Genomic DNA, 57,671 nt, shown 5'->3' on the forward strand with positions numbered 1-57,671 from the left:
TGTTCGGCAATCGCCACGTCGAAGTAGCGTTCAGGGTAGCGCTCGCTGAACGCCACCAGGTCGGAGCCTTCCTTCATGGCCGGCGTGATGCCGACAAGGCGATCGTCGGCAGCGGCCATGTCGCAGAGCCACTGGCCGAACACGGCGGAATACTTCGGTCCGCTGGCCAGTTTCGGCGCAACCGGCTTGCCCACGGGCTCGAGCTTGGTGATGGCGTGGTAGCCGATCGGGTCGATCTCGGCCGGGGCGAACCCCTTGCCCTTTTTGGTCACCACGTGCAGGAACTGCGGACCCTTGAGGTCGCGCATGTTGCGCAGGGTGGCGATCATCGTGGGCAGGTCGTGACCATCGATGGGGCCGATGTAGTTCCAGCCCAGCTCTTCGAACAGGGTGCCGGGGACCAGCATGCCCTTGGCATACTCTTCGGTACGCCGCGCTATTTCCCACGCACCTGGCAGGCGCGACAGCACTTTCTTGCTGCCTTCGCGCATGCTGGTGTAGGTGCGGCTGGAGAGGATCTTGGCCAGGTAGTTGGACAAGCCTCCCACATTGCGCGAAATCGACATGTCGTTGTCGTTGAGGATCACCAGCATATCGGCGTTGACTTCCTGGGCGTGGTTCAACGCCTCGAAGGCCATGCCCGCCGTGAGTGCGCCGTCGCCGATGACCGCAATGGACTTGCGAGCGCTGTTTTGCAGGCGCGCCGCAATGGCCATGCCCAGTGCCGCGCTGATCGATGTGCTGGAGTGACCGACGCCGAAGGTGTCGTACACGCTTTCGCTGCGGCGCGGGAAGGCGGCTACGCCGTCTTTCTGGCGCAGGCTGAGCATGCGGTTGCGGCGCCCGGTCAGAATCTTGTGCGGGTAGGCCTGGTGACCCACGTCCCATACCAGCCGGTCATCGGGGGTATCGAAGACGTAGTGCAGGGCGATGGTCAGCTCGATGACGCCCAGGCCGGCACCGAAGTGCCCACCGGTCTGGCCCACGGTATACAGAAGCTCCTGGCGCAACTCGTCGGCCAGGGTCTCCAGGTCGGCTTCGGCCAGGCGGCGCAAGCCATCTGGCGTGTCAGCGCGGTCGAGCAGCGGCGTGACCGGGCGTTCGCGGGGGATCTCTTGAAACGTCGTGGGCATCAGGCGAGTCGTTATAGGTGTATTAAGACGCGGCAGTTTACCCCATTGTAGGAAAAGCTGCCCATTCAGACGGGTGACGCGCGGGCGGCTTCGCAGCCATCGCGCGGTACTCACCAGGTCAGTTGCGGCGTTCGACGATATAGCGCGCCAGGGCTCGCAGTGGTTCGGCCTTTTCGTCGAACCTTTCCAATGCGACCAGTGCCTGGTCGCGCAGTTCGATCGCGTAGGCCTTGGCCGCCTCCATGCCCAGCAGGGCAGGGTAAGTCGGCTTGTCGCGGGCGATGTCGGCGCCCTGGCGTTTACCCAGTGTAGCCGTATCGCTTTCCACATCCAGGATGTCGTCCTGAACCTGGAAGGCCAGGCCAATGGCCTGCGCATACACCTGCAAGGCATCGAGCTGCGTCTGGTCGGCACGGGCACTGGCCAGCCCACCCAGGCGGACACTGGCTTCGATCAGGGCACCGGTCTTGTGCCGGTGCATGAACGCCAAGGCCTGCTGGTCCAGCTTCATGCCCACCGAACCCAGGTCGATGGCTTGCCCGCCCACCATGCCAGCGGGACCGGCGGCCGTGGCCAGGGCCTGCACCATGGCCAGGCGAAGTGCGTCGGTCTGAGGGCTCAGGTGGGGGTCGAGCAATGCGTTGAAGGCCAGGCTTTGCAGGCCGTCACCGGCCAGAATGGCGCAGGCCTCGTCGAACGCCTTGTGTGTGGTCGGCTGGCCGCGACGCAGGTCGTCGTCGTCCATGGCCGGCAAGTCGTCATGGACCAGCGAGTAAGCGTGAATGAGCTCGACTGCGCAAGCGGCGCCGTTGGCGTGCTCCGCCGGAGCGCCCAAGGCCTCGCAGGCCGCATAGACGAGCAGCGGGCGTACGCGCTTGCCGCCGTTCATCACGCTGTAGCGCATGGCGGCATACAGGCGCTCGAGTTCGGGAGTGGGGGCGATGAACAACGGCTCGAGTGCGCCATCGACACGGGCCTGGCAGGCGGACTGATAGGCACCGATCATGCCTCGGGTTCCACGTCGAAGGGTTGGGCGGTCAGTTCGCCATCGCGCTCCAGCAGCACCTGCACCTTCTGTTCGGCCTGAGCCAGGGCGCCTTGGCAATCACGCGTCAGGGCAATGCCTTGTTCGAAAGCGGCAAGTGAGTCCTCCAGGGACAACTCGCCGTTCTCCAGGCGCTCGACCAGTGCCTGCAACTCGGCAAGGGATTGCTCGAAATCAAGGGAAGCTTTTTTGCGGGCCATGGCGGCAGTCTCGGCGGTAGTCTGAACGCCGCGACACTAGCAGAGCAGGGCGGGGTGAGCAAACCGCCATTGGCACGGCAGCGCCGGGTTGGCGCCGCCGTCCAGGCCTTGGATGGCCAGGTCGATCAGATCGCCGGAGCCGTTTGCGCCTGCAGCGCCAGGCGATACTGCGCCAACTCATCGATGGTCAGCGTGGGCAGGTTGTACTGGCGCGCATAGACGGCCACTTCCTCGCCGCGAGCCATCGTGCCATCAGGGTTCATCAATTCGCACAAGACCGCTGCCGGCCGCAGCCCGGCCAGGCGCGCCAGGTCAACCGACCCTTCGGTGTGGCCGCGACGCGTGAGCACACCGCCATTGCGCGCGCGCAGCGGAAAAACATGCCCAGGGCTGACAATATGCCGTTGCTCGGCCGAAGAGCGCAGTGCAGCGGCGATCGTGGTGACCCGGTCCTGGGCGCTTACGCCAGTGGTGATGCCCTCGGCAGCTTCGATGGTGACCGTGAACCCGGTGCCGTGGCGGGCCTGGTTGTTCTGGACCATGGGTGCCAGTTGCAGCTCATCGACCGTTGCCTCGTCCAGGCACAGGCAGACGATGCCGCTGCAATCGCGGATCATCATGGCCATGGTCTGCAACGAAATGTTCTCGGCAGCGGCGATGATGTCCGCTTCATCTTCACGGTCGTCATCGTCAAGCAGCAGCACGGGGCGGCCGGCCTTGAACGCGGCGATGGCGGCAGTGACATTGGGAAAGTGCACAGGGTGCAAAGTAGACATGAAACGCTCCTCGTAAGTGATCGATGAACGTCTCGGGGCGAGCAAAATGCGTGCGCAGGGGTGCCCATGGGGCCCCTGCCTGACGCCTTCTTTCATCCGGACTATGACCGTCGGCCCTGGAGTCTCACCAGGTCTGCTGACCTCCGGCACAGCCGGAGCGCTCGCGGGCTCATCTTTCGATTTACCGCCGGTGGGGACTTTCACCCCGCCCTGAAGACCGGGCAAGCATACCGCACCCGGTGCCTGGGTTGGCAACCCGCCGTCATGATCGGGGCCGCTGTCAGCGGCTGGACGAGGTGCCCTGCGGTGCTGCTTTGCTCAGGCTATCGATCAGCCAGTGCAGCGATGCCGGAAGCATCGGCCCATGCCCGAGGCCGTCGAACTGCTTGAAGGACACCTGCACGCCGTTGACCTGGGCCAGGCTGGCGGCGAGGCTCCGTGCCGTCTGATCGGCGTGGGGCTGGGCCGGTTCGCGGGGGCTGGCCGGCTCCAGTACGCCGCGCATCAACAGCACGCGTGGCTGGGCATCCCCCAACTGCGACGGCAGGCCTGCCGCTTCGTGCAGGATCGCGCCGTCGTGCCACCACAACGAGGGGCTGGCCGCCGCATAGACGGCGAATGACTTGGGACGGGTGAAGAGGGCATGAAGCACGGCCAGGCCACCATAGGAGTGTCCCCACAGGGTCTGCTGCCGGGGATCGATGCTCACCAGCGCTGCCAGCCTCGGGCGCATGCGCGTCTCCAGCAGGTCGAGAAACGTATCCACCCCGCCGCTGGGCTGCCCGGTGAGAGGGTCGCGCTGCTCGGTCTTTCCGGCAATCGCCGGCGTGTAGTCGTAGGTTCGGCTGGCTCTGTCGATGCGCTGGTGGGTCTGGTAACCCACGGCGACCAGTACGGGGGCCTGGCCGGCGGCCAAGGCGTCGAGGCGTTGCCGGTCCAGGGCGCCCAGGGCTGCGTTGCCGTCCAGCATCCATAACACCGGGTAGCCGGTTGCGGGGGCGGCGCGCTTGGGCAGCCCTACCCATAGTCGGTAATGACGCGCGCCGTCTGCCGAGTCAAGGTCCAGTTGGGTGAATCGGTAGGCCAGGTCCTTGCGTGCCAGCAGCGTCGTATTCATCGGCTGGTCATGCTCAGGCTGGGCCGTGGCGGCACCGGTCACAAGGGCCAGCGCAAACGCCAGGCCCCGGATCATTCTGTTCATCAGGCATCTCTTCACGGCATTGCAGGCACTGCAACTCAAGCAGCCAGATGATAGTCAGCCTCCAACACGCGTAAAGCGCCTTAACTTTCTAAACCGTTGGCGCTGGCCGGCAGGGTCAGGTGCAGGTGCAAGCCTGGGTGAGCATTGCAGGCCCAGAGTCGGCCACCCTGCAATTGCACGGCGCGCCGGGCGATGGCCAGGCCCAGTCCAAAGCCTGCGCCGCTGGCGCTCAGCCGCTGGTAGGGTTGAAAGATACGCTCAAGCGCTGCCTCGGGCACGCCGGGGCCTTGATCGCGCACGCACAAGTGCCAATGCGCGCCTTCGCGCCAGCCCTCCAGGCAGACGGTTCCATCGGGCGGAGAGTGTCGGATGGCGTTTCGCAGCAGGTTCTCCAGCGCCTGGGCCACGCTGTCCAGGTGCACCTGGACCACGCAGTCCTGCCCGAGCGTGCATGGCAGGCGCGCGAGGCTCCAGCCACTTTCGAAGCAGATGTCCTGGCACAGCGCCTCCCACAGCGATGTCATCAGGACCGGCTCGGTGGCCAGGACGGGCTGTTCGGTGTCCATCCAGGCCAGGTCGAGGGTGTCTTCCAGCAGTTTCTGCATATGGCTGGTTTCATAATCCATGCGCGCGCGTAGCTGGGCGGCAGGCAAGTTGCTGTCATGGGCAATACGCAGGCGTGCCAGCGGCGTGCGCAATTCGTGGGACAGTGTGCGCAATAGCAGCCGCTGCTGTTCCAGGCTCTGGCGCAAGCGATTGGCCATGTGATCGAAGGCCTGCGCCAGCTCGCCCAGCTCATCGCGCCGGTCTTGCAGGGGCAGGCCTGGGCTGTCCAGGTCATTGGCCCGCAGCGCGTCGGCGCGGTCACGCAGGCGGTTCAACGGGGCGACAAGGTGACGGTACAGTGCCAGCCCCATCAGCAGGGCCAGCAACGCCGGCGCCACGCCGTGGGTGACCAGGTGAGTCCAGGGTGTCAGCCCGGTGGGCAGTAGCCGCTCGGGCAGTTGCATGACCAGGCGCCCGTGTTCGGGGTGGCGCGGGAAGGCAATGCTGACGTAAGGCAGTTCGCCTTGCAGGCGGCGGCTCATGGGCCAGTTCAGCTTGCGCATGAAGGTCAGGTGACCTGCCTCCTCGGCTGTGAGCGGTGTGGTGCCCAGGCTTTGCAGGTAAGGGCCGACGACCGCTGCCCAGGTGTCCTCGGTCATTTGCACCTGCTTGCGCCAGGTCTCGACGCCCATGGCTCCCCCTTGCTCCCAGGCGAGCTCGGCCTGCCGGGCATAGCGCGCCAGGTAGTCCTGGTCGGCCTGGGCCAGGAAATAGGTGCTGCGCTCCACCGTCAGGCCCCAGGTCCAGATCAACCAGGTGAGCAGCAGGCAGAAGCTGACCTGCAGCAGGGCCAGCTTCCACAGCAGCGGATGTCGCCGCATCAGGCCGGGCTCTGCACGACCAGGACATAGCCCTGGCCACGCACAGCCTGGATGAGCAGATGCTGTATGCCGATGTCCGCCAGCTTGCGGCGCACGTTGCACACATGCACATCCAGGCCTCGATCCAGGCGCGTGTAGCCACGGTGCAGGACGGTCTGGTACAGGAAAGGCTTGCTCAGCGGCTCCCCGGCATGGGCGTGCAGGGTGATCAACAAGCGGAACTCCGAGCCAGTCAACCCAGCCGGCAGGCCGTTATGCATGACATCCTGTGCAGTGTGATCAAATACGGGCTCATCAGTACGCGTCGCCACGGGCGGCGTGCTGTGGAAGGCGACCCGACGCAACAGTGCATCGACCCGTGCATCCAGTTCCGCCAGACTGAAGGGCTTGGGCAGGTAATCGTCGGCACCCCGGGTAAATCCGGTGATGCGGTCCTGCTCGGCACCCAATGCCGACATGAGAATCACCGGTACTGCCTGCTTGCGCCGCAGTGCATCGAGCAGGCTCAGCCCGTCGAGACCTGGCAGCATGATATCCAGCAGCGCCAGGTCGAATACGCATCGGTGGGCATCGGCCAGCGCCGCGTCGCCCGTCGCGCATGCGTGTACCTCGAAGCCACGGTCGATGAAATGGCGGTAAAGGTCGTGGCGTAAGCGTGGGTCGTCTTCGACCAGCAGCAGGGAGGTGGGCACGGCGAGCCTTGAATGAGAATTTATATCAGTTGCAAATCATCCCACCGGACTCGACCCTAGGCAATGGCCCAATGTGTTAAGAAGGTTAATGCTGCTGCATGCCCTGTACCTGCTCCGGTATCGTTCGCAAAAAGCAATATGTTTCGTTTGCGAATTACTATCATATGGGCAAAGGGTGCGGCATGAACGTTTTCAGTGGGGCAGGGAGCGCGCGACGCGTGCGGGGATGGCTGGTGGCGGGGCTGGTAGCGCCGTTTTCACTTACGGCATTGGCGCAAGACGTAGCCATGGTGGTGAACGCTGACGATCCCCTCGACCTGCCGGCATTGACCATCGAGGGCAATCGGCTGTACGACATGCTGCCCTCCGAGGCCACTGGCGGGTACAGCGTGGACGCCGCCACCGTGGGCACCAAGACGCCAGCGGCCTTGAAGGACATCCCACAGTCGATCACCGTCTATACCCAGGATTACGTCAAGGATCGGCAGTTCGTTCACCTCGATGACCTGGCCAAATACACGGCCGGCCTGCGTACCCTGACCAACGACAGTGGTCGGTCATCGATCTACGCCCGTGGCTATGAGTACAGCGAATTCAACATTGACGGCCTGCCAGCACCGATGGCGAGCATCTTCGGGACCGTGCCATCGCTTGTGGCATTCGACCGTGTCGAGATCATGCGTGGCCCGGCCGGGCTGTTCAGCAGCACCAGCGAACTGGGCGGTATCGTCAACATGGTGCGCAAGCGGCCCACGGCCGACTTTCAGGGGCATGTCGAGGGCTACTACGGTACCTGGGATACCAATCACCAGGAACTGGACCTGAGCGGGCCGCTGGACGAAAACGGGCGGGTGCGTGGGCGCTTCATCGCCTCGCGCGACGACACCAATGGCGAAGTCGATTACAACGCCAATACCAGCAACAGCTACTACGGCGCGCTGGATGTCGACCTGGACGAGGCCACTACCCTGTCGTTCGGCCTGATCCACGAGGTCAAGAACATTACGCCGCACAATGGTTACCCGGCAACGTTGGACGGCAAGGTGCCTGACTTCAGCCATTCCCGTTTTCTGGGCGCAGACTGGAACGCGTTCGACGGCAAGACCACCGACCTGGTCGCTGAGCTGACCCATCGTTTCGACAACGGTGGCTATGGCCGCATCGCTGCACGCGGATCGCACCGCGATACCAACTATCTCTACGCGTTCACGGCCACAAACCCCACGACGGGCAAAAACTCCGAACGCGCCAGTGCGCGCGATTTCACCCAGGACACCTACGCGGTCGATGCCAGCTACAGCCAGCCCTTCGAAACCTTTGGCCAGGTCAGTGAGTTCGTCGTTGGCAGCGATTACAAGAACTACGACACCGAGTACCTGAACGGGGCCACGACGCTGGGCAACATCAACGTCAACACTTACTCACCCAAGCAGTTCGCCAAACCCGCTGCGAACTACACGACCGAGACGGGCATGCAGGAAGAGGAATACGGCTTGTATTCCAAGGTCACCTTCCGCCCGGTCGAGCGCCTGGCGTTGATCGCCGGCGGGCGGTTCAGTTGGTACCGTGGCGATTTCTACACCACGACCCTCAAGACCGGTTTCACTGCGGACGATAGCAAGCAGGTCGATGGTCATTTCACACCCTATACCGGTGCGGTCTACGACCTTTCCGAAAACCATGCGCTGTATGCCAGCTATTCGCAGGTGTTCAAGCCGCAGTCGGCGACCGATGGCGACGGCCGAGTACTCAAACCACGCGAAGGCGAGCAGTACGAAGTGGGTATCAAGAGCAGCTATTTTGGTGGCGCGCTCAATACGCGCCTGTCGGCATTTCGCCTTACCGACGAAAACCGCGCCACCACCCGTTACGACAGCGAAGGCGTCGCGACCAAGGACTCGGTAGCTGCCGGCAAGACACGGGTCAAGGGGGCAGAAGTAGAAGTCAGCGGCAAGCTGACCGATAACTGGGAGCTGCTGGGCGGTTACACCTGGATGGACACCGAAACCGTGAAGGGCGATGCCGAAACCACGTTCTTCATCATGCCGCGCCACCAGGCGTCGCTGTGGAGCAAATACACCATCAGCCAAGGCGCGCTCACCGGGCTGGCCATCGGTGGCGGCGTCTCGGCGATGAGCAATTTCCACTCGGAAAACGGCGGGGTACGCATTGATGCGCCAGGTTATGCCACCGTGGATGCCATGCTTTCCTACCCGGTGACCTCCAAACTGACTGCCACCGTCAACGTCAACAACCTGTTCGATCGCGATTACCTGTCGCGGGTGGGTTCGACATCCACGTTCAACTTCTACGGCCCGTCGCGCAGCGTGCTGGTGGGTGCGCGTTACGATTTCTAAAGGCGTGTGCTAAAGGACAATTCGGCGGCGCCTATAGGGTCTCGCCGCTTTGTTCTGGCTGAAAGACAGGCATTAAAAAGCCGGCTTGTGGCCGGCTTCTCGGGGACGCTTCCGACTAATTTATGGTAAGCCGCAATCGCCTTAACGGTGTGGCCAAAAGAGGCCTGAAAGAGATGGCTGATGCCCGTATGGGGTATCGCCGAGCCCTCTGGACTGCGGCTTGCGCCGGTCGGGGCTGATGTGCGCGTAGCATACAAGGGCACGCACCTGATGCCCAGCAAAAAATGGCACAGGGTGTTTCAACCGGGGCGTTGCCGGCGAAAATGCGACCAGTGATAGACCCACCCCAGGATCTCCAGCCCTTGCGCCTGGCGCTGGCTGGGGGTCAAGCGTTCGACGGCGTAGTTGTGCCGGTCATGACTATGCAGGTAGAGCGTGCCGTGCTCGCCCATGGTCAGGTTATGCACGCGCAACGCGCCATTGATCAGCAGGGCATAGGTTTCGCCCTCGACGATCTGGGTCATGCTCATGTCGATGGCCAGGGTCGCTTCGACGGGGATCAAAGGGGCCATGTTGCCGCCTGGCATGGCCATGCAGATGGACGTGTCGTGTTTGACGCCCAGCATTCGCAGGGCGTTGGCAGGCAGGCGCAGGGCACGCCCTGACACCTTGCACAGCAGGCCATTGCGCACCTCGTGGAACGGTACGTGTACCACGCGCCCGCGATGAACGGCACGCGGAATGGGGGCGTCTATCGGCACCGGGCGTGGCGGACAGGTGCGCAGGATGGCATTGGGATGTTTGGCGCCTTCGCCGGTGCGCAGCCAGCGACGGTGCACGCAGAACAGGTCGGCGAGCTCGTCCAGGCGAGCCAGCGGGACCCCGCGATTGAACCAGTTGTTGACGTGCTGAGGCGTCACGCCGCGCTGGGCTGCGAAGTTTGCAGGGGTCAGGCCGCATTCTTGAAGAAGGGCTCTTAAACGTTCACCAGATGTGTTCATGGAGAAAGTGTAGCGGCACGGTGCCACCAAAGGTATGAACAGGATGTTGATGCGCGGAAGGGGAGATGTAGGAGCAGTCAGACGCGGGTGTAGGACGTTGTAGAACGCTTAAGCCGAGATTGGCTGTGAAGCCTATCGCGCGCCAAAAAAAAACCCGCCGAAGCGGGTTTTTCATGCAATCAGGATCAGCCTTTGTAGGCTTCGACCGATTTGGTGATCGCAGCGCGGGCGGCGTCGGCGCCGTCCCAGCCTTCGATCTTGACCCACTTGCCCTTTTCGAGATCTTTGTAGTTGGCAAAGAAATGCTCGATCTGCTGGATCAGCAGGGCAGGCAGGTCGGTGTATTCCTTCACGTCCACGTACAGCTGCGACAGCTTGTCGTGGGGCACTGCGATGACCTTGGCGTCGCCGCCGCCATCGTCGGTCATGTTCAAGACACCTACCGGACGGGCGCGGATGACCGAACCTGGGGCCACTGGGTAAGGGGTAACCACCAGCACGTCCAGCGGATCACCGTCGTCAGCCAGGGTGTTGGGGATAAAGCCGTAGTTGGCCGGGTAGAACATAGGGGTGGCCATGAAACGGTCGACGAACAGCGTGTCGCTGTCCTTGTCGATCTCGTATTTGATCGGCGCGTGGTTGGCCGGGATCTCGATGGCGACGTAGATGTCGTTCGGCAGGTCTTTGCCCGCCGGAATCTTGCTGTAGCTCATTGGGCAGTGCCCCCGTGTTTGACCAAAAAAGTGGCGGCGATTATAGGCATATTCCGACGGGGCATGCCACGTCTGGCCCAATGGACCGGGCGCTACACGGGGGGATGGCGATAGTCGGGATGCTCGCGTTGCAACCGGGCCAGGCGTGCAAGCGGGTTCTGCCGGTAGAACAGCGACAGTTGCTGGTAGACCTCGGGGTAGGCCTGGTGCAGCAGGTCGGGGGCGCTGAAGAAGTACTCGCTGGTCACGGCGAAGAACTCGGCGGGGTTTTCGGCGGCATAGGGGTCAATCGGCGTTTCGGCTTCCGGATCCAGGTCGAGTTGCCGGTTGAGGTCGTCGAAGGCCTGTTGCATGGCGTTCGCCCAGCGTTGCACAGCCATGTCGCTGTGCAGGGGAGGCAGGCCATTGGCATCGCCGTTGAGCATGTCCAGCTTGTGCGCCAGCTCATGGATGACCAGGTTGTAGGCTTCCCAGCCGCCACTGCCGAACACGCCATTGCAGGCCAGGATGATCGGGCCCTGCTGCCAGGCCTCGCCACTGTGTTCGCCGTCCCAGGCGTGCTCCACGCCGCTGGCGTCCCGGTGGCGCTGCGGGCTTTTGAAATCGTCGGGGTAGAGGATGATTTCGTGAAAGCCCTGATACCAGTTCAGGTCACCAAGGTGCAGTAACGGCAGCTGAGCTTGTGCCGCCAGCACCAGGCGTTGCTCATCGTCGAGCTCGACGCCTGACAGGCACGTCAGGTGCTTCTCGTTCAGGAACAGGATGCTGGCCTCGCGCAACCATTGGTCCTCGGCGTCGTCGATACCGTCCAGTATGGGCAAGCGCTCGCGTACGGCTTGCCATTGCTGGACGCTGATCGGGAAGCGCGCCAACGTGCGCTTGCGCCGCCAGGCGCTGAACGACCACATGCCCGATCAGGCGCCTCAGTGCGCCTTGGCCGTGCGACCCAGGCGGGTGCGCAGCAGGCCGAGAATCATCGGGACCAGCGACAGCAGGATGATACCCACTACCATCAGAGACAGGTGCTGCTTGATGAACGGCACGTTGCCGAAGAAGTACCCCAGCGTGACCAAGCCACCTACCCAGAGCAACGTGCCGGCAATACTGAAACCGAGAAAGCGCGGGTAGTGCATGCGGGCAATACCGGCCACGAACGGCGCGAATGTGCGCAGGATGGGCAGAAAACGCGCCATGGTGACCGTTTTGCCGCCGTGACGCTCGTAGAAGTCGTGGGTGCGCTGCAGGTGGTTGCGGCGGAAGATCTTCGAGTTCGGGTTGCTGAACAGGCGCTCGCCGGCCGTTCGCCCGATCACGTAGTTGGTGCTGTCGCCCAGGATGGCGGCGATCATCAGCAACCCGGCCAGCAGGACAGGGTCCATGCCGCCGCCCGCAGCGACTGCACCGGCGATGAACAGCAGGGAATCACCTGGCAGGAAAGGCATCACCACCAGCCCGGTTTCACAAAAAATCACAGCAAACAAAATGGCATAGATCCAGGGCCCGTAATTGGTGACCAACAGATCAAGGTACGCATCAAGATGGAGGATGAGGTCCAGCGGGTTGAAATCCATGTACAGCACCTGTGGTCTGGGTCGAAGGCTCGGTGACCTGGAGGAGTGAAATTTCACACATGACAAGTGGGCCATTATACGGCGAAGTCAGGATCACGCCCGCAGACTTTGTAGCGAGGGGTTACGGCAGTAGGAAGGCGTGAGCTGCGTTGTAGTACGGCAGACAGACACTGAGGTCGTGGACATCGTTCATCGTCCATGCTCGCCGCACGGAGGATACGGCGAGCGTGTTCAGTGGCCCGCCTGTAGCGCGCAGCAGGGCAGCCGGAGCAGCACCACCCTCCTACGCAGGTGCTCAGCCCTTGCCCAGAAGAAAGTTACCTTTCTGGCTGGCCAGTTCGTCACTTTCCAGGCTGTGAACTTCAGCCTCATCCTTAAGGTTCACGCCTGACAGCTGGCGCCGACAGGCTTCACGCATCAGGTACAGCAGCCGATGCGCGGCCATGCCATAGCTCAACCCCTCCAGGCGCACATTGGAAATGCAGTTGCGGTAGGCGTCGGTCAGCCCGACCCTCGGGGCGTAGGTGAAATAAAGCCCCAGGCTGTCCGGCGAACTGAGCCCTGGCCGCTCACCGATCAGCATCACGGTCATGCGAGCGCCGAGCAGCTCGCCCACCTCATCTGCCACCGCCACGCGTCCTTGCTGGACCAACGTTATGGGCGCGCAAGTCCAGCCTTCGGCGTTGACCTGCTCCTCAAGGCGGGTCAGAAACGGGAGCGTATGACGGTGTACCGCCAAGGCGGAGAGTCCGTCGGCGACCACGACTGCCAGGTCGACCCCGCCTGGGTTGGCCTGGGCATGCTGGCGCAAGGTGGCGACCGAATCCTCGTTCAGGCGCCGGCCCAGATCGGGCCGCTGAAGGTATTGATGACGGTCGCTTGCGGCGCTGTGTAACACCAGGCTATCGCGCCCCCGTTGATCGAGCTGTGCCGTCAGTTCAGTCACGTCGAAGGGCAGGTGCACGGCGTCCCGAGCCTGGGCATGGGCGAACTGGAAGTCCAGTTGCGCACTGGTCGGAAGGCTGGTGCCCACGCGCCCCAGGGCGATACGGGCGGGGGTCAGGTTGCGCAGGGCCAGCCAGGGGTTTTCGGGGGTGGGGGTACGGTTGTCCATGATCGGCGATTCCTATGCAAGCTGTGCCAGGGCCTGCCGGAAGGCTGGCGGCAGGTTGTCACCAAAGCGTATCCGGCCGTCGGCCTGGGTGAAGATGCCGGTGCGCGCCAGCCATGCTTCGAACTCAGGCCCAGGCTTGAGGCCCAGGGTTTGGCGGGCATACAGGGCGTCATGGAACGAGGTGGTCTGGTAGTTGAGCATGATGTCGTCCGAGCCGGGGATACCCATGATGAAGTTGATCCCGGCGACCCCCAGCAGCGTCAGCAGCGTGTCCATGTCGTCCTGGTCGGCTTCGGCATGGTTGGTGTAGCAGATGTCGCAGCCCATTGGCACGCCCAGCAGCTTGCCGCAGAAGTGGTCTTCAAGGCCCGCACGGATGATCTGCTTGCCGTTGTACAGGTACTCCGGACCAATGAAACCGACCACGGTATTGACCAGGAACGGCTTGAAGTGGCGTGCGACGGCATAGGCGCGGGTCTCGCACGTCTGTTGGTCGACACCATGATGAGCGTTGGCCGACAGCGCACTGCCTTGGCCGGTTTCGAAATACATCAGGTTCTGCCCCAGGGTGCCGCGCTTGAGCGATAGCCCTGCTTCGTACCCCTCCTGCAACACGTTCAGGTTGATGCCGAACCCCGCATTGGCCGCCTCGGTGCCGGCGATGGACTGGAAGACCAGGTCCAGGGGTACGCCCCGGTTGATCGCCTCAATCGAAGTGGTGACATGGGTGAGCACGCAGGACTGGGTCGGAATATCGTAGCGCTGGATGATGGCATCGAGCATTTCCAGCAGCGCACAGATGGAAGCGGTGCTGTCCGTGGCTGGGTTGATGCCGATCATGGCATCGCCGTTGCCATACAGCAGGCCGTCGAGAATGCTCGCCGCGATACCGGCCGGTTCGTCGGTGGGGTGGTTGGGCTGCAGTCGGGTCGACAGGCGCCCGCGCAGGCCCATGGTGCCGCGAAACTGGGTAACGACACGGATCTTCTGGGCCACCAGCACCAGGTCCTGGATGCGCATGATCTTCGACACGGCGGCGGCCATTTCCGGCGTCAGCCCCGGCGCCAATGCGCGCAGGCTGTCTTCATCGGCCTGCTCGCTCAACAGCCAGTCACGCAAGCCGCCTACGGTCAGGTGACTGACCGGTGCGAAAGCCTGTGCATCGTGGGTATCGATGATCAAGCGGGTGACTTCGTCGCTTTCGTAGGGGATCAGTGCTTCGCTCAGAAAATGCGACAGCGGAATATTGGCCAATGCCATTTGCGCAGCCACGCGCTCGCCATCGCTTGAAGCCGCGACCTCGGCGAGGTAGTCGCCGGAGCGTGCGGGGCTGGCCTTGGCCATCACCTCCCTGAGGCTGTCGAAGCGATAGACCAGGTTGCCCACGGTGTGTACGAAATTTGCCATGCAGATTCTCCAAGGCCGCGGGGTGGCCCGCGGCGAGTGTCGTCGATCAGTGCAAGGCCTCTTCGGCCTTCTGGATCGCGGCGAATTCCTCTTCTGGCGTGCCCGCTACCAGGTGGTGACGGCTGTAGAAAGCAAAGTACGCAATCAGCACCGCATAGATCACGGCAGCACCGATCACCACGCGTGGGTCGACCAGGAAGCCGGCGACCACGGCGATACAGGCCAGCACCAGGGCCAGGCCCGAGGTGAAGATGCCGCCTGGGGTGCGGTAAGGGCGCTCCATTTTCGGGCGACGGATGCGCAGGGTGATGTGCGCCGCCATCATCAGTACATAAGACAAGGTAGCCCCGAACACGGCAACCAGGATGAGCAAGTCGCCTTGACCTGTCAGCGACAGGGCAAAACCGATGATGCCCGGAATCACCAACGCCATGACCGGCGCCTTGCTCTTGTTGGTCTCGGACAGCTTGCGCGGCAGGTAGCCGGCCCGCGACAGCGCGAAGATCTGGCGCGAGTAGGCATAGATGATCGAGAAGAAGCTGGCGATCAGGCCTGCCAGGCCCACCAGGTTGACGAAGCTGCCCATCCAGGTGGAACCGCCGTAAGCCTTGGCCAGCGCCTCGACCAGGGGGTTACCGGAGGCCTTGAGTGCTTCGGAGCCTGCACCGCCGGGGCCGACGATCAGGATCAGCAGGGCGAACGCCACCAGCACCAGCATCGCGCCAATCAGGCCGCGTGGCAGGTCGCGCTTGGGGTTCTTGGTTTCTTCGGCGGCCAATGGCACGCCCTCAACCGCCAGGAAGAACCAGATCGCATAGGGGATGGCTGCCCACACGCCTACATAGCCGAACGGCAGGAAGCTGCTGGCCCCTGCGGCATCGGTGACGGCGATGTCGAACAGGTTGGCTGCATCAAAATGGGGCACCATGGCCACCAGGAACACGGCCAGTGCAACGGCGGCGATGGCGGTGATGATGAACATCAGCTTGAGCGCCTCGCCCACGCCAAAGATGTGGATGCCGATGAACACCACGTAGAACGCCAGGTAGATCATCCAACCGCCGATGCCGAACAACGATTGGCAATAGGCGCCAATGAAGGTGGCGATGGCCGCCGGCGCGATGGCGTACTCGATCAGGATGGCGGTGCCGGTCAGGAACCCGCCCCAGGGCCCGAAGGCGCTGCGGGCGAACCCGTAGCCACCGCCGGCAGTAGGGATCATCGACGACAGTTCGGCCAGGGAGAAGCACATGCACAGGTACATGGTGGCCATCAGCAGGGTGGCGAGGAACATGCCACCCCAACCACCTTGGGCCAGGCCGAAGTTCCAGCCGGCGTAGTCGCCGGAGATGACGTAGGCAACGCCCAGGCCGACCAGAAGCACCCAGCCGGCGGCGCCTTTCTTGAGTTCACGTTGTTGGAAATAGTCTGAACCGACTTTCTCGAAATCTACGGAAGAGCCTGCCGGGCTACCGGCTGGGTGTTCGCTTGGCATGGTTTCACCTGTTCTTTTTCTTGATGGCCGCAAGGAGTTCGGGCCGCTGGTGATCTGTACTGCAGGAAGCGAGCCAGAGCGGTTGGTGCATGACAACCGCCCTGGACAAAGGGCCAGTCAACGCCGGCCTTTGCATCGTGACCGGCGATAAGACCGGCGCAGGGCTTAGAAGAAGCCCAGCGGGTTGATGTCGTAGCTCACCAGCAGGTTCTTGGTCTGCTGGTAGTGATCGAGCATCATCTTGTGGGTTTCACGGCCTACACCGGACTTTTTGTAACCACCGAAGGCCGCGTGCGCCGGGTAAAGGTGATAGCAGTTGGTCCAGACACGCCCGGCCTTGATGCCGCGGCCCATGCGGTAGGCACGGTTGATGTCGCGGGTCCAGACCCCGGCGCCCAGGCCGAACTCGGTATCGTTGGCAATGGCCAGGGCTTCGGCCTCGTCCTTGAAGGTGGTGACGCTCACCACCGGCCCGAAGATTTCCTCCTGGAACACCCGCATCTTGTTGTTGCCCTTGAGCAGGGTCGGCTGGATGTAGTAACCGGTGGCCAGCGCGCCTTCGAGTTTCTCGACCTTGCCCCCGGTCAGCAGCTCGGCGCCTTCCTGCTGGGCGATCTCGAGGTAGGACAGGATCTTCTCGAATTGCTGTTGCGAGGCCTGCGCACCGACCATGGTGTCGGTGTCCAGCGGGTCGCCGCGCTTGATCTGCAGCACCTTCTTCATCACCACTTCCATGAACTGCGGATAGATCGACTCCTGTACCAGCGCACGGGATGGGCAGGTGCACACTTCGCCCTGGTTGAAGAAGGCCAGGACCATGCCTTCGGCGGCCTTGTCGATGAAGCTCGGTTCGGCCTGCATGATGTCTTCGAAGTACACGTTCGGCGATTTGCCGCCCAGTTCCACCGTCGACGGGATGATGTTCTCGGCCGCGCACTTCATGATGTGCGAACCCACGGGCGTGGAACCTGTGAAGGCAATTTTGGCGATGCGCTTGCTGGTGGCCAGCGCCTCGCCCGCTTCACGGCCGTAGCCCTGCACCACGTTCAGCACGCCCTTGGGCAGCAGGTCGCCGATCAGCTCCACCAGCACGGTAATGCCAAGGGGCGTCTGTTCGGCGGGCTTGAGCACCACGCAGTTGCCTGCTGCCAGCGCTGGCGCGAGTTTCCAGGCGGCCATCAGGATCGGGAAGTTCCACGGGATGATCTGGCCCACCACGCCCAGAGGCTCATGGATATGGTAGGCAACGGTGTTTTCGTTGATTTCCGCAGCGCCGCCTTCCTGGGCGCGGATGCATCCGGCGAAGTAGCGGAAGTGATCGACCGCCAGCGGGATGTCGGCATTGAGGGTTTCTCGCACGGGCTTGCCGTTGTCCCAGGTTTCGGTGATGGCCAGGACTTCGAGGTTCTGCTCGATACGGTCGGCAATGCGCAGCAACACGTTGGAGCGGTCCTGGACGGACGTGCGGCCCCAGGCATCGGCAGCCGCGTGGGCAGCGTCCAGGGCTTTGTCGATGTCTTCGGCGGTGGAACGGGGGAATTCGGCAATCGGTTGCCCGTCCACGGGCGATGTGTTGGTGAAGTACTCACCCTTTACCGGAGGAACGAACTCACCACCGATGTAGTTGCCGTAGCGGCTCTTGAAGGAAACCTTAGCGCCTTCGGTACCGGGATGTGCATAACGCATGGTGTGTCTCCTGGCTATTGTGTTTGTGTGGAGTGCAAAGCGTAGAGCAAAGGTTGGGCCATCGTTTTGCACTTCAATGAAATCAAGCAGTTGACGGGTACTGACGCTCTCTGGCGACCCGCGATGTACCGTGCTCGATACAGGCTTGGGTGACAGTGTGTACCGCCGGTGGCACGCCTCGTGGCGGGTGCATTGCAAACCGGCCTGCTGTAGAGGATGCTGGCTTTAGCCTCTATCTGCGGAGAATCACAATAATGCAGAGCAACCCATTCACCCAGCATGCCCGGCAAGTGCACACGGTCGCCCATGGCGGGCGTGTCGAAGGCGGCAGCGACCCTTCCATTGCCCGCTCCTGGCTGCGCTGCCTGGAGGACTACCACCTGGATCCGGCGCTGGCCGAAGCACCGGTGGTCCTGGAGCATGGCCGCCTGTTGGAAAGCCGCGAACGCATGCGCCAGGTGCTGCAAATCGCCGATCAGGAAATGAACAGCCTGCACCAGCAGCTTTCCGGTGCTGGCCATGCGGTGTTGCTCACCGATGCCCGCGGGGTGATCCTCAACTGCGTCACCGCCCCCACCGAACGGCGCAGCTTCGAACAGGCCGGGCTGTGGCTGGGCGCTGACTGGAGCGAGGCGCGAGAGGGCACCAACGGCATCGGCACGTGCCTGGTCGAACGTCAGGCGCTGACCATCCACCAGCACGAACACTTTCGTGGGCGGCATACGGGGCTGACCTGCTCGGCCAGCCCGGTGTTCGACCCTCAGGGGCATTTGCTGGCCGTGCTGGACGTCTCTTCAGCGCGGCCCGACGTTTCGCGCCAAAGCGAATTCCACACCATGGCCATGGTGACCCTGTCGGCCAAGATGATCGAAAGCTGCTATTTCATGCGCCAGTTCGAGCATCACTGGCTGCTGCGTTTTCACCTGCAGGCCGAGTCGGTCGGGCTGTTCAGCGAGGGGCTGCTGGCGGTCGACGGCGATGGCCGTATCTGCGCGGCCAACCAGAGTGCGCTGAACCTGCTGGGCCGCGTGCGCGCCGATGTGCAAGGGCAGACCCTGGAGCAGTTTTTCGCCTGCACCCATGACGAGCTGTTCAGCCGTGCCATGCCCGATGGCAGCGCAGCCTGGCCGCTGCTGACCCTGGACGGGCGGCAGGTGTTCGCCAGCCTGCGTGGCCAGGCACGTACGCCGGTCTGGACCGTGCCCGCCGGGCATTCGCGCCGCGTCGTCCGGCAGCCACCGCAGGTCTGCCTGCTGGACCCTGCGCTGCAACAGGATTTTCGCCGCAGTGTGCGGGTGTTCGAGCGCAATGTGCCGCTGTTGCTCAGCGGCGAGACGGGTTGCGGCAAGGAAGCCTTCGCCCAGGCCGTGCATCAGGCCAGCGAGCGTCGGGACAAGCCATTCGTGGCCATCAACTGCGCGTCCATCCCCGAGAGCCTGATCGAAAGCGAGTTGTTCGGCTATCGGGCCGGCAGCTTTACCGGGGCACGCAAGGAAGGCATGCGCGGCAAGTTGCTGCAGGCCGACGGCGGCACCTTGTTGCTGGACGAGATCGGCGACATGCCGCTGGATCTGCAAACACGGCTGCTGCGCGTGCTCGAAGAGCGGCAGGTGGTGCCAATCGGCGGCGAGCCGCAGGCCGTGGATGTTCGCATCATCAGTGCCACCCACCGGGACCTGCTGCAACGGGTTGCCCAGGGTACGTTCCGTGAAGATCTTTATTACCGCCTCAACGGGCTTGAAGTGGCTTTGCCTGCCGTGCGCGAGCGCAGCGACAAAGCGCAGTTGCTGGACTTGCTGCTGCGCCAGGAAACCCAAGGCCAGTTGATTGAACTCGAGCCCCAGGCGCGTGAGGTACTGCTGGACTACCCCTGGCCTGGTAACGTGCGGCAGATGCGCAACGTGCTGCGCACCCTGGCTGCCCTGTGTGACGAGGGCCGCGTCACGCTGGCAGACCTGCCTGCCGTGGTGCGCACGGCGCGTCGCCAAGACGCAGCGCCAGTGGCCACGGCGGTCTTGCCGGATGAGGGTTCACCGGTACCTGAGAGCAACACCGCATTGGAGACGGCCGAACGCCAGGCACTGCTGGCCGTTCTCGAGGCCCGGCATTGGCAGCTCACCCGGGTCGCCGAGCACCTGGGCATCAGCCGTAACACGCTGTATCGCAAACTGCGCAAGCATGGCATCACCCGGCCCGACTGACGAAACAGCGGGTGCGATTTGTCGCGCCCTGGGCTACCCTGCCTCGATGTTTTGCGAGGTCGACCATGCATATTCACATTCTCGGTATTTGCGGCACTTTCATGGGTTCGCTGGCGGTGCTGGCCAAGGAACTTGGCCACCGCGTCACCGGATCGGACGCCAACGTCTATCCGCCGATGAGCACCCAGCTCCAGGCCCAGGGCATCGAGCTGACCCAGGGTTATGACCCTGCTCAGCTGGAGCCGGCTCCCGATCTGGTGGTCATTGGCAACGCCATGTCCCGTGGCAACCCGGCGGTGGAGCATGTGCTCAACAAGGGCCTGCCCTATGTGTCGGGCCCGCAATGGCTGGCCGACCATGTGCTGCAGGGCCGCTGGGTGTTGGCAGTCGCCGGTACCCATGGCAAGACCACCACCAGCAGCATGCTGGCCTGGGTGCTTGAGCATGCCGGCATGAGCCCTGGCTTCCTGATCGGTGGGGTGCCGCAGAATTTCTCCGTATCGGCGCGGTTGGGTGATACGCCGTTCTTCGTGGTCGAAGCGGATGAGTACGACAGTGCCTTCTTCGACAAGCGCTCGAAGTTCGTGCATTACCACCCGCGCACGGCGATCCTGAACAACCTGGAATTCGACCACGCCGACATTTTCCCTGACCTTGCTGCCATCGAGCGACAATTTCATCACCTGGTACGCACCATCCCCAGCGAAGGCCTGGTGATCCATCCCACGTCCGAACAAGCGCTGGCGCGGGTCATCGACATGGGCTGCTGGACGCCCGTGCAGACAACAGGCGACGGCGGGCAGTGGCAGGCACGCCTGCTCAGCCCGGATGGGTCGCGCTTCGAGGTGCTGTTCGACGGGCACGTGCAGGGTGTGGTGGATTGGGCCCTGACCGGTCAGCACAACGTGGCCAATGCCTTGGCGACCCTGGCGGCCGCCCGTCACGTTGGCGTGGCACCGGCGATGGGTATCGAAGGCCTCAGTGCGTTCAAAAGCGTCAAGCGGCGCATGGAAAAGGTCGCCGAAGTGCAAGGCGTGACCATCTTCGATGATTTCGCCCATCACCCCACGGCCATTGCCACCACCCTGGACGGCCTGCGCAAGCGCGTGGGTGATGCACCGGTGATTGCCGTCATCGAGCCGCGCTCCAATTCGATGAAACTGGGCGCACATCGCGATGGCCTGCCTGAGAGCGTCAACGATGCTGACCAGGTGATCTGGTACGCCCCGGCCAACCTGGGGTGGGACCTGGCAGCCACGGCCGCGCAATGCAAGGTGCCCAGCGTAGTGGCCGACAGCCTCGAGGCGATCATCGAGCAGGTCAAGCGCCAGGCGCGGCCAGGTACCCAGGTGGTGATCATGAGCAACGGTGGCTTTGGCGGCCTGCACGGCAAGCTGGCCGAGGCGCTCAAGTGAGCGGGCCGGAACGCATTACCCTGGCGATGACCGGGGCATCGGGTGCGCAGTATGGCCTGCGCTTGCTCGATTGCCTGGTGCGCGAAGATCGGGAGGTGCACTTTCTGATTTCCAAGGCCGCACAGCTGGTCATGGCGACCGAAACCGACGTACTCCTGCCTGCCAAACCGCAGGCGATGCAGGCGTTCCTGACCGAATACACTGGCGCTGCCGATGGGCAGATTCGGGTGTATGGCAAGGAAGACTGGATGTCGCCCGTGGCGTCGGGTTCCGGCGCACCAGCGGCCATGGTGGTGGTGCCGTGTTCTACCGGCACGCTGTCGGCGATTGCCACGGGTGCGTGCAACAACCTGATCGAACGGGCTGCCGATGTCACCCTCAAGGAGCGTCGGCAGTTGATCCTGGTGCCTCGTGAGGCGCCGTTTTCCACCATTCACCTTGAAAACATGCTCAAGCTGTCGCAGATGGGTGCGGTGATGCTACCGGCCTCGCCTGGTTTTTATCATCAGCCACAGACCATCGACGATCTGGTCGACTTCGTGGTGGCGCGCATCCTCAACCTGCTGAACATCCCACAGGACATGCTGCCGCGTTGGGGTGAGCATCATTATGGGGTGGATGATTGAAAAGAGGGCTGGCCGGTACGCTGGCTGTGTTGATGCTCGGTGGCTGCGCCACGGTACGCACCCTGGATGGCACCAAGCCAGGGGCGCCGGTGGTGTATGCAGGCATCCGTCTGGATTGGTATGCGATCAGCGGTGGCTGTTGCCCCCAGGCGCGCTTCGGTGTCGACGCGCCCCGGTTCGCCTCCCTCGATCTGCCGGTCAGTTTTCTTCTCGATACCTTGTTACTGCCGTTGACCCTGCCAGCTGCCGCCGGCATTTACTATCACGGCAGCGGCGGCTTTTGAGTGCTGCATGCAGCCGCTAGCAACCCGGCAGCGGCTCAGTTTTTCCCCAGCTTGCGCAACTCGTCCGACTCCACGATCCGGATGCCGTCCTCTTCCTCCAGCGCCAGGCGCCACAGCGCTCGTGCCAATGTGCAGGCCTCAATACCCCGGTACTTGCCAGGCATCAGCTTGGAAAAGGGAGCGGCCAGGGTTTCGGTGAGCCTTGGCTCGGTGCGTTCTCCCAGCAACAGCGACGGGCGGACGATGGTCAGTTGAGGCCAGTCCTGGGCTTTGAGGGCTTCTTCCATCTCGCCTTTGACGCGGTTGTAGAAGATCGAGGATGTCGGGTCGGCGCCCACGGCACTGATCACCAGCAAGTGCCTGGCCCCCATCTCACGGGCTCGCTTGCTGAAGGCCACTACCATGTCCAGGTCCACGGCTTTGAATGCGGACTCCGAGCCTGCCTGCTTCAATGTCGTGCCCAGGCAGCAATAGGCAATGTCCACGCGGCCCTCCAGCTGGGGCAGAAAGACAGCCGGATCGCCCACAGGGTTGTCCAGGTGTGGATGTTCTGCCAAAGGGCGGCGTGTAGGCGCCAGCACGCGGGTGATGGTGGGCTCATTGAGCAGGCGGTCGAGCAGGTGCTCGCCAGTCAGGCCGGTCGCTCCGGCAAGCAGGACATGCTGAGGCGTCAAGTACATGATGTCTCTCCCTTGTTACACACAAGCTTAGTGGCTGCGCGGCGTTTTTGCCTGGCCCCCACCGCTGCCTGTGTCGTATTGCGCAAGGCTTCTTCGGCCTGGTTCCGGCGTAGGCGCTGCCAGTGCTCCAGCACGTTTGGCGGTGCCCACAGCTGCGGCTCGGACGCTTCGAAGCCTTCGTTTCGTTCACGTTCGGCAACATGGGTACGCGCCAGTTCAAACGCCTGTTTCAGGTCGTCCGTCTGATTCAGGGCCTGGGCGAAAAGGGCGTCGCCAAAGTAGGTGAAGTCGGCTTCTTCCGAGCAACCGAAGGACACCCGGTCGGCTCGGGCGGCTGTCATGAGCAGCGTGCGCGAATCTTTCAGGGCATCGATGTAGCCACCGGAATAACACGCGGAAATGACGATGACCTTGTCTCGATTTTTCAAGGGGGCCAATGCATCGGCCAACTCGTCGGCGGAAATGTCGGCCAACTGCAGGCGTGGTTGATCGAGGACCAGTTGGTGGTCCTGGCTACCGTGGCTGGTGAGGTAGATGAACAGCAGGTCTTCCGGGCCGCTGCGCTCGGCCAGGGTGCTGGCGGCTCGGGTGATGCTCTGCCGCGTGGCCATTGGGCGCGTCGCCATGAAGTCACGATGGTTGACCAGCGTGACCTGGCCTTTGGCACCGAAGCGTACCTTCAGCAGGTTGCTCACGTAATCGGCTTCGCGCAGAAAAACGCTCTGCTGCCCGTCGCCCCCCACCACCAGGCTGTACAGCTCGATTGCCGGCTGGGACCGGGGCACGGTGGCCAAGGCTTCCTTGAGCAAGCGCCCTTGATTGAGCAGTGCCATATCGAGCGGGTCCGGCAGCAAGGTGCCACGCTCATCGCGAACCCGAACGCCATTGGCCCAGGTACCGCTTTGTACCTTGCCGTCGGCCAGTGTCAGGCGCCCTTGCCCGTGGTAGGCATCATCGAGCATATGGCCCACGTACTGACTGCCATCAGCCAGTTGCAGGCTGCCCTGGCCCGACATGCGCCAGTCGAGGAACGTGCCTTTGTAGTGGCTGCCGTCACTGCCCAGCATTTCGCCTTCGCCGTTGAGCGAACCGTCCTTGAACTGGCCGATCCACACATCGCCTTCGGCGTTTTCGTAGCGCCCGCGGCCTTCGAGGCGGTTGTCCTTGAACTCGCCGATGTACTGCTCGCCTTCGACACTGTCGTAAGTGCCAGTGCCTTGCAGTTGGCCGTCCACGAACCTGCCGCTGAACTGATTACCGCTAGCATCGCTGCGCACGCCGGCGCCGTTGGGCTTGCCCTTGGCGAACAGGCCCCGGTAGCGACTGCCGTCGGCCAACTCCAGTTCGCCTGCCCCTTCGTAGAGGTCGTCCTTGAACTGCCCGCGGTAGGTTTGCCCAGTCTGCTTGAGGGTGCCTTCGCCATCGCGCCGGCCATGGCGGAAGGTGCCCGCATAGTGGCTACCTGGTGTGGTCAGGTCCCCAAGCCCTTCGAACAGGCCGGCGACGAACTGGCCGCGGTAGACTTCGCCGTTCTGCCCGTGCCATTCCCCCTGGCCGTGCCATTGGCCATCCTTGAAACCGCCGGCATACCAGCTGCCATTGGGGTAGTCGATACGGCCCTGGCCCTGCAGCAAGCCGTCGACGACCTGGCCTCGGTAGCGACCGCCGTCTGGCAGACGGGCATCGGGTGGGCTCAGGGATTCGCCATCACCACAGGCAGCGAGCAACAGGAGCAGGGTCAGGGGAAGCAGTGGACGCATGGCGAGGACCGGGCAGTGAGTGCGCCGATTATGACTCAGATCGAGCGCCTGAAACAGCGAGTGGCGGGTGGGGCGAGGGGGCTTTGCGCCCCGTTTGCAAGCGATGGGGCCTCGGGTAGGGGCGGCCTGATCAGGCCGCCCCAGGGGAACTTCGATACCGTGCGCCTAGCGACCCAATCCCGGCGACACGATGATCTTCACGTTTTCCTCCTTGTTGTTCACCAGTTCCTCGAACCCCAGTTCGACGATCTGCTCCAGCCCGATGCGGCCGGTCACCAGCGGGCGTATATCCAACCGACCGTCGGCGATGAAGGCGATCACGTCGGCGAACTCGCCGTTATAGGCCAGCGCACCGATCACCTGCTTCTCGGTGGACACCAGTTCGAAGAAGTTGAATTCGCTCGGCTCCTCGAAAATTCCCACCATCACGCACTTGCCGGCCTTGCGAAGGGTGTCGATGGCCAGCTTGGCCGTATGCTTGTTGCCGATGCACTCGAAGCTCACGTCAGCCCCCAGCCCGGCGGTGAGCGCACGAATCTCGGCCAACGCATCGCACTGGTTGGGGTCCAGGACCACGCTGGCGCCCACTTCCAATGCCTTGGCCTTGCGCGCCGAAGACATCTCCAGGGCGATCACCCGCGCCGCGCCTGCCGCCTTGGCGCACATGATGGTGCACAGCCCGATGGTACCGGCGCCCACCACCACCACGGTCTGGCCCAGCAGGCTGCCTGCTTTTTTGACCGCGTGCATGCCGACCGCCAGCGGTTCGATCAGGGCCCCTGCCTCGGCCGGGAAACCGGGCGGCAGCCGGTAGAGCAGATTGGCCGGCACATTGACCCGCTCGGCGAAGGCGCCATTGTTCATCAAGCCTGTGAACGCCAGGCGCTCACAGATGTTGTACATCCCGTGGGTACAGTAATAACAGGTGCCACAGTGCTGGCAGGCGTCTGCCGCCACCGGATCGCCCACGGCATAGCCCTCGACGCCTGCGCCGAGCTTGGCGATCCGGCCGCAGAACTCGTGGCCGAGGATGCATTGGCCTTGAATACCGGTCAGCGGGTGTGGCGCGTCGACCGGGATGAAGACCGGCCCGGCCACGTATTCGTGCAGGTCCGAGCCGCAGATGCCGCACCAGTCCACCTGGATCTGTACCCACCCAGGTGCAGGGTCAGCCGGCAGGGGCACCTGCTCGACGCGGATGTCGTTGCGCCCGTGCCAGACCGCCGCGCGCATGTGTGGATTGCTCAAGTCGTTCATAGGAATCTCCAGAAGCCGGGAAGGGTCAATGGCTGCGCAGGAAAGCGAGCAGGTGCTGGTTGACCGTGTCGGCGGCCTCCATCTGCACCATGTGGCCAGCTTCCGGCACGACGACCACCTGGGCCTCCAGACCCTGGGCATGACTGGCCGGAATGATCGCGTCCTTGTCGCCCCAAATCACCAGGGCCGGGTGCTGGCCCAGGACGCTGCGCAGGTCGTGGCGTTGCCGGTCGCCGTCGGCCAGGGCCGAGGCCAGCACCTGCAGCGCCTGGTCTACGCCCTCCAGGCGCTTGAACTTGAGCATGTCTTCGAGCAGTTGCCGCGTGACCAAGGCCGGATCGGCGAACAGTTGCACCATCTGCGGCTTGAGGGCGTTGCGGCTACTGGCCGCGACGAACCCTTGCAGGTACTGCCCATTGATGGCCTCGCCCAGACCCGCGCTGGCGATCAGGCCAAGGCTGGCCACCCGGTGCGGTGCCAGGCGCGCAAGGCCCAGGCAAACCGCACCGCCCATGGAGTGACCGACCAGGTGAGCACGTGGAATGTCCAGGTGATCGAGCAGGGCCAGCACCGTTTCGCTCAGTTCCTCCAGGTCACCGCGCTGCAAGGCTTTGGCCGACTCGCCATGGCCCGGCAGGTCGAGGGCGATTACCCGTCGCTCGGCGGCCAGGGCAGGGTGGTTGAACAGCCAGTTGTTGAGGTCGCCGCCAAAGCCATGTACCAGCACCAAGGGCGTCCCGCCTTCGCCCAGTTCGAACCAGCGCAACAAGCGCCCCTTCACCTCGGCTTTCTGCGGCGCCGGGCCTTGGGCCTGGTCGGTGCTACCGTCGGCCACGAACTCGGCCTGGAAGCGCTGTACCACGGCGTCGATGTCGGCGTCGTCGGCTTCGCCTTCTACCACCACGGCCAACAGCGCACCCACCGGCAGGGTCTCGTCCGGCCTGGCCACCAGGCGGCGCAGCACGCCACTGAACGGCGCCTCGACGCTGCTGCTGATCTTGTCCGTCTCCACGTCCAGCACTTCGTCGCCCTTGGTGATGACGTCGCCTTCCTGCTTGAGCCAGGTGTCCACCCGGCCCTCGGTCATCGACAAGCCCCATTTGGGCATGGTCAGGGTATGGATCTGGCTCATGCGGCGCTCCTTGCAGCGTCGATAACGGTGCGCACGGCTGTTTCGATTTTGGCAGCGTCGGGGATATACAGGTCTTCCAGAGCGTCGGAAAACGGAACGGGCGTATGCGGTGCCGTCACCATTTCGATGGGCCCTTTCAGCGCACCGAATGCCTTCTGCGCAACCAGGGCGCTGATGTCCGTGGCCATCGAGCACCGGGGGTTGGCTTCGTCGATCACCACCAGGCGCCCGGTCTTTTCGACACTTTCAAGGATGCTGTCTTCGTCCAGCGGGCTGGTGGTGCGCAGGTCCAGGACTTCGCAGTCGATGCCCTGGCGGGCCAGGTTGTTGGCGGCTTCCATGGCCACATGCACCATGCGGCCATACGTCACCAGGGTGACATCGCTGCCATCGCGCAGGTAATTGGCTTCGCCGAACGGCACCGTGTACACCTCCTCCGGTACTTCGCCCTGCATGCCGTACAGCAGCTTGTGCTCGCAGAAGATCACCGGGTCGTTGTCGCGGATGGCCTGGATCAGCAGGCCCTTGGCGTCGTAAGGCGAGGACGGGCACACCACCTTCAGGCCCGGGATGTGCGTCCACAGCGAGGTGAGCATCTGCGAATGCTGGGCCGCGGCACGCAGCCCGGCGCCGTACATGGTGCGCATGACCAGCGGGGTCACGGCCTTGCCGCCGAACATGTAGCGAAACTTGGCCGCCTGATTGAGGATCTGGTCCAGGCAGCAGCCGGCGAAGTCGACGAACATCAGTTCGCAGACTGGGCGCAGGCCCTGGGTGGCCGCGCCGACGGCGGCGCCTACGTAGCCGATCTCCGAGAGCGGCGCATCCAGTACGCGGCCTGGAAACTGGTGATACAGGCCCTTGGTCACGCCCAGCACGCCACCCCAGGCATCGTCTTCGCCAGGCGCGCCTGCACCGCCGGCCACATCCTCACCAATGATGAACACGGTATCGTCACGGCGCATTTCCTGGGCCAGGGCTTCGTTGATGGCCTGCTGGTAACTGATCTTTCTTGCCATGGTGGTTCTCCTGTTGTTCTTGTTTTGAGCGGCTCAGGGATAGGCGACGTAGACGTCGGTGAGCAGGTCGGCAGGTTGTGGCTTGGGGTCGGACTTGGCGCGTTGCACGGCATCCTCGATCAGGTCCTCGACGCGGGCATCGATGCTGTCCAGTTGGCCTGCTTCGAGCAGACCCGCGCGCACGGTCTTGTCGCGGAACTGCAGCAGGCAGTCGCGGGTTTCGCGCAGGTTCTTCACTTCATCGGGGGCGCGGTAGGTTTGCGCATCGCCCTCGAAGTGGCCGTAGTAGCGGCTGAGCTTGACCTCGATCAGCGACGGCCCCTGGCCGGCACGTGCGCGCTCGATGGCGGCACCGGCGGCCTCGTGAACCGCGAAGAAATCGAAGCCGTCGATGGTGACCCCTGGCATGCCGAAGCCGGCGGCGCGGTCGGCTATGTGATCGCAGGCCACTGACCAGTTGGACGCGGTGGCTTCGGCATAACCGTTGTTCTCGGCGACGAAGATGCACGGCAGGTTCATGATCGCAGCCATGTTCATGGCTTCGAACACTGCGCCTTCATTGGAGGCGCCATCGCCGAAGAAGACCACGGACACATCGTCGCGACCCTTGAGCTTGGCTGCCAGCGCAGCGCCTGCCACCAAAGGTGCGCCAGCGCCGACGATACCGTTGGCGCCGAGCATGCCCTTGCCCAGATCGGCAATGTGCATCGAGCCGCCCTTGCCGCCGCAGACTCCGGTCTTCTTGCCGTAGATCTCGGCCATCATGCCGTACACATCCACGCCCTTGGCGATGCAGTGGCCATGGCCGCGATGGTTGGAGGCAATGCAATCGCTGTCGCGCAGGTGGGCCATCACCCCCGCAGCGCTGGCCTCTTCACCGGCGTAAAGGTGAACGAAGCCGGGTATTTCGCCTGTGGCGAACTCGACGTGCAGGCGTTCTTCGAAGGCACGAATGGTGCGCATCACTTCATAGGCATGCAGCAGTTGTGCGGAACTCGGTTGATTGGACATCTTGTTGTTCTCCGGGGTTGTCTCAACGGGTCGCGGGGTGCAGCGGGTGGCCCAGGGGTACAGCCAGCAGACGATGCTGGGCGGCATGCGTGAGCACGGCCTGCACGTCCACACTCAACGGGCCTAGGTGATCGAGGGTGATGGTGGGGGTGTCATGGGCGCAGAATTCGATTTCCCGCTCGCCGTCCAAGGCCAAGGTGCCCTGGACGAGGGCCGGGCGGTACGATTCGTCGGGCGCCATGTGGCCGGAGGCGGTGATGCCGCAGCCTTGCAGCACGCCAGGGGCCACAGGGGCCAGTAGCGCCTGCCCGGCGTTCTCGTCCAAGCGCACCCAGGCGCCGTGGGGCGCTTGCCGCGAGACCGGATTCCACAGGCCGCACAGTGCCGACAAGCCGATGGCGTGGGGCTCGGCGAAGCAGGCGAAGATTTCGCTCAGGTCTTCACTGCGGCTCAGCGCCCGCGCGCCGATGAAACGCTGAGGCGACACCGCTACCTCCACCAGCGCCCATTCGCTCAGTTGCTGCTGGGGCACCCTGACCAGCAAGCGTTTGTTGCGGCGCAGGCCGATGGAGGTTGGCACCTTGCCGCCGACGATCAGGCCGCCTGCAAGCCCCGCGCTGGTCGCTTCGCGCAGCTCCGGGAAGGCGTTGTTGGTGCCGGTGGACAAGGTCAGCAGGGGTACGTCGCCAGCTTCTGCCGCCACGGCCTTGTGGGTACCGTCGCCCCCCAGCACAGCGATCAGCGACACCCCCCGCGCGACCATGTTGCGCGTGGCAAGCCGGGTGTCGCTGACGGTCTGGGTCAGCGGCAGGTCGAGTATCTCGAGGGCAGGCCAGTGCTGATCGCGCGCCATCGGCCCGGCGCAGGCCTTGACCACGGCAGCGGCGATGCCGGTCATGTCGCTGGACATCAGCACGTGGCCGACACCCGTGGCGCCGAATGCGGCGAGCAGGCGGGCGATGGCGGCGGCCTTGTCGGTGCTGGAGTACAACCCGGCAGTGGCGGTCAGGCGACGCAGGTCTCGGCCTGAAGCAGGGTTGGCAATGATGCCGACCAGTGGGGCGGGTAGCGGCATGGCGCACCTCGTGTTCTTGTTTGCAAGGACCAGAGCAAGCGCGGTGCCAGCTTTGCACGAAACCTCGCAAAGGCCCGTCGCAGAGGCCTTGCATGGTCTTTACCGCTGCCAGGCGGGCTACCGTGCTGAGACGCCAGGTGCCGGCCTGGGCGTTGTGCGGCGAGACGTTGAGACGCTGCGTCTCAACCACACCTTTGATCACACCGTGCTTGTCCAGGCCTGCGCGCAGGCGCTTAATGGCTGCACAACCACAAGAACAGCAACGAGAACCGGAGGGCCTGAATGCTTGCCGCGAACTCCCGCGCTCACGTCGACTGCGTCAGCAGGGTACTGAAGAACGCCGACCGTCTGCCCCAGGCGCCAGTACCGCCGTTGATCCTCGATTCCTGGCGTCGCTCCATGGAGCTGTACCGTCTCGATCCCGCCTCCGAGCAAGGGCCGCGTATTCTTTCCCAGGCGCTGCTCAATGAATGCCGAGAGCGCTCGGAGCTGTTCCTGCGCATTGCCGGGGACGCCGTGGCGCGCCTGCACGAACAGGTGCGTGAGGCCGACTACTGCGTGCTACTGACCGATGCACAGGGCCGCACCATCGATTACCGGGTCGAATCGACCATTCGCACTGACTGCCGCAAGGCCGGTCTGTACCTGGGCACCTGCTGGTCGGAGGGGGAGGAGGGTACCTGCGGGGTAGCGGCGGTACTGACCACCAAGGCACCGGTCACCGTGCACAAGCGCGATCACTTTCGCGCTGCCTTCATCGGCCTGACCTGTAGCGCGGCGCCTGTTTTCGACCCCTTTGGCGAGTTGCTGGGGGTGCTGGACGTCTCTGCCCTGCGCTCGCCCGACGACCGCCGCAGCCAGCACCTGATCCGGCAACTGGTCGAGCAGACCGCACGCGAAATCGAAAACGCCTTTTTCATGCACAGCGCCCAGGGCCACTGGGTGATGCGTGCCCACGGCACACCAGGTTATGTGGAAAGCCAGCCTGACTACCTGCTGGCCTGGGACGCCGACGGCCGCCTGCAGGCGATGAACAGCCTGACACGGCAACGCCTGATGCAACGCCTGGGGCGCTTGCCTGCGCACATTGGTGAGCTGTTCGACCAGGCGCAATTGCGACGTGTCAGCAACGCGTCGGCGCAACGTCTGCCAGGGTTGGGCGAGCTATATGGCCGGGTCAGCGCCCCACAGCGCAAGCCGCCGGTCGAGCCTTTGCTGCAAGGCCTGGACCGACGCATTGAACAACATTTGCGCCTGGCCACGCGGGTCAAGGATTGTAACCTTGCCGTGCTGGTGCAGGGCGAGACGGGTACAGGCAAGGAAGTCTTCGCTCGCCAGCTGCACCAGCAAAGCAAGCGCGGCAACGGCCCGTTCGTCACGCTCAACTGCGCCGCCATCCCCGAGAACCTGATCGAGAGCGAGCTGTTTGGTTATGTCGCGGGAGCCTTCACCGGGGCGTCGAGCAAGGGTATGCAAGGGCTTGTACACCAGGCCGATGGCGGCACGCTGTTTCTGGACGAGATTGGCGACATGCCACTGAGCCTGCAGACCCGCCTGTTGCGGGTGCTGGCCGAGGGTGAGGTAGCACCTTTGGGGGCTGCGCGGCGCCAGCGCGTGGACATTCAGGTGATCTGCGCTACGCACCGCGACCTGGCGGCGAGGGTGGAGCAGGGGCAGTTTCGTGAGGACTTGTATTTTCGCCTGGCCAACGCCCGCTTCGCGTTGCCGGCGCTGCGCGAGCGCGAAGACCGGCTGGGGCTCATTCACCAGTTGCTGGCCGAAGAGGCCGATGCGTGTGGGGTGAGCGTGGCGCTGGCCGACGATGCCTTGCAGGCATTGCTGGAGTATCGCTGGCCGGGGAACCTGCGCCAGTTGCGGCAGGTGTTGCGTTATGCCTGCGCCGTGAACGAGGGAGGGCAGTTGCGCCTGCTTGACCTGCCGGAGGAGGTTCGTGGGCAGGAGGTTGGCCGGGTAACGAGCGAGGCGTCCTGCCCGGCGCGGCAACGGTTGCTGGATGCGTTGATTCGCCATCGCTGGAAGCCCGCCGAGGCTGCCCAGGCGTTGGGTATTTCGCGTGCGACGCTGTATCGCCGGGTGCACGAGCACCGCATCGAGATGCCTCGTATGAAGGGGTAGAGTCGCAGCTGCAGCTTGTTGCGGCTTCTGCCCGCGCGACAGTTCAGGCACCGCTGATCGCGACTTCAGGGGGCCTTCCTACACAGAACCTGCGTTCGGACTCCTGCGGTCTTCAGATTGAACATACAAGCCAGATCATTGATTCACGCCAGTCAGAGAGGGTCACGGGGATGCGCAGATTGCTCTGCTAGGTCGGACTTGGCCACAAGCACCCTGAAGGGCCGCATCAGCCATTGATGAAGCCCAAACAGGCAATAAAAAACCCCGGAGCCAGTCCGGGGTTCTTGTACTTCACACTACGCGATCAGTCCTGGTTGGCCAGTTTGTGCTCGAGGTAGTGAATGTTGATGCCGCCTTTGCAGAAGCCTTCATCACGCACCAGGTCACGGTGCAGCGGGATGTTGGTCTTGATGCCATCGACGACGATCTCGTCCAGGGCATTGCGCATGCGGGCCATGGCTTCGTCACGGTCCTTGCCCCAGGTGATCAGCTTGCCGATCAGCGAGTCATAGTTCGGCGGAACCGAATAACCGCTGTACAAGTGCGAATCGACACGCACGCCGTTGCCGCCCGGTGCGTGGAAGTGCTTCACCTTGCCAGGGCTCGGGATGAACTTCTTCGGGTCTTCGGCGTTGATACGGCATTCCAGCGAATGGCCGTGGACCACCACGTCCTCCTGACGGAACGACAGCTTGTTGCCAGCGGCGATGCTCAGCATCTCCTTGACGATGTCGATGCCTGTGACCATCTCCGACACCGGGTGCTCAACCTGCACACGGGTGTTCATCTCGATGAAGTAGAAGCGGCCATCTTCGTACAGGAACTCGAACGTCCCCGCACCGCGGTAGCCGATCTCGATGCACGCGTCTACGCAGCGCTTGAATACTTCCTGGCGTGCTTTCTCGTCGATGCCTGGGGCCGGGGCCTCTTCCAGCACCTTCTGGTGGCGGCGTTGCAGGGAGCAATCGCGGTCACCGAGGTGGATTGCATTGCCCTGGCCGTCGGACAAGACCTGTACTTCCACGTGACGTGGGTTGGTCAGGAACTTCTCCAGGTACACCATCGGGTTGCCGAAGGCTGCACCGGCTTCGGTACGGGTGAGCTTGGCCGAGGCGATCAAATCCTCTTCCTTGTGCACCACACGCATGCCGCGACCACCACCGCCACCGGCGGCCTTGATGATCACCGGGTAGCCGACGTCGCGGGCGATGGCCAACGCGACTTCTTCGTCTTCCGGCAGCGGGCCGTCGGAGCCCGGCACGGTCGGTACGCCCGACTTGATCATCGCGTCCTTGGCCGAGACCTTGTCGCCCATCAGGCGAATGGTGTCGGCCTTGGGGCCGATGAAGGCAAAGCCGGACTTCTCGACCTGTTCGGCAAAATCGGCGTTTTCCGCCAGGAAGCCGTAACCGGGGTGAATCGCGGTCGCGCCGGTGACTTCGGCAGCGGCGATGATCGCCGGGATGTGCAGGTACGAATCCTTGGACGATGCAGGACCGATGCAGACCGACTCGTCTGCCAGGCCCAGGTGCATCAGTTCACGGTCGGCGGTGGAGTGCACGGCGACGGTCTTAATACCCAGCTCTTTGCAGGCACGCAGGATCCGCAGGGCAATTTCCCCGCGGTTGGCGATCAGGACTTTTTCGAGCTTCCCAGACATCGTTGGCTCTCCGCGATTCAAACGATGGTGAACAGCGGCTGGTCGAACTCAACCGGCTGGCCGTCTTCTACCAGGATGGCGTCGATGACACCGCCGACATCGGCTTCGATGTGGTTCATCATCTTCATGGCTTCGACGATGCACAGGGTGTCGCCTTTCTTCACGCTCTGGCCCACTTCAGCGAAGTTCGGCGAGGTCGGCGAAGGCTTGCGGTAGAAGGTGCCTACCATTGGCGAGCGGATGACGGTGCCTTTGAGGGCCGGTGCCGCGGCGGCAGCTTCGACAGCAGGTGCGGCAGCGGCGACCGGGGCAGCGGCAGGCGCAGCCATCGGGGCAGGTGCGTAGAACTGCTGGGCAGCTGGGGTCTTGCTGTGACGGCTGATGCGAACCGACTCTTCGCCTTCCTTGATCTCCAGCTCGTCGATGCCAGACTCTTCCAGCAGCTCGATCAGTTTCTTGACTTTACGGATATCCATTAATCATCAACTCCCAAAGGTTCGGTCAGGGGGCGAAATTGTTAAAGCGTGTCGACACGCTTCTCTTGACCCTGGCCACCGAGGCCAGGGCTTTCATCATTTGGGCTGTGCGTTGGCAGCCAGTTGTTCCAGCGCGGACTCCAGGGCCAGGCGATAACCGCTGGCGCCCAGACCGCAGATCACTCCTACGGCTACATCGGAAAAGTAGGAGTGATGACGGAACGGTTCGCGTTTGTGCACGTTGGACAGGTGCACTTCGATGAATGGGATGCTCACCGCAAGCAATGCGTCACGTAATGCAACGCTTGTGTGGGTGAATGCAGCCGGATTGATCAGGATGAAATCCACACCCTCGTTGCGTGCCGCATGGATACGATCGATCAACTCGTATTCGGCGTTGCTCTGCAAATACTGCAAATGGTGGCCCGCGGCGCGAGCACGTTGCTCCAGGTCCTGGTTGATCTGGACCAGGGTCACGGCGCCGTAATGGCCGGGCTCGCGCGTACCGAGCAGGTTCAGATTGGGGCCGTGAAGCACCAGTAGCGTTGCCATCTGCGAGTTCCTTGGATTTGTAGGGCAATTCGACACAGCGCGGCGAGTGTGCCTAAAGCGACGGCAAGTGTCCAGTTCCCGGCAATAGCCAGCACGATGAGCGAGATTCGCGCGAAGTATGTGACCGGATAGCTGGATCCGGTCACTGATCGCCGACATGTTCCCATGCCAGCGGGCCGTTACAGGCCTGCCTGGCCGCGAACGCGGGACAAAATGGATGCAAAGTTCTCGGCATTTATCTCGCCAATCACCCGATCAGCGGTCAGTTCGCTGCCGTTGGCGGCAAAGAACATCAATGCCGGCGGGCCGAACAATCGATAGCGGTCCAGCAGGGCACGCTGGGCCGCATCGCTGCGCGTCACATCCACGCGCAGCAGTTTGAAACCCGCCAGCTGGGGCAGCACCTGAGGTGCATTCAACACCTCGTGCTCGATGACTTTGCAACTGATGCACCAGTCTGCGTACCAGTCCAGCAGCACTGGCTGGCCTGCGGCCTTGGCATCGGCCAGTGCAGCATCGAGCGCCTGGGCGGTGGTCAGTGTTCGCCACGCCTGGGCAGGGGACGCAGCCTGACCAGCCGTGCTCCCTCCTGTAGGGGGCAACGGTCGCAGCGGGTCACCCTGGCCGCTGAGGGCGCCATACCAGCAGGCCAGGGCGTAGACCAGCAGTGCCAGGCCAAGCAGTTGGGCCAGGCGTTGGCGAGGCGTCTTCACGACGAACTCCAGGGTCCCCAGGAACACGGCCACCCCGGCAGCGAGCAAGCCGATCAGCCCCAGGGTGACAGGCCCTGGCAAGACCCTGCTGAGCAAACCGATGGCCAGCCCCAGCAACAGGACGCCGATGGCGTTCTTCACGCTGTTGAGCCATGGGCCGCTTTTCGGCAACCAGGCGGCGCCACCGGTGGCGACCAGCAGCAGCGGGGCACCCATGCCCAGGCCTAGCGCGAACAGTTTGAGCGCACCGCCCAAGGCGTCTCCACTGGCGCTGATATACAACAACGCACCCGCCAGCGGCGCCGAAACGCAGGGTGAAACCAACAGGCTGGACAACACGCCCAGGGCCGCTGCGCCCAGCAGCGAGCCGCCTTGGGTGCGATTGGCGACGCCGTCCAGGCGATTGCTCAGGGCCTGGGGCAGCTTGAGTTCGAACAAGCCGAACATGGCCAGGGCGAAAGCCACGAAGAACAGCGCGAAAGGCACCAGCACCCAGGCCGACTGCAGCCGCGCCTGCAGGTTGAGGCCTGCGCCGAACAGGCCCATCAAGGCCCCAAGGGCGGCAAAGCTGGCGGCCATGGACAGCACATAGGCCAGTGACAACGACAGCCCACGCAGCCCACCTGCCTGACCGCGCAAAACCACCCCCGAAAGAATGGGCAGCATGGGCAACACGCACGGCGTGAACGTCAGGCCCACGCCGGCGATGAAGAACAGCAAGAGCGCTTTCCACTCCCAAGCGTGTGCGGCCTGGCTGCTCGGCGCACCTTCACCTTCAATGCTCAGGTGTTCGGTTTCAGGTGGGTAGCACAAGCCTTTGTCAGCGCAGCCCTGGTAACCCACCTGCAAGGTGAAGGCCCTAGGGTCATTGCGTGGCAATTCAATGTCGACGATGCCGTGATACACCTCCACATCGCCGAAGAACTCGTCATGTTTGGCCTCGCCCTTCGGGATGACCGGCGTGCCCAGTGCGATGTCGGCCGGCTCGGTGCGAAACACAAAGCGGTGGCGGTACAGGTAGTAGCCGTCGGTGGCCACCAGGCGCAGCTTGATGGCATGGGCGTCGGCCTGGATCAGGCTCAGCTTGAAGGCTTCGTGTACCGGGAGGAAATCGGCGTTGCCGGCCAGTGAGGAAGCCCCGAGGGTAGCGCTGGGGCGATTGTCCAGCAGCCCCGTGGCGAACACCGGGCTGGCCAGCAGTAGGCACAACAGGAAAAACAGGCGGCGCATGGTGAACTCGCAAGATCGAACGTGCCGCGCATCATAACGGAGTTGGCGCTCAGGGAACCATGTGTGGGCCCGCCCGCCTTGCCGGTGATGGTCTAAGGCTATTTCGTGGAGCCAGGGCGGTCGGTTCAGACCCTGAAGGCACCCACCGCCTGGTTCAGGGCACTGCCCAGGCTGAGCAGGTGATCGCCTTGCTCACGCCCCTCACCGATGCGTTGCAGGTTATCGCCACCCAGCTGATGAATCCGCTCGCTGTGGTCACGGATCTCGCTGACCGCATCACTTTGTTGCGCCGTCACTTCGGCAATGCGCAGGGCAGTGTCGGCTATAGTACGGATCGCACACACGATTTCGTCCAATGCGCCATCGGCAGTCTGGGCCTGGTTGGCAGTGGCCTCGGCATGCTCCAGTTGTACCCGCGTACCGTCCACGGCGCCCTTGGCTGCCTGCTGCAACCTGTCGATCAGGGTCTGGATTTCCCCAGTGGCACCAGTGGTGCGCTGGGCCAGGGTACGGACTTCGTCGGCCACCACGGCGAACCCGCGACCCATCTCGCCAGCGCGGGCGGCTTCGATGGCGGCATTGAGTGCCAGCAGGTTAGTCTGTTCCGCAATGGACCGGATCACCGTCAGCACGCCACCGATCGTGGCCGATTCCTCTGCCAGCTGCTCGATCATGCGGGCGTTGCCTTGCACCTCGTCGACCAGCGTGCGTAGACCCGACAGGCTCTGCCCGATCACAGCCTGGCCCTGTTCCACTGCCCGGCCTGCGTCACGGCTGGCCAGGGCCGCAGCGCTGGCGTCGCCAGCCACCTGCTGGATGGTCGCTTCCAGTTCCCCAAGCGCGTCGCGAATCTGCCCGGTATCCCCGGCCTGTCGTTGTGCGCCATCGTGCAAGGCAGCACTCATGTCGGCCAGCGCATGACTGCTGCCGGCCACTTGCGCGGCATTGTGCCGCAATGCGCCTACCAGTTCGACCAGGTACTGGCGCAGGCGATTGAGCGAAGCCTGGATGTCATGCAACTCGCGGTTGGTCCTGCCCATTTCGACAGGCTGGGTAAAATCGCCCTCGGCCCAGCGCGACAGCGCAGGCACCAAGCCGGTGAGGGTGCGTGCAAGGCGACGTTGCAGGGTGTCGATGAGCAGGGCGATCAGCAGGATCATCACGATCATCGCCCCTTGCAGGGTGCGCACTTCCCCCGCGATGCTGCCATGCAGGCTGCGCACTTGTGGCTCCAGGGCCGCGATGGCCTGGCGCACTGCCTCCAGCTGTTGCGTGGCGCGGGTCGCCAGGGCGGCGCGCTGGGCGATCTGGGTACGGGTACGTTGCAGCTCGGCCGGGTAGCGCCCAACCAGGCTTTGCAGCTCGCGCTTGAGGCCCACGGCGACGTCTTCTTGCTGGGCGCGGGTATCGTTCTGCAAACCCATCAGCGCGGCAAAGTCATCCGCGTCCGATTCGGCAATACGGGTCACGCCCAGCAGCGGCAAGCCTTCGATGACCTGCGCCTGGGCCTGGATCGATTGCAGCTCGCGCTCCAGCTCAGTCGCCAGTTCGGGCCGGCCGCTGCCCACCAGCTTCTCCCGCGCCAGGCCCAGCCTGCTCAGGTGCAGGGTTGCCTCAACAAGCGGCAGCAGATAGCGCCCAGCGTCGGGGTTGGTGCTGTCGCGCGCATAGGTGGTCAGTTGCTCCAGGTTGGCCCCCAGCTCGCGTTCGGCTTGCAGCAACAGCGCCTGGGGGTCACCGGCCAGCTTTCCGGCTGCCAGCAACTCGCCCGCGCTGAAGGCCTGGAGGTGGTCCAGGCTGGGGCGCAGTTGGCTGGCCAGCGCCTCGGGCCAGTCGGCCAGCGAAGCTTGCAGTTGCTCCGTGGCCTGCAGTGCCGCCGCATGGCGCACGGCATCGCCGCTACCAAGATAAGCTTGAATGTTCTGGGCAGCCTCAGTCTGAAAATGGCGCGACAGGGTCAGGTAGCGTTCCATCATCTGGTAGGGACGCTCCAGCGCCCGCTGCGACCACCACAGCGTGACGCCCAGAGCAATGCACACCGTCACCAGCAACAATGTATTCAAATTGGTTAGCCATTTCAGGCGCATAGCCGCGTGCTTCCTGCGGGGGAGGGAAGAGTCAGGGGCCTGAAGTTATTGCGTTCGTGTGACGCGATGATGACGGCGGCACGCAATTGAATGGCAAAGTGCCTTTATTCTTTGCCCACCCCTTCAGGGCTCCACACGCACCACGCAATTACGTCCTGCATGCTTGGCCCGGTATAGCGCCTCGTCGGCCGCGCTGGCCATGGTCAGGGCATCGAGCCCGTCATCGAGTTGCACGACGCCTGCACTGAACGTACAGCGCAGGTCATGGGGTTGGGCCGGGTAGAGGATTTCGGCAAAACGCCCGCGGATGTCATCGAGCACCTTGTACGCCGCCTCCAGGGCGGTATTGGGCATGACGATGGCGAACTCTTCGCCGCCGTAGCGGCCAATGAAGTCGGTCTTGCGCAGGCGTTGCTTGAGAAACAGCGCCAGGCTCTTGATCACCCGGTCGCCCATGGGGTGGCCGTGGCGGTCGTTGATTTTCTTGAACCGGTCGATGTCGAGCATGGCAAAACTCAGCGGCTGCTGTTCGCGGCGGGCACGGAAGCTGCAATCCTCGAGCAACTGCAGAATATGCGTATGGTTGTACAACCCGGTCAGGCTGTCGCGGACCATGCGCGCCTTCAGATGCCGAGCGCGGGCAGCGCGGTTGCGCACGGTGGTGATCAGGTGGCGCGAGCGAAACGGCTTGGTCAGAAAATCATCGCCGCCTTCGCTCATGGCCTCGAGCTGCTTGTCCAGGTCATCCTCGGCCGACAGGTAGATGATCGGCACGCTGACGTAGCGGTCGTTGTGGCGAATCACCTTGGCCAGTTCAGGGCCGGTGCACGCCGGCATGTACAGGTCGAGGATGATCAGGTCAGGCTGGAAATCAGCCAGCTCGGCCATGGTGGCGATCGGGTCGGTCAGGCTGCGAGTGATCATCCCGGCGCCTGCCAGCACCCGTTCCGTGAACAGGGCCTGGGTGCGTGAGTCATCGATGATCAGTACGCGCAGGGGATCGTACGGCGCGGCATCGGTCAGGCGCTCGACCTTCTCCAGCAGGCTGGAAGCCTCCAGTGTGCCGGTGAGGAAATCGCGCCCGCCGGCCCGCACGGCGGCCAAGCGCGTGGGAGTGTCGGTTTCGTGGTGGCTGAAGAACAGCAGCGGCAGGGGTTTGGCCTGCCGCGCCTGGACTTCGGCCGCCAACGCCAGGCCCTGGCCGACCCCATTGAAGTCGACGTCCATGATGACCGCCGAAGGCGGGCATTCGCCTACCGATGCGCGAAAGGCATCGGCAGTGGGCAAGGCCTGTACGCCCAGGCCGAAGAACTCCAGTTGCTGGGCCAGGCGTTCGGCGCGGTCGTGGTCCTGCAAGAGGATATAGACCGGCCTGCGCTGGGGCGCCAGCAGCAACTGGTCGCGTGGGTCGTCCTTGCGCAGGCCGCTACGCACAAGATGCTCAGGGGGGCACTGCGGGCTCGGCTCAACTGCTTGGCTCATGTCCTGGCTACTTGTCGTTAGGGGTATGCAGGGGCAGTGATGGCTCTATGCTAGCAGTTCTTGAGCTGCGTAGGCGTGCCCCCTTTCAACAAAGTGGGCTGAATGACTATTCAGTTACCGACCAAGGGGTCGCTTATGCGTAAGGCGGTGTCTGCTTTATAGTGCTGTCAGGCGGGCTTGCCGTGGCACCCTGGCGTAGGCCTGTGGTCAAAGCCCCTGAACCGTCGTGACTGATCAAGGATATAGCCATGCTGGACTGGAAAAACCGCGAGGCCAAAGCCGAGCCCCGCGAGCGTGTCGACGGCCGCGGCGCTGCCGCCCGTAGCTATTTTGGTGGCCTGTTGGGCCGCTCACTGTTAGCCCTGGTTGGGCTTTACCTGCTGGTGTGTATCGGCCTTTCCTGGTACTGGAGCCAGGAGCCCGAATTGTTCCCGGTTCAGCAGAACGCGCAGAGCGCAGCCGAGCGTAATGGCCAGCAGATGGTAGTGGGCTACACCACTGTCGAAACGCTCAAGACCGTGGCGAGCACCTTGCTGAACAAGCCAGGTGGCTACATTGCCAACGACCGTCTCCCGCCTGGCTTGTGGATGGACAACATGCCCAACTGGGAGTACGGCGTACTGGTCCAGGTGCGTGACCTTTCCCGCGCGCTGCGCAAGGACTTCGCCCGCTCCCAGTCGCAATCGACCGAAGATGCCGACCTGGCCAAGGCCGAGCCGCGCTTCAACTTCGATTACAAGAGCTGGATCCTGCCGTCCAGCGAATCGGAATTCGAAGAAGGCATCAAGTCGCTGACGCGCTACCAGGCTCGCCTGGCTTCGGGTGACAAGGGCGCGATCTTCTATACCCGCGCAGATAACCTGAACAACTGGCTGGGCGACGTCGCTACCCGCCTGGGCTCGCTGTCGCAACGTCTCTCGGCCAGCGTAGGCCGCGTAAAGCTCAACACCACGCTCAAGACTGAGTCCGTGGTGGCTGGCCAGGCGCCGCAGGTTGACGAGGAGGTCGTGGAAACCCCATGGCTGAAGATCGACGACGTGTTCTACGAAGCCCGTGGCCAGGCCTGGGCACTGTCGCACCTGCTGCGTGCGATCGAAGTCGATTTCGCCGACGTGCTGGCCAAGAAGAACGCGACCGTGAGTGTGCGTCAGATCATCCGGGAACTGGAGGCCTCGCAAGAGCCCCTGTGGAGCCCGATGGTGCTCAACGGCAGTGGTTTCGGCATGTGGGCCAACCACTCGCTGGTCATGGCCAACTACATCTCCCGCGCCAACGCGGCGGTCATCGACCTGCGCCAGCTGCTGTCGCAGGGCTGAGATGACCTTCAGCCCTGATGAAGCCGCCCACCGGGCGGCTTCGGACCGGGAACGGGTCACCTGGGTAGACGAGCACGACCAGGTGCTCGGCGCATTGCCCAGGGCACAGTTGCGCGAGCGCGGGCTGATCGGGCGCTGCACGTTCATTCTGCTGTTCAATGGTGCCGGTGAACTGTGCGTGCACCGGCGTACCCTGAGCAAGGCGCTGTACCCCGGGTATTGGGACGTTGCCGCCGGCGGCATGGTGGCCGCCGGTGAAACCTACGCCGAATCGGCCGCGCGCGAGCTGGCCGAGGAACTGGGCATAGCTGACGTAAACTTGCGTTTTCACGAGCGATTCTTCTTCGATCAGCCTGACAATCGCCTGTGGTGCGCCTTGTACTCGGCAGTCTCCGATGCGCCGCTGCGGCTGCAGCCTGAGGAAGTGATCGAGGCACGGTTCATCGGTGTGGACCAAGCGCTGGAGGACAGTCGGCTCAGGCCTTATTGCCCCGACTCGATGGCCGCGTTGATGCGCTACAGGAACCGCCTTGTCTAACCCATGCACGTAGGGTCGCAAAACATTCGCAAAATGGCGCAATCCGGTACTTAGCAACTGCACCGTTTATCGTTACACTGCGCGGCCTTTTCGGGCTGCCGCACGTGTTGCGGCAGTAGCGCCGCCCCTGCCAGAGTGGGGCTTCGCGGTCGGCCTCATGTGCAGGTACGACCAGTTTTTGTCCTCAGCACCGAGGCACAAAAGTGGCCAAGAAAGCTTCTTCCCTCTCCGCCCTCGGCGGTCTTGTTTATTCGACCGATGCCGGTCGTCATTGCCCTGACTGTGGCCAGCCTGTGGATGCCTGTACCTGCAAGCAGCAGGTCATCCCCGAGGGTGATGGCATCGCCCGCGTGCGCCGCGAGAGCAAAGGCCGTGGCGGCAAGACCGTGACCACCGTCACGGGTGTGCCGTTGCCGCCCGATCAGCTCAAGGAGCTGGCTGCCACCCTCAAACGCCGCTGTGGTACCGGTGGCGCGCTCAAGGACGGCGTCATCGAGATCCAGGGCGATCATGTGCAATTGCTGATCGACGAGCTGATCAAGCAGGGCTTCAAGGCGAAAAAGTCGGGCGGCTGAGTCGCTCGGCAGGTTTTCGTCCTGCGCTTTCTAAACTCGTCGCAGTGACCAGGGTCTACCCCAGAGCACGGACGAACCGTCATTTTTGGCTTCTACACTGCCTTCCCGGTTTGCCCAGCAGTGTCTTGACTCAATTTATAGGGGACTTGAATGTCCGTACGACGCACACGCAAAGACGATGGTAGCCAATGGACCGTGGCCGACAGCCGCAGTGTTTATGGCATCCGTCATTGGGGCGCAGGGTATTTCGCCATCAATGAAGCCGGGCGCGTCGAAGTACGCCCCAACGGCCCTGACAGCTCGCCGATCGACCTGTACGAGCAGGTTGATCAGCTGCGCCAGAGCGGCCTGTCGCTGCCTTTGCTGGTACGCTTTCCCGACATTCTGCAGGACCGCGTGCGCCAGTTGACCGGCGCCTTCGACGCCAACATTGCGCGCCTGGAATACCAGAACCAGTACACCGCGCTCTACCCGATCAAAGTCAACCAGCAGGAGGCGGTGGTCGAAAACATCATCGCCACTCAGAACGTGTCCATTGGGCTGGAAGCCGGCTCCAAACCTGAATTGCTGGCAGTGCTGGCCTTGGCGCCCAAGGGCGGCACCATCGTCTGCAACGGGTACAAGGACCGTGAGTTCATCCGCCTGGCGCTGATGGGGCAGAAGCTGGGCCACAACGTCTTCATCGTCATCGAGAAAGAGTCCGAAGTGGCCTTGGTGATCGAGGAAGCGGCGGACCTGAAGGTCAAGCCGCAAGTAGGCCTGCGCGTGCGCCTGTCGTCGCTGGCATCGAGCAAATGGGCTGACACCGGGGGCGAGAAGTCAAAGTTCGGGCTTTCTGCCGCGCAGCTGATTTCTGTGGTGCAGCGTTTTCGCGACGCCGGCCTCGACCAAGGTATCCGCCTGCTGCACTTCCACATGGGCTCGCAGATCGCCAACCTGGCGGACTACCAGCACGGTTTCAAGGAAGCCATCCGCTATTACGGCGAATTGCGCGCCCTGGGCTTGCCGGTGGACCACATCGATGTGGGCGGCGGCCTGGGGGTGGACTACGACGGCACCCACTCGCGCAACGCCAGCTCGATCAACTACGACATGGATGACTATGCCGGCGTGGTAGTGGGCATGCTCAAGGAATTCTGCGACGCGCAGGGCCTGCCGCACCCGCACATCTTCTCGGAGAGCGGCCGTTCGCTGACGGCTCACCATGCCATGCTGGTCATCCAGGTCACTGATGTAGAGCGCCACAACGACCAGGTGCCGACCATCGAGAACAAGGACGCGCTGCCGGAAACCGTGCAGTGGCTGGCCGATCTGCTGGGGCCCACCGACATCGAGATGGTGACCGAAACCTACTGGCGCGCCACCCACTACATGGGCGATGTGGCCGCCCAGTACGCTGACGGCAAGATCAGCCTGGCCGAGAAAGCCCTGGCCGAGCAGTGCTACTACGCGGTGTGCCGTCGCCTGTACAACTCGCTCAAGGCTCGCCAGCGCTCGCACCGCCAGGTACTCGATGAGCTGAACGACAAGCTGGCGGACAAGTACATCTGCAACTTCTCGGTGTTCCAGAGCCTGCCCGATACCTGGGCCATCGGCCAGGTGCTGCCGATCATCCCGCTGCACCGCCTGGACGAAGAGCCCCTGCGGCGCGCCGTGTTGCAAGACCTGACCTGCGACTCCGACGGCAAGATCAACCAGTATGTCGATGAGCAGAGCATCGAGACCAGCATGCCGGTGCATGCCCTGAACGAGGGCGAGGACTACCTGCTGGGCGTGTTCCTGGTCGGGGCCTACCAGGAGATCCTGGGCGACATGCACAACCTGTTCGGTGACACCGACTCGGTGAACATCTACCAGAATGCCGATGGCAGCGTGTACCACGCCGGTATCGAGACCCACGACACCATCGAGGACATGCTGCGCTACGTGCACCTGTCTCCCGAGGAACTGATGACTCACTACCGCGACAAGGTGGCCAGCGCCAAGATCACCGCGCGCGAGCGTACCCAGTACCTTGATGCGCTGCGCCTGGGCTTGACCCGTTCGTCCTACCTCTCGTCCTGAGAAGCCTCAGCCCCTGAGGGGGCTCATCGCCGTCACGCCTTCGCAGCGTGGCGGCGGTGAGCACCGCCTTGGGTTGCTCGCTGGCCCATGCCAGTCATCTCACGCCACCCAGGCGTCCTTGCCTTGCAGGCGCCACCCCACCCAGGCCAAGGTCATGGCGCGCACGCCCATGAAGCCGAGAAACGCCAACCACAGGCCATGGTTGCCTAGCCCGCTCAGGGCAAAGGCCAACGGCAATGCAATGGCGAGCGATGTCAGCATGGCATTGCGCATTTCCCGGGCGCGTGTGGCCCCGATGAACAGCCCATCGAGCAAATAGCTCCACACGGCGATCAACGGCAGGCACGCCAGATAGGGCAAGTACGGATAAGCCGCCGCCCTGACACTGTCGATATCGGTTTGCAGATCGATGAACAGGTGTCCCCCCACCCAGAACAGAACGGCAAAGACCGAACTTGCAATCAGCGACCATCCACCGGCTACCACCAGCGCACGGCGCAGGGTGCCGCGGTCCCGGGCACCAATGGCGTGACCGCACAGCGCCTCGACCGCGTGGGCCAGGCCATCGAGGGCATAGGCCGTCAGCAGCAGGCCGTTGAGCAGCAGTGCATTGGCCGCTACCGTCGCCTCGCCCAGGCGTGCGCCCTGTACGGCGATCAGCAGGAAAACCAGCTGCAAGGCAAGGCTGCGCAAAAAGATGTCGCGGTTCACTGCCAACAGCGGGCGCCAGGCCTGCCAGCGTCTGAGTGCTGCCCAGGCGATGTGGCCCGGATAGGCGCGAAGGGCCGGGCGGGTAAGCGCCAGGCCCAGCAGGGCCGCGCACCATTCGGCAATCACCGACGCGCGTGCCGAGCCCAGGACGCCCCAGTCCAGGCCGAGCACGAACCACAGGTTCAGCACGATGTTGAGCAGGTTGGTGGTCAGCAGGATCGCCAAGGGCGCCCGGGCATTCTGGGTCCCCAGAAACCACCCGACCAGGGCGTAACTGGCCAGTGCCGCCGGCAGGCCCAGCAACCGGGTGTGGAAGAAGGTTTGTGTGGCTTGCCCCAGGGCCGCGCTGGGCTGCATGGCATGCAGGGCCAACTGGCTGAAGGGCAGGGCCAGCAGGCCGATGAGCAATGCGAAGCCCACTGCCAGCAACAGGCCCTGAACCAACACCTGGCGCAGGGCGGCGCCATCGCCTCGGCCCGCGGCCTGGGCGGCGAAGCCTGTCGAGCCCATGCGCAAGAAGCCCATCAAGCCGACCATGAAGGTAAACAGCGTAGCGCCCACGGCCACTGCGCCCAGCTGATGGGCATGGGGCAGGTGGCCAATGACGGTGCTGTCGACCAGCGCCACCAGTGGCACCGAGACATTGGACAGGATCATGGGCGCGGCCAGCCCCCACACCTTGAGATGGGTGGGGCGGTGGTGCCAGTCGGCGAAGAATCGGGGCATGTTCATTCCAGCGAAAACGAGGACTGCAAGCGCTTGATCGGGGCGCCCGCCGGGCGGCAATGCAAGCCAAGGGCGACAGTGTAACGGCCACGCAACCATTGCGTGCGACCAAGGTCTCATCTGGCGCACAACGCTGGGTGTAGCACCTGGCCTTGCGCTATAGTTGCTGCCTTCATCTACACCCTGCCTTCGAGTGTCTACTCCATGTTCAACAAAGGATTGTTGCTGGCCTGCGCGCTGGCCTTGCTCAGCGGCTGTGACTCCTCAACGCCTGACGCCCCAGCGCCTGCCCAGAAGCCAACCGCCAGCGCCAGCGCCGCCGCCAAGACGCCACAGCGCGAAGATCCTGCGGTGCTTGCCAAACGCTACGAGGGCCGTGAGCTGACGGTACTGGATGTGTCGGAAGTACAGCTCGATGGCGCGGCCACACTGTCGGTCAGTTTCTCGGCCCCGCTGGATGCCGACCAGGACTTCACCAACAAGGTCCACCTGGTGGACACGGTCAAGGGCAAGCTGGACGGCGCCTGGGAACTGTCCGACAGCCAGATGGAGCTGCGCCTGCGTCACCTGGAACCGCAGCGCAAGCTGGTGCTGACCGTGGACAAGGGGCTGCTGGCCGTCAACGGCAAGGCGTTGCAGGAAGAGTCGATCACTCGCCTTGAAACCCGCGACATGCAACCCACCGTTGGCTTCGCCAGCCGGGGCTCGCTACTGCCGACGCGGCTGGCAGAGGGCCTGCCGGTCATCGCATTGAATGTGAACAAGGTGGATGTGGAGTTCTTCCGCGTCAAACCCGACATGATTTCCTCGTTCATGGCCAACTGGGGGCGCAGCAGCAGCCTGGAGTACTACCAGTCCAAAGACACGCTGAGCATGGCCGAACTGGTCTACAGTGGCCGCTTCGACCTCAACCCTGCACGCAACACACGCGAAACCGTGCTGTTGCCCATTGCCGGCATCAAGCCGCTGCAGGAGCCCGGTGTGTACCTGGCCGTAATGCGCGCCTCGGGAACCTACGATTACTCCCAGCCAGCCACGCTGTTCACCTTGAGCGACATTGGCGTATCGGCCCATCGCTACCGTGATCGCATCGATGTATTCGCCCAGGCCCTGGAAGGGGGCAAGGCGATGGATGGCGTGAACATCGAGCTCCACGACAAGAAAGGCAAGCTGCTGGCCCAGGCCAGCACTGATGGAAAAGGTCATGCTGAACTGCCGATCACGCCCAAGGCCGATACCCTCATCGCCACCCAAGGCGTGCACACGACCTTGCTGCAGCTCAATACTGCGGCCCTGGACTTGGCAGAGTTCGACATCACCGGCCCCCAGGCCAATCCGCTGCAACTCTTTATCTTCGGCCCGCGCGACCTGTATCGCCCAGGCGAAACGGTGCTGCTGAACGGCCTGCTGCGCGACCAGGACGGCAAGCCCGTCAAGGCTCAGCCGGTGAACGTTGAAGTACGCAGGCCGGATGAACAAGTCAGCCGCAAGTTCGTCTGGGAAGCAGACGATAAGGGTCTGTTCCAGTACCAGCTGCAACTGGCCACCGAGGCGCCGACCGGCCGCTGGCAACTGCTGCTCGACCTGGGCGGTGGACGCAAGCAGGTCTACGAGTTCCTGGTCGAGGACTTTCTGCCTGAGCGGCTGGCCCTCGACCTCAAGGGTAGCAGCAAGCCCCTGGCCCCTGAGCAGGACGCGCGCATCGAGGTGACTGGCCGCTACCTGTACGGTGCGCCGGCCGCTGGCAATCGCCTGAGTGGCCAGGCCTATGTGCGCCCGCTGCGTGAAGCGGTACCTGCACTGCCGGGCTACCAGTTCGGGTCGGTTACCGAAGGCGAACTGGAGCAGGACCTGGAGCTCGATGAAGTCACCCTCGACCAGGCGGGCAAGGCGGTCTTGGATATTTCCAGCCGCTGGGCAGAGGCGCGTTCGCCGTTGCAGCTGACCGTGCAGGCAAGTTTGCAGGAGTCCGGCGGCAGGCCCATTACGCGCCGCCTCGAGCAACCTGTTTGGCCGGCCGAACGCCTGCCAGGCCTGCGTGGCCTGTTCGACGGCGATGAAGCCGACAGTGATGGCCCGGTGGAATTCGAGTTTCTGGTCGCTAACCGCGAGGGCAAGAAACTGGCCGCCGACGACCTCAAGGTCAGGCTGATCCGCGAGCGACGCGATTACTACTGGAACTACTCGCAAGATGACGGCTGGAGCTACGCCTACAACGAAAAATTCCTGACCCAAGTGGAAGAGACGGTAAGCGTCAAGGCCGACGCCACGGCCAAGCTGAGCTTCCCGGTCGAGTGGGGCCCCTATCGCGTGGAAGTCGAAGACCCGCAGACCGGCCTGGTGTCCAGTCAGCGCTTCTGGGCAGGCTACCGCGCCCAGGACAATGCCGAAGGCGGAGCTGTACGCCCCGACCAGGTCAAGCTGGCCTTGGACAAACCCTCCTACGCCGACGGTGCAACGGCCAAGGTCACGGTTACGCCGCCGGCCGCAGGCAGTGGTTACTTGATGATCGAGTCCAGCGACGGCCCGTTGTGGTGGCAGGAAATCCAGGTACCTGCAGAAGGCAAGACCTTCGATATCCCGCTGGACAAAGCCTGGGCACGCCACGACCTTTACCTCAGCACCTTGGTGGTGCGCCCAGGTGACCGCAAGGCCAATGCCACGCCCAAGCGTGCGGTAGGCGTGTTGCACCTGCCGCTCGACCGTGCCGATCGCAAGCTGGCAGTCAGTTTGCAGGCACCGGAAAAAATGCGTCCCAAGCAGCCGCTGACGGTCAAGATCAAGGCGGCAAACGCCGACGGCAGCGTGCCTGCGCAGGTACGGGTGCTGGTGTCGGCGGTGGACGTCGGCATTCTCAATATCACCGACTTCAAGACCCCGGATCCATTTGCAAGCCTGTTTGGCCGCAAGGCCTACGGTGCCGACCAGCTCGACATTTACGGGCAACTGATCGAAGCCGGGCAAGGGCGTCTGGCCAGCCTGGCATTCGGCGGTGACGCGGCCATGGCCAAGGGTGGCAAACGCCCCAATACCACCGTCACCATCGTGGCCCAGCAGAGCCTGCCGGTGACCCTGAACGACAAGGGAGAAGGGCAGGCCACGGTCGATATCCCTGATTTCAACGGCGAGCTGCGGCTCATGGCTCAGGCCTGGACCGAGGATCACTTCGGCATGGCAGAGGGCAAGACCGTGGTGGCCGCACCGCTGATTGCCGAACTCTCGGCCCCACGGTTCCTGGCAGGCGGCGATCAGACGCGCCTGGCGCTGGACCTGGCCAACTTGTCGGGAGCTGCCCAGCAGCTGACCGTGCAGGTGACCACCGAAGGACAAGTGAGCCTGACCGGCAATGCCACGCAGTCTGTGGCGCTGGCCGAAGGCCAGCGGACGACCCTGATGATTCCGGTGCAAGCCCAAGGTGGCCTGGGGCAGGGCAAGGTGCATGTGCAGGTGACCGGCCTGCAGTTGGCCGGCGAGGCGCCGACCACGTTCGAGCGCGAATGGACGCTGGGCGTGCGTCCGGCCTATCCCGCCATGCTCAAGCACTTCCGCGTGGCCTTGAAGGATCAGCCCTGGACGCTGCCCGAGGCGGACCTCGCGGCCTTCGAGCCTGCCGGCCTCGAGGGCACGCTGGCCCTGTCGAGCCGACCCCCGCTCAACCTCGCCGAACAGATCCGGGCGCTGAAGGCTTACCCGTATGGGTGCCTTGAGCAGACCACCAGCGGGCTGTACCCGTCGCTGTATGCGGACGCCGATACCCTCAAGCGGCTCGGCATCGAGGGTGAACCGGCCGAGGTGCGCAAGCGCAAGATCGAAATGGGCATCGAGCACCTGTTGGGCATGCAGCGCTACAACGGCAGCTTTGGCTTGTGGAGTGCCGACAGCGAAGAGGAATACTGGCTGACGGCCTATGTCACCGACTTCCTCCTGCGCGCGCGCGACCAAGGCTATGGCGTACCCGCCGAGGCGCTAAAAAAAGCCAGCGAGCGGTTGTTGCGCTATCTACAAGAGCGCAACCTGATCGATGTGGACTACAGCGACGACGCCGATCACACCCGTTTCGCCGTGCAGGCTTACGCCGCGCTGGTGCTGTCGCGCAGTCAGCAGGCGCCCTTGGGCGCCCTACGCGGGTTGTTCGAGCGCCGCGCCGATGCGCGTTCCGGTTTGCCGTTGGTGCAACTGGCCGTGGCCCTGGACAAGATGGGTGACAAGCCTCGTGCCGACCAGGCCCTGCAGGCAGGGCTTGCCGTCAGCCGCGGCAAGAACTGGATGGCAGATTACGGCAGCCCCCTGCGTGACCAGGCGTTGATCCTGGCACTGCTGCAGGAGAACAAGCTTGCCAGTGGCCAGGTGGACCAGCGGCTCTTCGCCCTGTCCGATGAAGTGGCTGCCAATCGCTGGCTGTCCACCCAGGAGCGCAACGCCTTGTTCTTGGCCGGGCGTGGCCTGCTGGGCACGCCGGAAGTCAAGTGGCAGGCCCGCCTGGACAGCGCCGGTGAGCTGCGTGACTTCAATAACGCCGAAGCCGGCATGAAGTTGGAAGGGCCACTGCTGGCATCGCCGCTGACGGTGCAGAACCAGGGCAGCCAGACCGTCTACCAGCAGCTGACCCTGTCGGGTTACCCGCGTCAGGCGCCGCCTGCCAGTAGCAATGGCATGCAAATCCGCCGCGAGTACCTGGGCATGAAGGGCCAGCCGCTGGACCTGGCGAACCTGCGTAGCGGCGACCTGGTACTCGTGCACCTTGCCCTCAAGGCCGATGAGCGCGTTCCCGATGCCTTGGTGGTCGATCTATTGCCTGCGGGCCTGGAGCTCGAAAACCAGAACCTTGCGCAAAGTGCAGCCAGCCTGGATAACGCCAGCGGCGCCGTGAAGCAATGGCGCGAATCGATGCAAAATGCCAACGTGGTGCACCAGGAGTATCGCGACGACCGTTACGTCGCAGCGCTCAAGCTGGACAGCTACGCAACTACGCATCTGCTGTACCTGGCGCGAGCGGTGACCCCTGGCACCTACCGGGTACCACCGCCGCAGGTCGAGTCGATGTACCGCCCGAATCTGCAGGCCGTGGGGGAAGGGCAGGGTGAGATGACGGTCAAGCCTCGCTAGGGGCAGGCCTTGTGCGACGAGCAGAGGCTTTCACCTGTTCGTCGCACGGCCACTCAATGGATCACCCAACTCATTACCCACAGGCCCAATACCAGCCAGATGATGCCTAGGATGATCGAAGCACGCATGAAAGCGCGGATCGCCGAGAACAGCAGCATCAGGCCAACGATCAGGGCCAGGATGCTGACCAGCGAGGTGTCCATGCCCAAGGTGCGCGACAGGCCATCGACGAAATTGCCGCCGGCATTGGCCAACAGGTTGAACAACCCGCTCAGCGCGTCGACGACGATGCGGATCAGCGATCCCAGTGCTTGCCCCAGCCATTCGAAAAAACCTTCTACATGCATAGTTGCTTCCTGATCAACATGGCGGCGTTCTTGCCGTTTCCAGTGCTTTGGCCCTTTTCAGGGCAGGTCGGTTCCCGATGCCAAGCTTAGCCCGCTGGTGGCGATCGCGACCATGCAAAGCAGTGCGTGCCCTGGTGATTGGCGTGGTGGCCTTGATGGGCCTGCTGTGGCTGGCCGACCGCATCTGGCCTTTGCCCATGCCGTCGGACGACCTGGCCCGAGTCGTGCTGGCTGAGGATGGCACACCGTTGTGGCGATTCGCCGATGCCGACGGGGTGTGGCGCTATCCGGTGAGTCCCGAGCAGGTCTCGCCGTTGTACCTGCAAGCGTTGCTGACGTACGAGGACCGCTGGTTCTACCGGCACCTGGGCGTGAACCCGATGGCCCTGGTCAGGGCGGCGTGGTTGAACGCGCGGGGAGGGCGCGTGGTGTCAGGCGGCAGCACGTTGTCGATGCAGGTGGCACGCCTGCTCGATCCCCATGATCGCACCGTGGCGGGCAAGCTGCGGCAGCTGTGGCGCACACTGCAGCTGGAGTGGCACCTGTCCAAGCGGGAGATTCTGCAAATTTACCTGGACCGCGCGCCGTTCGGCGGCACCTTGCAAGGTGTTGCCGCTGCCAGCTGGGCTTATCTGGGCAAGTCGCCCTTGCATCTGACGCCGTCGGAGGCAGCCCTGCTGGCGGTACTGCCGCAAGCCCCCAGCCGGCTACGCCCTGACCGCCACCCCGAGCGCGCCGAACGCGCACGCAACAAGGTGCTGCAACGGTTGGCGCAGTATCAGGTGTGGCCCGAGCAGCGCCTGCGTGAAGCGGCCGAAGAGCCGCTGGTGCTGGCGCCGCGTCAGGAGCCGGCACTGGCGCCTTTGCTGGCCCGCCGTCTGAACACCCCGGGTAGCCCGCCGTTGATCCGTACCACCGTGGATGCAGGGTTGCAGCGCCGGCTGGAAGACTTGCTGCTGGGATGGCGCGCGCGTCTGCCGGAGCGTACGTCTGCCGCCATCCTGGTGGTCGATGCGCAAACCATGGCTGTACGCGCTTATCTGGGCTCGGTCGACCTCACGGACGCCCGGCGTTTCGGGCACGTGGACATGGTGCGGGCGTTGCGCTCGCCTGGCTCCACGCTCAAGCCGTTTCTGTACGGCCTGGCGATGGACGATGGGCTCATTCATTCCGAGTCGCTGTTGCAGGACGTACCACGGCGTTACGGTGACTACCGTCCGGGCAATTTTTCCAGCGGCTTCAGTGGGCCGGTGTCAGCGAGTTCGGCACTGGCCCTGTCGCTCAACTTGCCCGCCGTGCAACTGCTCGAAGCGTACGGCCCGAAGCGCTTCGCCGCACAACTGCGCATGGGCGGCTTGCCGCTCACGCTACCTCCGTTGGCCGAGCCCAATCTTTCGCTGATCCTGGGCGGTGCCGGTAGCCGCCTGGAAGACCTGGTAGGTGGCTACGCGGCCTTGGCCCGGGAGGGTAGAAGCGCCCAGGTGCGGTTGCAGCCCCAGGCACCCCTGGTGGAGCACCGGCTCATGTCTCCGGGCGCAGCGTGGATCATCCGGCGCATTCTCAGCGGCCAGGCTCGGCCCGACCGCGACCCGCATGCCGAACTGGTACGCCGTCCCCAGCTGGCCTGGAAAACCGGCACCAGTTACGGCTTTCGAGACGCCTGGTCGATTGGCGTCGGCCCTCGCTACCTGATCGGGGTATGGATTGGTCGACCCGACGGCACCCCTGTGGCCGGGCAGTTCGGCCTGGCCTCGGCCGCCCCGTTGATGCTGCAAGTGCACGACCTGCTCAGCAACCGGGACAGCCAGCGCGGCTTAGAGGCCCCGGTGCAGCGAACGCCTGCCAATGTCGGGGTGGCGGCGATCTGCTGGCCTCTGGGCCAGGCGATGAGCCGCCAGGACGGCAATTGCAGGCGCCAGCGTTTTGCCTGGACCCTGGACGGCACCGTTCCTCCCACGTTGCAGGCGGCCGATCAGCCGCTGGGCCTGGGTTTGCGCGAACACATCTGGGTCAACGACCGCGGCTTGCGCGTCGACAGCAATTGCTCTGGCGCCCAGGCGCGCGAGGTGGCCCTGTGGCCCGCCCCCCTGGAACCCTGGTTGCCTCGGGCTGAACGGCGGGCTGCCCGTCTACCGGCCATGGACCCCACATGCCCACCGCAAGGCCCGGCCAGTGCTCCGCCGCTGGCCATCGTCGGCATTCGTTCCGGCGACCATTTGCGTCGCCCCGCCACCAGTGGCGAGCCGCTTCAAGTGGCGGTGTCGGCGCTGGGCGGTAGTGGGCGGCGTTGGTGGTTCCTAAATGGGCAACCGCTGGGCGAAACCCAAGGGCAGGACAACCTGATGGTGCGCCTGCCGCGGGCAGGGCAGGCTGAGTTGAGTGCGTTGGACGAAAGTGGTGAAACGGCGCGGGTGGTGTTTCAGGTCAATGAGTAGTATGGCGGTGTGCCGGTGCCGTGGCACCGGCACCTGTCAGTGCGCCGTGAACCGTTGATTCACCGGGGATGAACCTGGTGTCAGTGCCAAGGCCAGTTGCGTGCGGTTGTGCATATGGGTCAGGCGCAACACCTGGGACACGTACAGTTTCACCGTGTTTTCGGTGATACCCAGTTCACAGGCGATCTGGTAATTGGTCTTGCCCTTGCCCACCAGCCGCGCCACTTCCAATTGACGTGGCGACAGCTTTTCGAATACCGAGGGCAGCTCGGCCTCGGCTTCCTCCATGTCGCCGGCGCGCCGGTGAGGCCCTTGTCCGCGGGCTTTTTCCAGGTCCTGATACAACTCGTCGACGGACTCTGCCAGATCCTGCAGGCGCTGATTGAGCCCGCTGAGGTCGTGGAAGTCGCGCTGACGTTCCTGCAGCACCTGCTCCTGGCGGCGTACCCCTTCGAGCAGCTCGTCGAGATCCATCGGTTTCTGGTAGTAGTCGGCAAAGCCTTCGCGCAGCGCCCGAATAACGTCCTGCTTTTCGGCACGGCCGGTCAGCATGATGGCTTCGAACATGCGGTGGCTACCGTCGATCTGCTTCAGGGCACGCATCAGCTCGATGCCATCGCGTCCGGGCATGTGAAGGTCGCAGATGATCAGACCGATGGCGGGGTCGGCCTCATAGCGTTTTACCGCCTCATCTGTGGAGAGTGCCGATACGCAACTGTATCCCTTGGCTTCCAGGAACTCGCATAGCTGTTCGACGATGACTGGCTGATCATCGACTACCAGCACTTTCATTTCACTTACAGGTTTGGACACGATCAACTCCCTGTGAATATACGGCCCTGCTCCCGGGCTAGACGCTCTGGCAGATTAAAAGTAGCCGTACCTCTCGTAGTTGTACAAGGTGTGTACAAGGTTAGGGACCGCTGGATTCTTCATTGGATCCATACAGCTGTCAGAAGGTAGCCTGCCAGCACGTAGGGGACGAATGCCTGCTTGTCGCCCATGGCTTCGGTCAAGGCCTGGAGGCGTTTTTTCACCTTGGGGTTGAGCAGCGTCCACAAGCGCCTTCGGGTGGTCAGCCAGATCAACAGCGCGACCCCGGCCCCGATGAAGGTCCCGAGCACATGATCGGTGCCGGTGGCCAATGCCAGCGCGCCCATCAGTTTGACGTCATCGGCGCCGAAGTGGCCGAGCATGTAGCCGGGCAAGGTGAGCAGCATGACGATGGCCAGGCCCCAGCCTGCCGAACTGGGATCGGCGCCAAGCCAGGTGTGGCCGGTTGCGAACAGCCACAGCAGGGCCCCTACAGCTACGCCCAGCGTCAACAGGTCCGGGAGCTGGCGCTGGCGCACATCCTGTTCGGTACACAAGGCAAGCCACAGAAGAAGAACAATGCTTTGCATCGACAGGTCGCCTTTCCTAGTAGATGAACACTTACCCGTGCAGTCAGGTTTCCTTAGTCAAGATAGACCGGAACCTGCGTGACGGCCGTGTGCCGCAAGGAAAAGGCGTTGGGAGAATGGGTTTTGTCGCAGTCGTCGTCTGTTGCGGGGCCTCTGCTAGCGTTTGCTGCCAGGTGGATAGTTGCCCAGCACCTGAGCCACCGTTTTCTGAATAGCCTCGTTGCGTTCCTGCGGGCTTGGCGGGTAGTTGTTCATGATCTGCTCGGCACTGCCGCGCCAGACCAGCTTGCCATCGCGCCCATCAAGCAAGTCGACTTGAATGGTTGCGACCTTGTAGTCGACGCTGCGGGTTTCGTTGTACATCGGCCCGCCCCAGTACCCTCCCCAATAGCCACCCCAACCGCCGCCATAGTTGGTGGTGACCTGTTGCTGGCGCTGTTCCACGATCAGGTAGGTGCGCACATTGAGGTCAGCACGCGTGCCAGGGGGCGCTGGGCGTAGGCCCCGCTGATCAAGCTGGTCGCTGACCGCCTGGCGGATGCGCTGCTCGGTCAGGTCGCTCTTGATGCGTGGATCGTCAGGACGATATTGCAGGCCGGGCTCCTGCCAGGCCCAGTTGCGGTAGGCGGCAAAATCACGACTCGCGTCGTAGTCCTGCTGCACGTTATGGCTTGAGCAGGCAGCCAGCAAGGCCGCAAACGACACGAGTAACAGGCGGCGCAACATGATGATTCTCCGTTAGGCGTTAACTGGGAGGATAGCCGCTGAGGGCCTTGCGCACGGCGTCGCGCACGGCATTTTCACGGTCCCGCGGTGAACCCTGGTCGTTGCCGCTTTCGGCACTTGCGCTCCAGATGGCCTGGCCGCTGCGGCTGTCGTACAGGTCGATGCGCACTACCATGACCTCAACCTGATAGGTGCGTACGACCGGAACACTGGCGTAACCCCCGTATCCGTTGCGGTAACCGCCATAGCCCACGTTGCCGTAGGGCCCATGGTAAGGGTCGTAGCTGTCGTAGTCGCGCACTTGGCGCAGGCGTTTTTCCAGGCGGATATCGGCGCCGACGAGCAGGTCACCAACGTCGCTGCGGGCGGGGCGCAAGCCCTGCTGATCGAGCGCTGCGGCCACGGCATCGGCCAGCTGTGCAGGGTCGGCATTGGCCGAACCGCTGGGCAGGCGCCCGTCACGCCAGCTCCAGCTGCGGTAGCGGCCGTAGTCCCTTGCAGGTGCGGGATAAGCGCTTGCGTCGAACGTGGTCGCTGCCTGAGGCGGGGCCGGTGGCAGTGGGCGGCTGCTGGCGACGTAGGGATTGGTCCCTTGGCACCCGGTCAGAACCAAAGCCAGCAGGGCCAGTGGCAACAGACGGTACGGCATGCTTGCTCCTCACGGCAGGTCAACGTGGGCGACAGACCCAATGCAGGTAACGGCCCAGGCCGGCGAAACTCGGATGGCGGCGGTGAGCGAGCTCCATTTCCAGCACGTCCAGCAGCTCGGCGCGGTCCTGGAATTCCTTGGGCATGTAGTCATGGAAAACACGTATGCCGCTTTCACTTTCGACCTGCCACAAAGGTTCAAGTTGCGCCCTGAGCGCCCGCGGATCAAGTGGTTTCTGCGGGGTAAGGCTCTGCTTTTCACCTTCAAGGCGATTACTGCGAAGCTTGCGGAAATGCCCCTTGAGCAGGTTGCGGAAGACCAAGGCATCGCGGTTATAGAACGCCAGCGACAGCCAACCCCCGGGGGCTGTGAGTTGATGCAGAACGGGCAGGATACTTTCCGGCTCAGCCAGCCATTCGAGTACCGCGTGGCACACGACCACGTCGTAGGGCTCGGTCAGC

Annotated in this window: 47 protein-coding genes and 1 riboswitch (2 of these 48 running past the window's edge); of the genes, 12 read left to right on the plus strand and 35 right to left on the minus strand. The window is 63.6% G+C overall.

Annotated features, from left to right (window positions below; genetic code table 11):
* From dxs to FS777_RS15600, 7 genes are all read right to left on the minus strand, one after another.
* Positions 1–1,133, minus strand: partial view of a 1-deoxy-D-xylulose-5-phosphate synthase gene (gene dxs, locus FS777_RS15570; protein ID WP_078479187.1) — the 5' portion only. It extends 763 nt beyond the left edge of the window; only the first 1,133 of its 1,896 coding nucleotides appear in the window; the start codon lies at positions 1,131–1,133; the stop codon falls past the left edge of the window.
* Between the two features lie 118 nt (positions 1,134–1,251).
* A complete protein-coding gene (gene ispA, locus FS777_RS15575) occupies positions 1,252–2,139 on the minus strand; it encodes a (2E,6E)-farnesyl diphosphate synthase (RefSeq protein ID WP_058638665.1) in 888 nt (295 codons plus the stop codon).
* Positions 2,136–2,378 carry an exodeoxyribonuclease VII small subunit gene (locus tag FS777_RS15580; RefSeq protein ID WP_023534977.1) on the minus strand — a complete coding sequence of 81 codons (243 nt, stop codon included), beginning with the start codon at positions 2,376–2,378 and terminating at the stop codon, positions 2,136–2,138. Before FS777_RS15580 ends, ispA begins: the two co-directional genes overlap by 4 nt.
* Positions 2,379–2,503: 125 nt before the next feature.
* Entirely contained in the window at positions 2,504–3,154 is a 651-nt protein-coding gene (ribB, locus tag FS777_RS15585; protein ID WP_058638664.1) for a 3,4-dihydroxy-2-butanone-4-phosphate synthase, read from the minus strand.
* A gap of 80 nt (positions 3,155–3,234) precedes the next feature.
* Positions 3,235–3,376: riboswitch (FMN riboswitch) on the minus strand.
* Positions 3,377–3,434: 58 nt separating this feature from the next.
* Positions 3,435–4,355 carry an alpha/beta hydrolase gene (locus FS777_RS15590; protein WP_145256272.1) on the minus strand — a complete coding sequence of 307 codons (921 nt, stop codon included), beginning with the start codon at positions 4,353–4,355 and terminating at the stop codon, positions 3,435–3,437.
* Between the two features lie 80 nt (positions 4,356–4,435).
* The gene (locus FS777_RS15595) at positions 4,436–5,782 is read right to left on the minus strand and encodes a sensor histidine kinase (protein WP_058638662.1); all 1,347 of its coding nucleotides are present in this window, start codon (positions 5,780–5,782) and stop codon (positions 4,436–4,438) included.
* On the minus strand, positions 5,782–6,474 hold the full coding sequence (locus FS777_RS15600) for a response regulator transcription factor (protein WP_058638661.1): 693 nt from the start codon (positions 6,472–6,474) through the stop codon (positions 5,782–5,784). Before FS777_RS15600 ends, FS777_RS15595 begins: the two co-directional genes overlap by 1 nt.
* Positions 6,475–6,656: 182 nt before the next feature.
* Here FS777_RS15600 and FS777_RS15605 point away from each other — a divergent pair, with 182 nt between their 5' ends.
* Entirely contained in the window at positions 6,657–8,831 is a 2,175-nt protein-coding gene (locus tag FS777_RS15605; protein ID WP_145256275.1) for a TonB-dependent siderophore receptor, read from the plus strand.
* Between the two features lie 299 nt (positions 8,832–9,130).
* Here FS777_RS15605 and FS777_RS15610 read toward each other — a convergent pair whose 3' ends face one another.
* The 8 genes from FS777_RS15610 to FS777_RS15645 all read right to left on the minus strand — a co-directional run bounded on the left by FS777_RS15610 (position 9,131) and on the right by FS777_RS15645 (position 17,818).
* Positions 9,131–9,832 (minus strand): helix-turn-helix transcriptional regulator, encoded by a 702-nt coding sequence (locus tag FS777_RS15610; protein ID WP_078479185.1) that lies wholly within the window; start codon positions 9,830–9,832, stop codon positions 9,131–9,133.
* A gap of 185 nt (positions 9,833–10,017) precedes the next feature.
* The gene (gene ppa / locus FS777_RS15615; RefSeq protein ID WP_023534987.1) at positions 10,018–10,545 is read right to left on the minus strand and encodes an inorganic diphosphatase; all 528 of its coding nucleotides are present in this window, start codon (positions 10,543–10,545) and stop codon (positions 10,018–10,020) included.
* 92 nt (positions 10,546–10,637) lie between these two features.
* Positions 10,638–11,453 (minus strand): zinc-dependent peptidase, encoded by an 816-nt coding sequence (locus tag FS777_RS15620; RefSeq protein ID WP_078479184.1) that lies wholly within the window; start codon positions 11,451–11,453, stop codon positions 10,638–10,640.
* A gap of 15 nt (positions 11,454–11,468) precedes the next feature.
* Positions 11,469–12,116 carry a DedA family protein gene (locus FS777_RS15625; RefSeq protein WP_145256278.1) on the minus strand — a complete coding sequence of 216 codons (648 nt, stop codon included), beginning with the start codon at positions 12,114–12,116 and terminating at the stop codon, positions 11,469–11,471.
* Positions 12,117–12,411: 295 nt separating this feature from the next.
* The gene (gene eutC, locus FS777_RS15630) at positions 12,412–13,230 is read right to left on the minus strand and encodes an ethanolamine ammonia-lyase subunit EutC (RefSeq protein WP_145256281.1); all 819 of its coding nucleotides are present in this window, start codon (positions 13,228–13,230) and stop codon (positions 12,412–12,414) included.
* Between the two features lie 12 nt (positions 13,231–13,242).
* Positions 13,243–14,637: an ethanolamine ammonia-lyase subunit EutB gene (locus FS777_RS15635; RefSeq protein ID WP_078479181.1), complete on the minus strand. Its 1,395-nt coding sequence runs from the start codon at positions 14,635–14,637 to the stop codon at positions 13,243–13,245.
* A gap of 46 nt (positions 14,638–14,683) precedes the next feature.
* A complete protein-coding gene (gene eat / locus FS777_RS15640) occupies positions 14,684–16,132 on the minus strand; it encodes an ethanolamine permease (RefSeq protein ID WP_058605306.1) in 1,449 nt (482 codons plus the stop codon).
* 165 nt (positions 16,133–16,297) lie between these two features.
* The gene (locus tag FS777_RS15645; protein ID WP_028687655.1) at positions 16,298–17,818 is read right to left on the minus strand and encodes an aldehyde dehydrogenase family protein; all 1,521 of its coding nucleotides are present in this window, start codon (positions 17,816–17,818) and stop codon (positions 16,298–16,300) included.
* 254 nt (positions 17,819–18,072) lie between these two features.
* On the opposite strand from FS777_RS15645, the gene FS777_RS15650 reads away from it, so the two are divergent.
* From FS777_RS15650 to FS777_RS15665, 4 genes are all read left to right on the plus strand, one after another.
* Positions 18,073–20,019: a sigma-54-dependent Fis family transcriptional regulator gene (locus FS777_RS15650; RefSeq protein WP_058639682.1), complete on the plus strand. Its 1,947-nt coding sequence runs from the start codon at positions 18,073–18,075 to the stop codon at positions 20,017–20,019.
* Between the two features lie 65 nt (positions 20,020–20,084).
* Entirely contained in the window at positions 20,085–21,434 is a 1,350-nt protein-coding gene (mpl, locus tag FS777_RS15655; protein WP_145256284.1) for a UDP-N-acetylmuramate:L-alanyl-gamma-D-glutamyl-meso-diaminopimelate ligase, read from the plus strand.
* The gene (gene ubiX / locus FS777_RS15660; RefSeq protein WP_058605303.1) at positions 21,431–22,060 is read left to right on the plus strand and encodes a flavin prenyltransferase UbiX; all 630 of its coding nucleotides are present in this window, start codon (positions 21,431–21,433) and stop codon (positions 22,058–22,060) included. The genes mpl and ubiX overlap by 4 nt, the downstream gene beginning before the upstream one ends.
* Positions 22,057–22,344, plus strand: a complete 288-nt coding sequence (locus FS777_RS15665; RefSeq protein WP_145256287.1) for a YceK/YidQ family lipoprotein — start codon at positions 22,057–22,059, stop codon at positions 22,342–22,344. The genes ubiX and FS777_RS15665 overlap by 4 nt, the downstream gene beginning before the upstream one ends.
* 35 nt (positions 22,345–22,379) lie before the next feature.
* Here the strand turns inward: FS777_RS15665 and FS777_RS15670 are convergent, their stop codons facing one another.
* The 7 genes from FS777_RS15670 to FS777_RS15700 form a co-directional block, all read right to left on the minus strand.
* Positions 22,380–23,024, minus strand: coding sequence for an oxidoreductase (locus FS777_RS15670; RefSeq protein ID WP_058605301.1), 645 nt, complete (start codon positions 23,022–23,024; stop codon positions 22,380–22,382).
* A complete protein-coding gene (locus FS777_RS15675) occupies positions 23,015–24,784 on the minus strand; it encodes a C13 family peptidase (protein ID WP_178091276.1) in 1,770 nt (589 codons plus the stop codon). Before FS777_RS15675 ends, FS777_RS15670 begins: the two co-directional genes overlap by 10 nt.
* A 165-nt stretch (positions 24,785–24,949) precedes the next feature.
* The gene (locus tag FS777_RS15680; protein WP_228385201.1) at positions 24,950–26,017 is read right to left on the minus strand and encodes a 2,3-butanediol dehydrogenase; all 1,068 of its coding nucleotides are present in this window, start codon (positions 26,015–26,017) and stop codon (positions 24,950–24,952) included.
* Positions 26,018–26,066: 49 nt separating this feature from the next.
* Positions 26,067–27,173 carry an acetoin dehydrogenase dihydrolipoyllysine-residue acetyltransferase subunit gene (locus FS777_RS15685; protein ID WP_058605298.1) on the minus strand — a complete coding sequence of 369 codons (1,107 nt, stop codon included), beginning with the start codon at positions 27,171–27,173 and terminating at the stop codon, positions 26,067–26,069.
* Positions 27,170–28,192, minus strand: coding sequence for an alpha-ketoacid dehydrogenase subunit beta (locus tag FS777_RS15690; RefSeq protein WP_058639423.1), 1,023 nt, complete (start codon positions 28,190–28,192; stop codon positions 27,170–27,172). The genes FS777_RS15685 and FS777_RS15690 overlap by 4 nt, the downstream gene beginning before the upstream one ends.
* 33 nt (positions 28,193–28,225) lie before the next feature.
* Positions 28,226–29,203 (minus strand): thiamine pyrophosphate-dependent dehydrogenase E1 component subunit alpha, encoded by a 978-nt coding sequence (locus FS777_RS15695; protein WP_145256290.1) that lies wholly within the window; start codon positions 29,201–29,203, stop codon positions 28,226–28,228.
* A gap of 22 nt (positions 29,204–29,225) precedes the next feature.
* Positions 29,226–30,278 carry an NAD(+)/NADH kinase gene (locus tag FS777_RS15700; RefSeq protein ID WP_145256293.1) on the minus strand — a complete coding sequence of 351 codons (1,053 nt, stop codon included), beginning with the start codon at positions 30,276–30,278 and terminating at the stop codon, positions 29,226–29,228.
* Positions 30,279–30,560: 282 nt separating this feature from the next.
* Here FS777_RS15700 and FS777_RS15705 point away from each other — a divergent pair, with 282 nt between their 5' ends.
* Positions 30,561–32,414 (plus strand): sigma-54-dependent Fis family transcriptional regulator, encoded by a 1,854-nt coding sequence (locus tag FS777_RS15705; RefSeq protein WP_058639421.1) that lies wholly within the window; start codon positions 30,561–30,563, stop codon positions 32,412–32,414.
* A 304-nt stretch (positions 32,415–32,718) separates the two neighbouring features.
* Here FS777_RS15705 and accC read toward each other — a convergent pair whose 3' ends face one another.
* From accC to FS777_RS15735, 6 genes are all read right to left on the minus strand, one after another.
* Entirely contained in the window at positions 32,719–34,074 is a 1,356-nt protein-coding gene (accC, locus tag FS777_RS15710; RefSeq protein WP_058639420.1) for an acetyl-CoA carboxylase biotin carboxylase subunit, read from the minus strand.
* A 17-nt stretch (positions 34,075–34,091) separates the two neighbouring features.
* Positions 34,092–34,550 carry an acetyl-CoA carboxylase biotin carboxyl carrier protein gene (gene accB, locus FS777_RS15715; protein ID WP_023535179.1) on the minus strand — a complete coding sequence of 153 codons (459 nt, stop codon included), beginning with the start codon at positions 34,548–34,550 and terminating at the stop codon, positions 34,092–34,094.
* A gap of 96 nt (positions 34,551–34,646) precedes the next feature.
* Positions 34,647–35,102 carry a type II 3-dehydroquinate dehydratase gene (aroQ, locus tag FS777_RS15720; protein WP_145256296.1) on the minus strand — a complete coding sequence of 152 codons (456 nt, stop codon included), beginning with the start codon at positions 35,100–35,102 and terminating at the stop codon, positions 34,647–34,649.
* A 179-nt stretch (positions 35,103–35,281) separates the two neighbouring features.
* Positions 35,282–37,045, minus strand: a complete 1,764-nt coding sequence (locus FS777_RS15725) for a protein-disulfide reductase DsbD (RefSeq protein ID WP_078479172.1) — start codon at positions 37,043–37,045, stop codon at positions 35,282–35,284.
* A gap of 125 nt (positions 37,046–37,170) precedes the next feature.
* Entirely contained in the window at positions 37,171–39,132 is a 1,962-nt protein-coding gene (locus tag FS777_RS15730) for a methyl-accepting chemotaxis protein (RefSeq protein WP_058639418.1), read from the minus strand.
* Between the two features lie 123 nt (positions 39,133–39,255).
* On the minus strand, positions 39,256–40,614 hold the full coding sequence (locus FS777_RS15735) for a diguanylate cyclase (protein ID WP_078479170.1): 1,359 nt from the start codon (positions 40,612–40,614) through the stop codon (positions 39,256–39,258).
* Positions 40,615–40,862: 248 nt separating this feature from the next.
* Here FS777_RS15735 and FS777_RS15740 point away from each other — a divergent pair, with 248 nt between their 5' ends.
* From FS777_RS15740 to speA, 4 genes are all read left to right on the plus strand, one after another.
* Entirely contained in the window at positions 40,863–41,930 is a 1,068-nt protein-coding gene (locus FS777_RS15740; protein WP_058639416.1) for a DUF2333 family protein, read from the plus strand.
* Between the two features lies 1 nt (position 41,931).
* Positions 41,932–42,468 (plus strand): NUDIX hydrolase, encoded by a 537-nt coding sequence (locus FS777_RS15745; RefSeq protein ID WP_145256299.1) that lies wholly within the window; start codon positions 41,932–41,934, stop codon positions 42,466–42,468.
* A 203-nt stretch (positions 42,469–42,671) separates the two neighbouring features.
* A complete protein-coding gene (locus tag FS777_RS15750) occupies positions 42,672–43,043 on the plus strand; it encodes a translation initiation factor Sui1 (RefSeq protein ID WP_058605288.1) in 372 nt (123 codons plus the stop codon).
* Positions 43,044–43,193: 150 nt separating this feature from the next.
* Positions 43,194–45,107, plus strand: a complete 1,914-nt coding sequence (gene speA / locus FS777_RS15755; protein ID WP_058605287.1) for an arginine decarboxylase — start codon at positions 43,194–43,196, stop codon at positions 45,105–45,107.
* A 99-nt stretch (positions 45,108–45,206) separates the two neighbouring features.
* Here the strand turns inward: speA and FS777_RS15760 are convergent, their stop codons facing one another.
* Positions 45,207–46,544 (minus strand): MATE family efflux transporter, encoded by a 1,338-nt coding sequence (locus FS777_RS15760; RefSeq protein ID WP_058605286.1) that lies wholly within the window; start codon positions 46,542–46,544, stop codon positions 45,207–45,209.
* A gap of 204 nt (positions 46,545–46,748) precedes the next feature.
* On the opposite strand from FS777_RS15760, the gene FS777_RS15765 reads away from it, so the two are divergent.
* Entirely contained in the window at positions 46,749–51,650 is a 4,902-nt protein-coding gene (locus tag FS777_RS15765) for an alpha-2-macroglobulin (protein WP_145256302.1), read from the plus strand.
* Positions 51,651–51,703: 53 nt separating this feature from the next.
* Here the strand turns inward: FS777_RS15765 and FS777_RS15770 are convergent, their stop codons facing one another.
* Entirely contained in the window at positions 51,704–51,997 is a 294-nt protein-coding gene (locus FS777_RS15770; RefSeq protein WP_023535173.1) for a hypothetical protein, read from the minus strand.
* A 77-nt stretch (positions 51,998–52,074) separates the two neighbouring features.
* On the opposite strand from FS777_RS15770, the gene pbpC reads away from it, so the two are divergent.
* Positions 52,075–54,432, plus strand: a complete 2,358-nt coding sequence (gene pbpC, locus FS777_RS15775) for a peptidoglycan glycosyltransferase PbpC (protein ID WP_145256305.1) — start codon at positions 52,075–52,077, stop codon at positions 54,430–54,432.
* A gap of 36 nt (positions 54,433–54,468) precedes the next feature.
* On the opposite strand, the gene FS777_RS15780 is transcribed toward pbpC, so the two are convergent.
* From FS777_RS15780 to FS777_RS15800, 5 genes are all read right to left on the minus strand, one after another.
* Positions 54,469–55,224: a response regulator transcription factor gene (locus FS777_RS15780; protein WP_081321333.1), complete on the minus strand. Its 756-nt coding sequence runs from the start codon at positions 55,222–55,224 to the stop codon at positions 54,469–54,471.
* Positions 55,225–55,364: 140 nt separating this feature from the next.
* A complete protein-coding gene (locus FS777_RS15785) occupies positions 55,365–55,835 on the minus strand; it encodes an A24 family peptidase (protein WP_058605282.1) in 471 nt (156 codons plus the stop codon).
* 156 nt (positions 55,836–55,991) lie between these two features.
* The gene (locus FS777_RS15790; RefSeq protein WP_078479163.1) at positions 55,992–56,561 is read right to left on the minus strand and encodes a DUF4136 domain-containing protein; all 570 of its coding nucleotides are present in this window, start codon (positions 56,559–56,561) and stop codon (positions 55,992–55,994) included.
* A 19-nt stretch (positions 56,562–56,580) separates the two neighbouring features.
* The gene (locus FS777_RS15795; RefSeq protein ID WP_145256308.1) at positions 56,581–57,210 is read right to left on the minus strand and encodes a DUF4136 domain-containing protein; all 630 of its coding nucleotides are present in this window, start codon (positions 57,208–57,210) and stop codon (positions 56,581–56,583) included.
* Positions 57,211–57,229: 19 nt separating this feature from the next.
* On the minus strand, positions 57,230–57,671 hold the 3' portion of the coding sequence (locus FS777_RS15800; RefSeq protein ID WP_145256311.1) for a methyltransferase domain-containing protein. Its footprint extends 308 nt past the window's final position; only the last 442 of its 750 coding nucleotides appear in the window; the start codon falls outside the window, past its right edge — the gene reads right to left on this strand; its stop codon occupies positions 57,230–57,232.

The organism is Pseudomonas sp. DE0157 (assembly GCF_007678615.1).
In the GTDB taxonomy this organism is placed as follows: Bacteria; Pseudomonadota; Gammaproteobacteria; order Pseudomonadales; family Pseudomonadaceae; genus Aquipseudomonas; species Aquipseudomonas parafulva_B.

Coding starts and splice junctions, on each gene's coding strand:
- ispA (WP_058638665.1), bottom strand. CDS start 2,139: ATGATCGGTGCCTATCAGTCCGCCTGCCAGGCCCGTGTCGATGGCGCA.
- FS777_RS15580 (WP_023534977.1), bottom strand. CDS start 2,378: ATGGCCCGCAAAAAAGCTTCCCTTGATTTCGAGCAATCCCTTGCCGAG.
- ribB (WP_058638664.1), bottom strand. CDS start 3,154: ATGTCTACTTTGCACCCTGTGCACTTTCCCAATGTCACTGCCGCCATC.
- FS777_RS15590 (WP_145256272.1), bottom strand. CDS start 4,355: ATGAACAGAATGATCCGGGGCCTGGCGTTTGCGCTGGCCCTTGTGACC.
- FS777_RS15595 (WP_058638662.1), bottom strand. CDS start 5,782: ATGCGGCGACATCCGCTGCTGTGGAAGCTGGCCCTGCTGCAGGTCAGC.
- FS777_RS15605 (WP_145256275.1), top strand. CDS start 6,657: ATGAACGTTTTCAGTGGGGCAGGGAGCGCGCGACGCGTGCGGGGATGG.
- FS777_RS15610 (WP_078479185.1), bottom strand. CDS start 9,832: ATGAACACATCTGGTGAACGTTTAAGAGCCCTTCTTCAAGAATGCGGC.
- ppa (WP_023534987.1), bottom strand. CDS start 10,545: ATGAGCTACAGCAAGATTCCGGCGGGCAAAGACCTGCCGAACGACATC.
- FS777_RS15620 (WP_078479184.1), bottom strand. CDS start 11,453: ATGTGGTCGTTCAGCGCCTGGCGGCGCAAGCGCACGTTGGCGCGCTTC.
- FS777_RS15625 (WP_145256278.1), bottom strand. CDS start 12,116: ATGGATTTCAACCCGCTGGACCTCATCCTCCATCTTGATGCGTACCTT.
- eutC (WP_145256281.1), bottom strand. CDS start 13,230: ATGGACAACCGTACCCCCACCCCCGAAAACCCCTGGCTGGCCCTGCGC.
- FS777_RS15635 (WP_078479181.1), bottom strand. CDS start 14,637: ATGGCAAATTTCGTACACACCGTGGGCAACCTGGTCTATCGCTTCGAC.
- eat (WP_058605306.1), bottom strand. CDS start 16,132: ATGCCAAGCGAACACCCAGCCGGTAGCCCGGCAGGCTCTTCCGTAGAT.
- FS777_RS15645 (WP_028687655.1), bottom strand. CDS start 17,818: ATGCGTTATGCACATCCCGGTACCGAAGGCGCTAAGGTTTCCTTCAAG.
- FS777_RS15650 (WP_058639682.1), top strand. CDS start 18,073: ATGCAGAGCAACCCATTCACCCAGCATGCCCGGCAAGTGCACACGGTC.
- mpl (WP_145256284.1), top strand. CDS start 20,085: ATGCATATTCACATTCTCGGTATTTGCGGCACTTTCATGGGTTCGCTG.
- FS777_RS15670 (WP_058605301.1), bottom strand. CDS start 23,024: ATGTACTTGACGCCTCAGCATGTCCTGCTTGCCGGAGCGACCGGCCTG.
- FS777_RS15675 (WP_178091276.1), bottom strand. CDS start 24,784: ATGCGTCCACTGCTTCCCCTGACCCTGCTCCTGTTGCTCGCTGCCTGT.
- FS777_RS15680 (WP_228385201.1), bottom strand. CDS start 26,017: ATGCGCGCGGCGGTCTGGCACGGGCGCAACGACATCCGCGTCGAGCAG.
- FS777_RS15685 (WP_058605298.1), bottom strand. CDS start 27,173: ATGAGCCAGATCCATACCCTGACCATGCCCAAATGGGGCTTGTCGATG.
- FS777_RS15690 (WP_058639423.1), bottom strand. CDS start 28,192: ATGGCAAGAAAGATCAGTTACCAGCAGGCCATCAACGAAGCCCTGGCC.
- FS777_RS15695 (WP_145256290.1), bottom strand. CDS start 29,203: ATGTCCAATCAACCGAGTTCCGCACAACTGCTGCATGCCTATGAAGTG.
- FS777_RS15700 (WP_145256293.1), bottom strand. CDS start 30,278: ATGCCGCTACCCGCCCCACTGGTCGGCATCATTGCCAACCCTGCTTCA.
- FS777_RS15705 (WP_058639421.1), top strand. CDS start 30,561: ATGCTTGCCGCGAACTCCCGCGCTCACGTCGACTGCGTCAGCAGGGTA.
- accC (WP_058639420.1), bottom strand. CDS start 34,074: ATGTCTGGGAAGCTCGAAAAAGTCCTGATCGCCAACCGCGGGGAAATT.
- accB (WP_023535179.1), bottom strand. CDS start 34,550: ATGGATATCCGTAAAGTCAAGAAACTGATCGAGCTGCTGGAAGAGTCT.
- aroQ (WP_145256296.1), bottom strand. CDS start 35,102: ATGGCAACGCTACTGGTGCTTCACGGCCCCAATCTGAACCTGCTCGGT.
- FS777_RS15725 (WP_078479172.1), bottom strand. CDS start 37,045: ATGCGCCGCCTGTTTTTCCTGTTGTGCCTACTGCTGGCCAGCCCGGTG.
- FS777_RS15730 (WP_058639418.1), bottom strand. CDS start 39,132: ATGCGCCTGAAATGGCTAACCAATTTGAATACATTGTTGCTGGTGACG.
- FS777_RS15735 (WP_078479170.1), bottom strand. CDS start 40,614: ATGAGCCAAGCAGTTGAGCCGAGCCCGCAGTGCCCCCCTGAGCATCTT.
- FS777_RS15740 (WP_058639416.1), top strand. CDS start 40,863: ATGCTGGACTGGAAAAACCGCGAGGCCAAAGCCGAGCCCCGCGAGCGT.
- FS777_RS15745 (WP_145256299.1), top strand. CDS start 41,932: ATGACCTTCAGCCCTGATGAAGCCGCCCACCGGGCGGCTTCGGACCGG.
- speA (WP_058605287.1), top strand. CDS start 43,194: ATGTCCGTACGACGCACACGCAAAGACGATGGTAGCCAATGGACCGTG.
- FS777_RS15760 (WP_058605286.1), bottom strand. CDS start 46,544: ATGCCCCGATTCTTCGCCGACTGGCACCACCGCCCCACCCATCTCAAG.
- FS777_RS15765 (WP_145256302.1), top strand. CDS start 46,749: ATGTTCAACAAAGGATTGTTGCTGGCCTGCGCGCTGGCCTTGCTCAGC.
- FS777_RS15770 (WP_023535173.1), bottom strand. CDS start 51,997: ATGCATGTAGAAGGTTTTTTCGAATGGCTGGGGCAAGCACTGGGATCG.
- pbpC (WP_145256305.1), top strand. CDS start 52,075: ATGCCAAGCTTAGCCCGCTGGTGGCGATCGCGACCATGCAAAGCAGTG.
- FS777_RS15780 (WP_081321333.1), bottom strand. CDS start 55,224: ATGAAAGTGCTGGTAGTCGATGATCAGCCAGTCATCGTCGAACAGCTA.
- FS777_RS15785 (WP_058605282.1), bottom strand. CDS start 55,835: ATGCAAAGCATTGTTCTTCTTCTGTGGCTTGCCTTGTGTACCGAACAG.
- FS777_RS15790 (WP_078479163.1), bottom strand. CDS start 56,561: ATGTTGCGCCGCCTGTTACTCGTGTCGTTTGCGGCCTTGCTGGCTGCC.
- FS777_RS15795 (WP_145256308.1), bottom strand. CDS start 57,210: ATGCCGTACCGTCTGTTGCCACTGGCCCTGCTGGCTTTGGTTCTGACC.